Below are 46,342 nucleotides of genomic sequence, written 5' to 3'. Positions count from 1 at the left end.
TCATTTGGCGGTGAGGAATATGACGCGGGGTGGAGCAGCCCGGTAGCTCGTCAGGCTCATAACCTGAAGGTCACAGGTTCAAATCCTGTCCCCGCAACCAAACTTAAAACGGCCCGCATCAATGCGGGCCGTTTGCATGTCTGGCGGCAAGTTCCAGACCATGAGGAGTGCCTCTCGTCGGCAATCGAACGGCACGGCTCCGCGCGTGAATGTAAGTTCTTGCTGACGATGTCGCGCGCCCGGCGGCGTCATGCCGTTTCGAGGCGGCGCGCGCGCTTTCTCTCGACCGCCGCGAGCAAGTCGACGAAGGCGCGCACCTTGGCGGGCCGGAAGCGGGCCGGCGGGAAGACCGCGTGGATACCGCCGGTCGGCAAGGTCCAATCAGCGAACACCGGCACCAGCCGTCCCTCGGCGATGTCATCATTGACACTGTAGTCCGGGAAGATGCCCAACCCGATGCCGGCGAGCACACAGGCCAGGGCGGCCGGGCTCTTGTCGCACATGATGATCGGATTGAGTTCGGTCAGCACCGTTTCCCCATCCCTGGAAAACAGCCACTGGCCGATGCCGCGCAGCTGCGCGTTGCCAACCCAGGCCAGCGATCTTGCCTGGAGCGGTCCGACGTCGGACGGCAGGCTCGCTGCAAAGGCCGGGCTCGCCACCACGATCTGCCGTATCGTGCCCAGGCGCCGTGCCTGGTTGGAGGAATCGGCAAGCCAGCCGACGCGGATGCCGAGGTCGATCTGCTCGTCCACCAGGTTGCTCACAGCGTCGTCGAAGATCGCCTCGACACGCATCTGCGGATAGGTCTTCAGATACGCAGCCATCACCGGCGCGACCACCTTAGCGCCATAGTCGAGCGGTGCGGTCAGCCTCAGCATTCCGGCGGGCTCGACCGCCCCGTGCGAGATCTCGCCATAGGCTGCCTCGGCCTCGCGCAAGATGATGGTCGCGCGGTCATAGAAGAGGCGCCCTTCTTCTGTCGGGGTGACACGCCGCGTCGTGCGCCGCATGAGCGTTGCGCCCAATTCTTCCTCAAGCTTGCCGATCTGGTGGCTGACCACGGCCTTGGCTACGCCCAGCCGGTCCCCCGCCACGGTGAACGAGCCGGTCTCCATGACCGTGGTGAAGTAGACGAGCCGATTGAGATTCAGAAGCTCGGCCATATGACCTGCCTTTGTCTGATTTGATCGGACAGTTTGTATTATTGGCTCTGGTTTATCGCAAGGTCGCCGTCTGCCACATATGGCCAGCACATTCCGGTGGGCCGCACCCGATGCCCACAGCAAGGACAGTATGATCGTGAGCAATCCGGACGTGACCTATCTTTTCGATCCGCTCTGCGGCTGGTGCTACGGCGCCTCCCCGATGCTTGACAGGCTGTCGGCCAGCGGCGTGCGCATCGAACTGCTGCCGACCGGCCTGTTCTCCGGCGCAGGGGCGCGGCCGATGGATGAAGCTTTCGCTGCCCACGCCTGGGCGAACGACCAGCGCATCGAGCGCCTGACCGGGCAGAAGTTCACGCAGGCCTATCGGCGCGATGTCCTCGATGTCCGTGGCACCTTGCTCGATTCCCATGCCGCCACGCTCGGCATCAGCGCTGCTGGCCTGGAAGGTCCCGGCGGCCGGCTGACGGCGCTGAAGGCGATCCAGCGGGCGCGTTATGTCGATGGCAGGGATATCGTGACGATCGACGGTGTCGCAGAAGTGCTTGCCGCCGCCGGCATGGCGGATGCTGCCGGCCTGCTGCAGTCGCCGACGGAACGGCTGATGAAGGCGCACCGCGAACTCGTCGGCCAAGGCCGAACGCTGTTCGAGCGCCTTCATGCCGACGGCGTGCCTTCGCTCGCGGTCATCCGCAACGACGCGCCCCGGCTCATCGGTTCGAACGCACTGTTCGGCAGCTTCGACAATCTTGTCGCCCATATCGCGGCGGCGTGATCTCTCCCAACTAACCCCAGCAAGGAATGGAAAAAGACATGGCAAAAGTCGCTCTCATCGGTGCATCGGGCGCCGTCGGTTCGCGCATCCTCAAGGAACTCTCGGATCGTGGCCACACAGTCACCGGCATTGCGCGACACCCGGAAAAGATCGCTGCGCTGCCCGGCGTCACGGCCAGGAAGGGGGATGTCTTCGACAGCCAAGCTCTCGCCGACCTGATCCGCGGCCATGACGTGGTGATCAGCTCGGTGCATTTTCTGGACAGCGACGCCGACACGCTGATCGCGGCGGTGCGTGCTTCCGGTGTGAAGCGCTACCTCGTTGTCGGCGGCGCCGGCAGCCTCGAGGTCGCGCCAGGCAAGCGTCTGGTCGATACCCCCGAATTCCCTGCAATCTACAAGGCCGAGGCACAGAAGGGCGCCGACTTCCTCGACAAGTTGAAGACCGTCGGCGATCTCGACTGGACGTTCCTGTCGCCGTCCGCCATGTTCATCCCTGGCGAGCGCACCGGCAAATTCCGCCTCGGCCAGGACACGCTCCTCGCCTCGGACAAGGGCAGCAGCATCTCCTTCGAGGACTACGCCATCGTCATGGTCGACGAGATCGAGAAGCCTGCGCATGTCAGGCAGCGTTTTACGGTCGGCTATTGATCAAACGGACTGACGTCCTGGTTCAGCCAGGTACATCCAAGCGGGCGGCCATGACCGCTCGCAGCCATGCCGTGATGGCATCGAAGTCGATCGGTTTTGTCGTGTCGACGTCGAAGAGCGGTCCGCGCCGCAGCGGTTCGGCACGCTTGGCGAGCTCGATCAGTTCGGGGATATAGGCGGCACCGGGATGGCCAGCGGGGCGCTGGTCGAGCCGGGCGCCATAGCGCTCGGCAAGGACCTCGCCGGGCGCGTGGCACCAGATTTCGACGGTCTGTTCGACCCCAGCTTTTCGTAGATAGTCCTCAAGAACTTCACGCGGCTGAAAGCCGAACCAGGCATCGATGACAAAGGTGCTGCCTGCCGGAGCTTCGCCGACGGCCGACCAGATCGCCTGATAGCTGGCGCGGCCGAGCGTGCGGTTGAATTCGCGGTCGCCGCCGCCAAGCACTTCGAGGAACGGATTCTTGATCGTGTCGAGCGCGAGCAACGGCCATCCCATGCGGTCGGCGATGCCGCGCGAGACGGTGCTCTTGCCGCTTGCGGGAATGCCGTTGACGAGCACGGCACGCCTGGCGTGGCCGGACTGGGCCAAGCGCGGAAGCGGACCTGTGCCCGGTTCCATGGCGAGTGCCTGGAGGCCAGCGCCGATCACGCCGGCGTCGTCGCCGAGCTGCGCGGGTTTCACCGGGCATTGATACCAGGGCGCCAGCGCCGGCGCTCGGCCGAGTGCTGTATGTGCTGCCCGGCCAAGGCCGCCGCCAAGCAGCACCATGTCGGGATCGAGCACGGCAACGGCCGTGTCGATGGCGGCACGCAACGGTCTCGCCCAGGCGTCGAGTATGCCGCGCGCCTGGATGTCGCCGGCCGCATCGCGGGCAAAAAGCTGATCGACAGAAATGTCGGCGCCGAGCCCGGCGCGCGCAATGTGGCGGCCGAGCGCGGTGCCTGAACTGGTGGTCTCGACGCAGCCGCGCCGGCCGCAGGCGCAAACCTCGCCGTCGACATCGACGGTGATGTGGCCAAGCTGGCCCGCCGTTGCCGAGCCACGCGTGATCCGCCGACCTTGAGCGACGGCGCCGCCAATGCCGGTGCCTATGGTGAACATGACGATGTTGTCCTGGCCGCGCCCGGCGCCGAGCGCCATCTCGGCGGCCAACGCCATGTTGCAGTCGTTGTCGATGATGACGGGCTTGCCTGTCATGTCTTCCAGGCGTTGCGCCAGCGCGACCGAAGCGAGGTTGACGTAGCCACCCGACAGGACGGCGCCGCGCCGCGCATCGACACGGCCGGGGACGCCGACGCCGATGGCCTTCACATCGGGCGTGTCGAGAAGGCGCACCATGTCGGCGATGCGGCCAAGCACCAGCTCCGGGTCGGGCGCGCTTTTTTCGGAAACGCGCTTGAGGATTTCACCGGTCCCGGAGACGCGGGCGGCACGCAGATTGGTGCCGCCTATATCGATCCCTATGCTGAGGGGCATGACGTCCTGCATCTGTTTTTCCGCAAATTCCGGACGCAAAACCGCTTCACACTTTTGCTGGAACAGCTCTAGTCCAAACGCAATTGTCAGGCAGCTGCTTTTTGCCGGTAGTGCCCGATCACTGCCTGGATCTCACGCAGTCGCGGCACTGCGATGGTCTTAAGCCTTTCTCGCTGGATGTCACGATCGAGCGAGATGCAGTCTTTCCACAGCGAACGGCCGGCGATGACGCCCGAGGCGCCGTTCTGCATGGCGATCTCGACCTGGCCGAGGAATGTTGCGTGGTTGACGCCGGCCGAAAGCACCGCCCATGGCACCTCGCCGGCCATTCGGGTGATGTTGGCACAGGCTTCGGGCGTGCCGGGATAGGGAAGCTTCAGCACCTTGGCGCCGCATTCCAGCGAGATTCTGGTGCCTTCCTCGACAAGCCATGGCGTCCTGGCCGCATAGTCCTCGGGGCTTTCGCCTTCGAGCGGATAGGTCAGGAACTCGACGACCAGCAGCAGGTCCTCCTTGCCGAAATCGGCGATGCACTGGCGCAGGATGGCGATGTTGTGTTCGTTGGCTTGCGGCTTGTCGGCCCGCAGATAGACCATGATCTTGCCGCCCGTGCCGCCCAGGGCGCGGACACGGCGCGCATCGATGCCTGGAACCAGGCGTGACAACCGGTAGCCCTCGGGCGAGACGTCGAAACCGGAGGCGTCGAGGCCGATGAGCAGTGCCGTATCGCGGTTCAAGACGCCCTCGTCGACGATGCGCGGCACCGCGCAGAGTGGGTCGAGCAGCACGCAGGATGCTGCACTGGCGAGGTAGCGCGTGATGTCAGCCTTGGTGTCGCCGAGCATGTCGTTGGTGATCTTGGCCTGCTCTGCCGGATCCGATGCCAACAAGGTCCGCATGCCGCCGCGCTGGTCGCAGGCGATGGCCACCATTGCCCCGTCCTTGCCGCATATCTGCTGGTAGCCGCGCAGCTCCGCGGTGGTCATCTTCGTCATGATCTTCAGTCCGATGTTGGCGCCGTCTACCGAGGGCGCGGATCCCGTGGAAACAACAATGTTCAGTTCTGCCCGCCTTTGCCGGCGAGGAGATTTTTTGCCGCGTGGTGCGCCGTCCGCTCTCAAAAACGGTGCCGGCCGACATTGTCGCATGGAAGCGGCCCCACGTTGCGAGTCGGCTGGATTTGCGCGATAACTCCCATCGGCGTATACGTGTGTAACACGTTGCTGAAAGGAATTGCAAGCTGTCTGTTCCCTCCATCCAGGATGCGACCGCGTCGCGGACACTGCTGCACACGGTCGCCAAGCTGCACTATTTGGAGGAGATGTCGCAGGTCGACATCGCGCGGCAGCTCGGTGTCTCCACCGCGACGATTTCGCGACTGCTGCAGCGGGCACGGGCGGAAGGGATCGTGCGTATCGAGGTTCTCGATCTGGCGACGCGGGAGGACATCACCAGGCAGTTGATCGACGGGTTGAAACTGCGGGATGCCGCGGTGGTCGAGACGCCGGCGGCAGGCACGCTGGCGGCGCTGGCGGCACCGCTTGGCGGGCTGCTCAGGCAGGCGCAACTGGTGGCAGGCTCCGTGGTCGCCATCGGCTGGGGGCGCGCCGTGCGCGAAGTGATCCGGGCCGGCCTGCCGCGCATACCGGGCGTGCTCACCGTCGCCGCCACCGGCGGCATGCAGCAGCACGCGGCGCATTTTCAGGTCAATGAGTTCGTGCGGCTTGCCGCCGAGGAGTTCGGCGGCACGCCGCACTTCATCCATGCACCCTATCTGCCGTCCACGGAGTTGCGGGATGTCTTCCTGCGCGATGTCGCCATCCGCGACGCCGTCGCCTTGTGGGAGAAGACCGACATCGCGATCGTCGGTATTGGCCTGCCGCATGCCATCAATGCGCCGGAGGCAAGTGCCGCCACGCCGAGCGAGCAGGCGTTGGTCCATGCGGCCGGTGATGTGCTTCGGCATTATTTCGATGTCGAGGGGCAGCCGATCGCGTGGGAAGGGGAGAGCCGGATGATCGCCATGTCGCCGGCACAGCTTCGCGCCGTGCCGCAGGTGATCGGCCTTGCCGCATCGCCAGAGAAGGCGACGGCAATCATCGGCGCGGCTCGCGCAGGGCTGATCAACACGCTGGTCACCGATACGAAGACGGCGCAGGCCATACTCGCGACGCTTGCGCAGCGATAGGGTCGGCAGGATACTGGCGGCGGGATGGAGCCGGCTGCGGAAACAAGTTGTGTCGCCGCGAGGCGCGGGCAATAGTTTGCTGGGGCTCCACGGAGCAGTCGAATGTCGTACGGTGTGAAAAAACCCGGCGCTGCAAGCTCGGAAAAACCGAGTTGCAATTTATTTCTGCAAAGTGTTACAAGGCAGGATGCCCGCCAGCAAGGCGCGGCGGGGGCACAGTTTGCCGGACCTCGCGGAGGTAGGGGAATGGGGCTGTGGCCAAGTGTACCGGTCTGGCTGACCGGCTGACATATCGACTGGAGGGCGCTTGGGAGGAAAGCTGCCCGTGACGGCAAACAGGCGTTCACGCTGCCTTGTCCCTTAGCGGATGGCGGCCATTCCAATGTCACTTGCAACGGCAGATCTGCCAATAATGAGGAGGATGTCATGAAGAAGATTGTTGCCGCGCTCGCGGCGCTTGCCGTCAGTGCGACGGTGCTGATCGCGCCCGCGCAGGCGCAGGACAAGAAATACACCATTGCGCTCATTCCGGGCCTCACTACCGATGGTTTCTACATCACCATGCGCAAGGGCGCCCAGGCGGCTGCCGATGCGCTTGGCGTAAACCTGGTTTTCCAGGGCGCGCCGGAATTCAACCCGGTCACCCAGGTGCCGGTGCTCGATGCGGTCATCGCCAAGAAGCCTGACGCGATCCTGATTGCGCCGACCGACAAGGTTCAGCTGGTCGAGCCGCTGCGCAAGGCCAATGATGCCGGCATTCCGGTCATCACCGTCGACACCTTCATCGGCAGCGGCGTCTACCAGACCGGCGCGGGTGACGCCGATTTCCCGCTGTCCTACATCGCCTCCGACAATGTGCTCGGCGGCGAGATTGCCGCTCGCGCGCTGGCCACCGCGGTTGGCGACAAGGGCAAGGTCTATGTCTCGAACGTCAAGCCCGGAATCTCGACCACCGACCAGCGTGAAGAGGGCTTCAAGAAGGAGATGGCCAAGCATACGGGCATCACCGTGCTGGAGACCCAGTTCAACGACGACGATGCCAACAAGGCGGCCTCGCAACTGCAGGCCGTATTCGCGCGCAATCCGGACCTGGTCGGCGTGTTCGGCGCCAATTTGTTCTCGGCGCTGGGCGCGGCCAATGGCGTCAAGCAGGCCGGACAGACGGGAACCGTCAAGGTGGTCGCCTTCGACGCTCCGACCAGCATTGTCGACAACATCAACACCGGCCTGGTGGACGTGGCGATCGCCCAGCATCCCGCCGAGATCGGCTATTACGGCGTCGTTTCGGCCTATGCCCACCTGACCGGCCAGTCGATTCCGGTCACGATCGGCACCGGCTTCACGATCATGGACAAGTCCAATATCGCGGATCCGAACATCTCGAAGTATCTCTACTCCGAGTAGGTCGAGACGAGCCCGGCTCTTCCCGGTCCGCCGGGAGGAGCCCGTGCCGGGTTCTCGCCGAAGGCAGGACCTTTTTTGATGGCAGCCGCGGAGTATCCATGACCTCCACATCACCAGCCCAGCCGGCCGAGAAGCATGTCGCCCCTCAGGCCGATCACGGCGATCCGGCCAGGAACTGGATCGCACGCATAGCGGAGGCGCGCGCCTGGCTGTTCCTTGCCGGCCTGATCATCTGCTTCGAAATATGGTCGAGGACCGACTTCGGTGCGACCTTCGTGCTCAACCCGTTCAACCTGCAGTCCATCGCGATATTCGCCGTGGCGCCGCTGCTCTTGGCGACAGGGCAGACCTTCGTCATAATCTCGGGCGGCATCGACCTGTCGCTCGGCTTCATCATGGGGCTGGCCGCCGTCATCGCCGCGCATGCCACCAACATGGCGGGCGCGGCCATTCCCTTGCCGCTGGCTATGCTGGCAGGCATCCTTGCCGCGGTCATTGTTGCCGGCGTGCCGGGCGTCATCAACGGCTTGCTGATCTCGCGCCTAAGGGTTCCGCCTTTCATCGGCACGCTTGGCATGTTCGGCGTCGCGCGCGGTGCCGCCTTCCTGCTCGCCGGGGGCACGACGGTGCCGGTGCAGAATTCATGGTTCGCGCTGCTCGGCAACGGCAAGTTCCATGGCGTTCCCTATCTGGTGATGATCGCCGCCGTCTTCGTCGTCGTGATGCACTATCTGCTCAGCCAGACCCGGTTCGGCCAGCACAATTATGCCATCGGCGCCAACGTGCAGGCGGCGCGGCGCGCCGGCATCGACATCAGGGGCCACATCCTTCGGCTCTATGTGCTGTCGGCGATGTGCGCCGGCCTTGGCGGCGCGCTCTATGCCGCGCGCTTCACCGCGGGTGCCGCGCAAGCCGGCGAGCCTTTGCTGCTCGATAGCGTCGCGGCCGTGGTGATCGGCGGCGCCAGCCTGTTCGGCGGCTCCGGCACTATCTTCGGCACCGTGGCCGGTGCGCTGGTGATCGCGGTCATCCAGTACGGACTGGTCTTCGTCAATGTCGAGCCGTTCTGGCAATTCATCGCCGTCGGCATCGTCATCATCATTTCCGTTCTCATCGACCAGGCGCAGCGCCGGTTCAGTGGAGCCCGTCAGGATGAATAGCACCAACCAGAACGCACCCCTGCTGGAAGTCCGCAACCTGTCCAAGCACTTCGGTGCCGTGCGTGCGCTGAACGACTTCTCCATGGCCGTGCGGCCCGGTGAAGTGGTGGCGCTCGCCGGCGACAATGGCGCCGGCAAGACGACGCTGATCAAGGCGATATCGGGCGTGTTCCAGCCGACCGGCGGCGAAATCCTGCTCAGGGGTCAGCAGGTGACGTTCGCGACGCCTCAGGAGGCGCGCGAAAAGGGCATCGAGACGATCTACCAGGACCTCGCGCTTGCCGACAATCTGTCGATCGGCGCCAACATCTTCCTTGGCCGCGAACCGATGCGCAAGGCGTTCGGCTTCCTGCCGGTGCTCGACCGCAAGGCGATGGCCACGGCGGCCAAGGAGACGATGGGGCGGCTGGATTTCCATGTCAGCCGGCTCGAAGCCCCGGTCAGCAACTTCTCCGGCGGCCAACGCCAGGCCGTCGCCATCGGCCGCGCCGTCTACTGGGATGCGCAGATCCTGATCATGGACGAGCCGACTGCCGCCCTTGGCGTGCCGGAGCAGCGCAAGGTGATTTCGCTCATCCACCAGCTCAAGGCGCAGGGGCGCGGGGTGATCTTCATCTCGCACAATCTGCAGGACATCTTTGCCGTCTCGGACCGCATCGTGGTGTTGCGGCGCGGCATCCAGGCCGGCGAGCGCAAAATCTCCGAGACTAACCATGACGAAGTCGTCAGGCTGATGGTCGGCGGCTAGAGCATTTCACCGTTTCACGGAAACGGCGAACCGCTCTATCTCTTTGTTTTTACGCAATTCCCAAGGGAAAGCGCTACGCGCTTTTCCCGGGAAAACCATGTCACACTTTTCCTGGAATTGCTCTAGCAGGCATCGCGATTGGTCAGCGCGATGTGGCAGCAGCCTGGGCCGTGGCCCGGCGTCCAGGTGACATTGTCGAAACGCACGCCCGTCGCCTCGAACAGGCCGCGGTCGAAGGCGCCGGCGATGCGGCAGAGCGTGACGAGCTTTTCGTCACCGACTCCGGCCTCGACCCAGGCGTCCTTGAGCGGGCAGCGCTTCACCTTGAAGGCGATGCGGTCATCGCCGCGCTCGACATCTGTCGGGTACATCAGGCCGCCATCCGGGCTGACCGCCAGGAAGGCCTCGCCGATGGCGCGCGCGTCGTTGGCGCCAAAGCTGGCGAAGGCGGCTGCAGCCACTTCCTTGCCGCGCTGCTCGATGGTTCGGATCATGACCGCCTCGGCCTTTTCGGCGCCCAGTTCTCCAGTCAGCTCGTCGAGGAACAGACGGTAGAGATCGGCGCGGTTGCGGAAGGCAGAATCGAGTTCGCGCGACAGTTTCTCGGCTCTGGCTACGGGGTCGGTCATGATGCGTCCTGTGCGGTTCTCTTGAGTTTTGGCGCGGCCGCCACCAGGGCCTTGCCGATGGCCGATCGCGGTGCGTCGATGACGGCACGGGCGTCGCCGCTCTCGGCAATTCGCCCAGCGTCGAGGAGCATGACGCGCTGAGCGATCGCGCGGACCACGCCGAGATCATGTGAAATGAAGAGATAGGCGATCCGTTCCTGCCTTTGCAGGTCGAGCAAAAGATCAAGGATCTGCCCGCGCACGGAGACGTCAAGCGCCGACACCGCTTCGTCGAGCACGATCAACGACGGTTTCGTGGCGATGGCGCGCGCGATGGCGACGCGCTGTCGCTGGCCGCCGGAGATTTCGTGGATGGCGCGCGCGGCCAGATCCGCTGCCAGCCCTACGCGTTCGAGCAAGGCGGCGATGCGGTAGGGCCGCTCGGCGCGCGAGGCAATGCGATGGATGCGCAAGGGATCGTCGAGCACCCGCGCCACCGTGGCGCGTGGATTGAAGGCGGCCAGCGGATCCTGGAACACCATTTGCAGGCGCGCGCGATGCGCTCGCAGCGCGGCACCACCAAAAGCCAGGAAGTCATTGCCTTCGAATTCGATGCGGCCGGCATCCGGCTCGATCAACCGCAGCACGAGCCGCGCGATTGTCGACTTGCCGCTGCCGGAAGGGCCGGCGAGCGCCAGCGTTTCGCCCGGGTCGATGTGAAAAGAGACATCGTCCACGGCGGCAACTGTCCTGCCGCCGCGACGATAATGTTTGGTGAGGCTGGATACCGTGAGCAGGCTCATGCGTGGCGCCCGCTTCGGTTCAACAATGGTTCGGCATCAAGTCCGATGTGGGCATCAAGGAGCGCGCGCGTGTAGGCCTGGGCTGGGGCGTCGATAATCCGTGGCGTCGTGCCAAGTTCAACCAACTGGCCATGGCGGAACACGGCGATGCGCTCGGCAAGCTCCGCGGCAAGCGCGATGTCATGGCTGATGAACAGCAGCGTCATGCCGTCCTCGGCCACCAGCCGCCGGATCAGGGCAACGATGTCGGCCTGCACGATGGTGTCGAGCGCGCTGGTCGCCTCGTCGGCGATCAGCAATTTCGGTCCGGCGGCGATGGCGGCGGCAATTGCCACACGCTGTTTTTGGCCGCCGGAGAGTTGGTGCGGGAAGGCTCGCAGGGCCGAGTCAGGATCGGGCAGCCGGACGCGTTCGAGCAGGGTTTTTGCTTGCGTGTATGCCTGCGGCCAGGTGAGGCCGAGATGGGTGCGGGCGACTTCAGCGATTTGTTTGCCGATTGGCATAACGGGGTCGAGGCTGGCGGATGGGTCCTGGAAGACGAAGCCGATATCGCGGCCACCGAGGGGAGGGTGACTTGATCTGGTGAAGAGCTTTTGCGGCCTGTGCTCTACGAGGCCCCCCTCTGTCCTGCCGGACATCTCCCCCTCTAGGGGGGAGATTGCGCTCTCATCTCTGCCTTCGCCAATCACCAGCGTTGCGGGAAATGTGCCGACAGCGAACCTGCCAATCTCCCCCCTTGAGGGGGAGATGTCCGGCAGGACAGAGGGGGGTGCCCTGGCGCCCAACGTCGACGGTAGGAACCAATCGATCTTTCCTTCAATCTTGGCAGACCCCGGCAACAACCCCGCAATAGCCAGCGCCAGTGTGCTCTTGCCGGATCCGCTTTCGCCGATGATGGCCAGGCGCTCGCCGGCGACGATATCGAGGCTGATGTGCTTCAACGCCGCGACCTCGCCGCCGTCGCGGCGGTAGGTGACCGTCAAGTCGCGGATCGCTGCGAGTGCGGTCACGACAGGCCTCTCCTGATTGCCCTCGTCTCGACGATGCCTTCACCGGCGAGATAGACGCCGAGCACCGTCAGCACCAGTGCTATGCCGGGGACGATGGACAGGAAGGGCGCGGTGCGCAAAACAGCGCGGCCTTCGGCGATCATGCCGCCCCAGGTGACCCGGTTGGGGTCGCCGAGGCCGAGAAACGACAAGGCTGCTTCGGTGAGGATCGCTGCGGCGACGATCACCGACGACATTGCCAGCACAGGCGGCAAGGCGTTGGGCAGCACTTCGCGAAAGGCGATTTCGAGCGGATGCATGCCGACGGCGCGGGCGCTGGCGACATAGTCGCGCTCGCGAATGGAGAGAACTTCCGCGCGGGCGATACGGGCGGGCCCGGTCCAGGTGCCGAGCGCGATGGCGATCACGATGACGCCCAGTGATGGCCCGACGACACTGACGAAGGCCAGCGCCAGCAGGAAGCCCGGCACGGTCTGGAAGGCGTCTGTGATGCGCATCAGCACCTCGTCGACGAGGCCGCCGGCAAAGCCGGCCCACGTGCCGACTGTCGTGCCGATGGCCAGTGCCGCCGCCGCCGCCGCAAGCCCGACAGCGAGCGAGGTGCGGGCGCCGTGGAACAGCTCGGCCAGCACGTCGCGGCCGAGCCGGTCGGTGCCGAGCAGCAGCGACCAGACCTGGAACGGTGGCAACAGCGGTGGCCCGGCAATGGCTTGCGGGTCACCGGAGAACAGCAGCGGTGCCGACAGTGCCATGGCAATCAACGCCGCCGGAAGGATGGCGCCGGCGAGGGCCTCAGGCGTCCGCAAGAAACGGCGAAGCGGGTTCACGCGCCGGCCTCGCTGGCGCCGACGCGCGGATCGAGGAAGGCATAGGCGATGTCGACGAGGAGGTTGATCACGATGACCAGCACGGCGCTGACGAGGATGATGCCGAGCAGAAGGGGTGTGTCACGCGCGGCCACGGCTTCCTGCGCCAGCCGGCCAAGGCCAGGCACGGAGAAAACGCTCTCGATGACGACACTGCCGCCGAGCATCTGCGCCGACTGCAGGCCGAGCATGGTGACCAGCGGCAGCAGCGCGTTGCGGGCAATATGGGCGAGCACGATCCGGCGGCGCGAAAGCCCCCTGGCGCGGGCGGCCAGCACAAAATCCTGCCGCCAGACCTCGGCCATGCCGGCACGCATCATGCGCAGATAGAGCGCGAGATAGATGAAGCCGAGAGCGGAAACCGGCAGCACGAGATGGACGGCGATGTCGGCGGCTCGGTCGAGGCCGGTCTTGTCCGAGGCCAGGGTTTCGATGCCGCCGATCGGCAGCCAGCGCAGGTCGACGGCAAAGACGACGATCAGCACCAGGCCGAGCCAGAAACCGGGCACGGCATAAAGCGCCAGCGAGCCGATCGACAGGAAGCGGTCGCGCAAACTCCCGGGTCTCGCGCCGGCATAGATGCCGAGCGCCGAGCCGAGCCCGAAGGAGAGCGCGGTGGCGCTGACCATCAGCAGCAGCGTGTTGGGCAGGCGCTCGAGGATGACGTCGCGGATCGGCCTGGAGAAGGTCACCGACTGGCCGAGGTCGAGATGCAGCAATGCCCAGAGATAGTTGGCCAGCCGCGTCAGTTCCGACTGGTCGAGGCCCCAGCGATGGCGCAGCAGCTCGATCATGCTGGCGTCGCCGCCGGTCGAGACGATGTAGGCGTCGACGGCATCGCCGGGGGCGGCCTCGAGCAAAAGGAACGTGCCGATGACGACGATCAGCAGCACGAAGATGCTGCCGACGAGACGGCGGCGGAGGAGGATGAAGGCGCGGGTCATGGGCTCCTCCGAGTGTTGGCGTATGGCCGCCTATAAGAAATGCCGAGCCCAGGCACCCCCCTCTGTCCTGCCGGACATCTCCCCCGCAAGGGGGGAGATTGGATGTCACCGACGGCTTCGCCAATTTTCGACGCCGCATAATTGGCGGGGCGGACAAATAGCTGATCTCCCCCCTTGCGGGGGAGATGTCCGGCAGGACAGAGGGGGGTGTGAAGGAACTCGGCCTTCGGCCAAATTCCCCTTTTCTCGCGAATTCTCATCCGCGCAAATGTGTCACGATTCCAGATACGTGTCCGCCCAGTTCGACACCGCCCAGCGCGGGTTGTTGGCGATGTTGCCAACGGTGTCGCGCGCGACGCTGATGAAACTCCATTCGGCGACGTTGATCAGCGGCAGGTCGGCGGCCACCTCCTTCTGGAACTCCTTGTAGAGGTCGGTGCGGGCCGTGGTGTCGAGCGTCTCGGATGCCTTGGCGATGAGCGCATCGAGCGCGTCGTTCTTGTAGCCGCCCTGGTTGGAGAACGGCACGCCGTCGGGAATGCCGCTCTGCACCAGGATGGTTGTCGAGATCGCCGGATCGCCGCGGAACACCGGCGGACCCACCGCAAGGTCGAAGGCGTGGTCGGTGTAGACGGCCTTGATGTGCGCGGCGGAGTCGTTGTTGACGAGCTCCGCGTCGATGCCGATGGCGGCGAGTGCCTGGCGCAGGTAGTCGCCGAACTGCTTGGTCTCGTTGAAATATGGCGCGGGCAGGAGCTTGAGCGTAAAGCGCTTGCCGTCCGGGCCTTTCTTGTAGCCGGCCTCGTCGAGCAAGGCGTTGGCCTTGGCGACGTCGAAGGCATAGGTCGGCACGTCGGCGGTGTAGAACTGCGGGTCGTTCTTCGGCACCGGGCCGGTGGCGGTCGCGGCATAGCCAAGGAACACGGTCTTGACGACGAAATCCTTGTCGATGGCGTGCGCGATCGCCTGGCGCACTTTCACATCGGCCAGTTCCTTGCGGCGATGGTTGATCTCGACGACGAGCTGATAGGTCAGTCCTTCATAACCCTTGGTGATCACCTTCAGGCCCGGCACCTTGGAGATGCGGTCGAGGTCGGCCAGCGGCACGGCCGAAAAGGCGGCAAGCTGGATTTCCTCGGCTTCCAGTGCGCTTGCCGCCGACGTGCGGTCGGGCAGCACCTGGTAGATGATTTCGTCGAGGTAGGGCTCGTCCTTGCCCCAGTAATCCGTGTTCTTGATCAGCCGGTAATACTGGCCGGCCTTGTACTCGCCGAACTTGAACGGCCCAGTGCCGATGGGCGCGTTATTGGCCGGGTTGTCCTCAATCTTGCCGACCTCGTAGACATGCTTCGGCACGACGCTGCTCAGCGCCGGCAGCGCGTTGCGGATCAGCTGGAACGGCGTCGGTTTGGCGAATTTGAACACGGCGGTGAGATCGTCAGGTGTGTCGACGCCAGCCAGGTCCTTGAACACGGTGCGGCCGAGATTTTGCAGCGGCTTCCAGATCTGCAGCGCCGAGAAGGCGACGTCGGCCGACGTGAACGGCTTGCCGTCATGCCATTTGACGCCTTCGCGCAGCTTGAACGTCACCGAAAGCCCATCGGCGGCGCCTTCCCAGCTCAGAGCCAGGCGTGGCGCAAGCCCGTCCTTGCTGTCGAAGGAGGCTTCGGCAAGCGTTTCGACGATCTTGCTGGAGATGAAGAAGACGCCGTTTGAGGCGACGATCGCCGGGTTGAGGTTGCGTGGCTCGGAATCGGCGGCGAGCACCAGCCGGCCGCCCTTGTTCGGTGTCTGCGCCCAGCCAAGTGTCGGCATGGCGGTGGAGGCGAGCAGTATCGCCGAGCCGGCAAGCATTCTGCGTCTGGAAATCGTGAAACCTGACATGATCGAACTCCGTCCTCTCCGCGACCCCACAGGGCGCGCCATACCCCTCGAACGCCTGCGAGCCCGCCGGCATCCTTGCGGCGGCGATTATGAGCCTTGCCAAGGGTTTCGCCAGAGACGGAATTGGCGCATCCTTGCTTGGCTTTGAAATTTTCGTCCGCTGGACCAGTTTGCGGGAAACGGCTCAATTCCATCTATCTGGTAAGACCAGATTTGATGGATATACGGCCGATGACGGCTTGGTGACGGCGCAGTCGCGCTCTTCGCGCATTCTGGCTAGACCAGTGTGGGAAAAATGGTGCAGATTTGATCGACAGCCAGGGGATCGGGACGCCGAGCGGCCTGTGATCCCAGGCAATCCAAGGGAGAGAGAGATGAACATTGCCCCGGGCAAGAGTGCCGTCAGCAAGATCCCGTTCGACCAGGCTAGGGTCGATCGGCTGATGGAGGAGGCCGGCATCGATGTGCTGCTCGCGTCCTCCAAGCACAACACGCAATATCTGCTTGGCGGCTACAAATTCATCTTCTTCGCCGCCATGGATGCTATCGGCCACAGCCGCTATCTGCCCATAGTCATTTACGAGAAGGGCGGACCCGATCACGCCGCCTATATCGGCAACCGCATGGAAGGCGGCGAGCACCAGAACAATCCCTTCTGGACACCGACGCTGCATGCCGCCTGCTGGGGCACGCTCGACGCCGCGAACCTCGCCGTCGAACATTTGCAGAAGATCGGCAAGGCGGGCGCGCGCATCGGCATCGAGCCGGGTTTCCTGCCGTCGGACGCCTACACACTGATCCGCAAGGCGCTGCCGGAGGCCAAGCTGATCGATGCGACCGACATGCTGGAGCGCATGCGTGCGATCAAGACCGATGCCGAGCTGGAGAAGCTGCGCACGGCTTCCGAACTGATCACCGATTCCATGCTGGCAACCATCCAATGGGCGCACGAAGGCACGACCAAGGCCGAAATGATCGAGCAGCTGCGGCGCGAAGAAACCAATCGCGGGATCCATTTCGAATATTGCCTGCTGACGTTGGGCTCCAGCCATAACCGAGCCGCTTCACCGCAGGCATGGAAGAAGGGCGAGGTGCTGTCAATCGATTCCGGCGGCAATTACCACGGCTATATCGGCGACCTCTGCCGGATGGGCATTCTGGGTGAACCGGATGCCGAGCTTGAGGATCTGCTGGCCGAGGTCGAGACGGTGCAGCAGGCTGCCTTCTCGAAGGTCAAAGCGGGCACGCTCGGCGGCGACATGATTTCCCACGCCGAGGGCGTGCTGAAGAAATCAAAAGTCGCTGCCTATACGGATTTCTTCGCCCACGGCATGGGCCTGATCACGCATGAGGCGCCGTTCCTGATGACCAACCATCCGGTGACCTATGAAGGCACCTATGCGGCCAAGCCGCTGGAGAAGAACATGGTGCTGTCGGTCGAGACGACGATGCTCCACCCGACGCGTGGCTTCATCAAGCTTGAGGATACACTGGCGGTGACCGAGAGCGGCTATGTGATGTTCGGTGATCGGGGGCGGGGGTGGAACCGGGGCGGGATTTCATAGAACCCAAGGCTGGCGCCGCTCATCCGCCTGTCGGCACCTTCTCCACGTATAGTGACAAGGAGAAGAGGACAGCCGCGCCCTCGGTATCTGTTTTGCGGCGTTGAAAATTGGCGAAAGCGCCGATGGCTGCGTCTTTCTCCCCGTCACTATACGGGGAGAAATGTCCGGCAGGACAATGAGGGGCAGCGCGGCTTCGGACAGAAACCAGTTCATTACTGCCCGGGTGGCAGCAGCCTGAAATCCGGCAATTCCCGCAAGCCCAATTCCGGTCCGGCCGGCGAATAGGCGACGAAGAGCTGCATCGGCCCGTCGCCTGTGTTCAATGTCGAATGAAAACGGCTTTCCGGCACATAGATGGTGCAGCCGGGGCCGACCTTCTCGACCACCGGATTGCCCTTTTCGTCCTCGACCATCTGCTCGCCATGGCCCGAAATGACGAAGATGATCTCTTCGGCGCCTGGATGATTGTGGCGGGCGTGGCCCTTGCCGGAGGGCAGATCGACCACGCCGCCGGAAAAGCGGACAGCGCCGTTCACTTCCGGAGCCACCGTCAGCGACAGCTTGCCCCAGTCGAAGCCGAAGGCGCTGACGTCCTTCGGGTAGACAAACACCTTGCTCTTGTCGATCATCTCTCATCACCCCTTCTTTTTCTTCGCGGCTTTCTCGCCGCCGAGCGCCTTGAAATCGGCAGTCTGCCTGGCGATCGCCGCTTCGGCCGGCAGCCGTTCCATCGAGCTTGCGCCATAGAAGCCATGCAGGCCCTTGGCTCGCGAGAGAATGTAGCGCGCGTCGTCGGGCATCGAGATCGGGCCGCCATGGCAAAGCAGGATGACGTCCTCGCGCACCGAGCGGGCGGCTTCGGCGATCGCATCGATCTGGACCACGCAGTCGTCGAGCGATTTGGCCGATGTGGCGCCGATCGAGCCGCCCGTCGTCACGCCCATATGGGCAACGACGATGTCGGCACCGGCCTTGGTCATGGCGCGGGCCTCGTCGGGGCTGAAGACATAGGGCGTGGTAAAGAGGTCAAGCTTGTGCGCCTCGGCGATCATGTCGACCTCGAGCCCAAAGCCCATGCCGGTCTCCTCGAAACTCTGCCGCATCGAGCCGTCGAACAGGCCGATGGTCGGAAAGTTCTGCACGCCGGAAAAGCCCATGGTCTTCAGCTCGGCCAAAAGCAGGGGCATGATGACGAAGGGATCGGTGCCGTTGACGCCAGCCAGAACCGGCGTCTTCTTCACCACCGGTAGCACCTCGTAGGCCATCTCCTTGACGATCTCGTTGGCATTGCCATAGGCGAGCAGGCCGGCGGCCGAGCCGCGCCCGGCCATGCGGTAGCGGCCGGAATTGTAGATGATGATGAGGTCGATGCCGCCAGCCTCCTCGGCCTTGGCCGACAGGCCGGTGCCGGCGCCGCCGCCGACGATCGGCACGCCCTTGTCGATCATTCCCCGGAATTTCTTCAGTATGTCCTTGCGCGGTATGGCGGGCATGTTCTTGGACCTCAGTGTCTGGCGATGTCGAGGAAGACGGCGGTTGCCGCCTGGGCGAATTCGGGGTCGTTGATGTGCAACGGCAGGCGGGTGATGCGGCGCATGCTGTTTGGCTGGATGGTGCGCTCGATGGCTTCGAACAGGACCGCATCGGCCTCCGGATCGAAGAAGGCGCCACCCTTGATGTCGAGCGCCGAGACACCCTTTTCAGGGATCAGGAAATGCACCGGCCCTTCGCAGCGGGCGAGCCTGGCGCCGATCCATTCGCCGATCTGGCGGCACTCGTCAGCCGTGGTGCGCATCAACGTGACGTTCGGATTGTGCTCGTAGAACAGCCGGCCGCGATATCGTTCCGGAATGGTCGAAGGCGCCCAGAAATTGACCATGTCGAGCGCGCCGACCGAACCGACATAGGGCAGGCGGGTGCGCATGATCGCACCGAAACGATCCTGCGTCGCCGGCAGCACGCCGCCGAGCAGAAGGTCGCAGACTTCGGTCGTCGTGATGTCGATGGTGCCGGAGAGCAGGCCGCTGTCGGCGAGCTTCTCCATGCTGCGGCCGCCGGTGCCGGTGGCATGGAAAACCATGCAATCGTATCGGGAGCGAAGCTGGTCGGCGATGGCGGTCACGCACGGCGTGGTGACGCCGAACATGGTGAGACCGATCGAAGCCTTGCCGTCGGGCGGCGGCGCAGGCCTCGCCGCCATGCCGGAGATCGCCTGGGCGGCATTGTGCAGGACGACGCGGGAGAGCCGGTTCAACCCCGCCATGTCGGTCACGGCAGGCATCATGATGATGTCGGAGACATCGACATAGGGTGCGGTGTCGCCCGATGCGAGCGTCGAGACCATGATCTTGGGCAGGCCGAGCGGCAGGGCGCGCATGCCCGACGTGATGATCGACGTGCCGCCGCCGCCGCCAATGCCGATAATCGCGGCGATGTCGTTTCGCGATTGGATGAAGCGGGCGACGGCGACGCCCATCGCGGCGACGGCGGCGCCGCGATCACTTCCGCCGAGCACGGCGTTGACGCCGTCGGGGTGATGGCCGGAAATTTCCTTGGCGGTGATGTCGACAGGCACGGTTGCGTTGCGCGTTCCGACATCGACACGGCAAACAGCGGCGTCGGTGGCGGCGACCGCATCGGCCAGGAAGGCGAGTTCCTCACCCTTGGTGTCGGCGGTGCCCACGACGTAGATGCGCTTCACGGGCCGTTCCCAGGTCATTGCAAATTTTTGAGACGCGCGTATCGTATTGACATGGATGTCTCACGTCAACAAGCCACCGTGCAGGACGACGCCAGCGAGAGAGCCGAGCGCGGACCCCGGGCGCGCACCAAACGGCTGATGCTGGAGACGGCGACGCGGCTGATGCAGGCGGGCGTCACGCCTTCGGTCAGCGAGGTCGCGGAAGCGGCGCAGGTTTCCCGTGCCACCGCCTATCGTTATTTCCCGAGCCAGGCGGCGTTGGTGCAGGCGGTCGTCAATGAGGGGCTCGGCCCGATCCTGACCTGGCAATCGACCTCCCCCGATGCCGGGCGCCGGGTCGCAGAGCTGTTTGACACCGCCATGCCGCGCATCGAGGCCTTCGAGGCGACGTTCAAGGCGGCGCTGAAGCTGTCGCTCGACCAGTGGGCGAGGCGCCAGGCCGGCACGCTGGGTGGCGAGCCGGCTCTCACGCGCGGTCATCGCGTCGATCTTTTGAAGGAGGCGATCGCGCCGCTCAAAGGGCGCTTGCCGCCGCGCGACTTCAAACGCCTGGCGCAGGCACTGTCGCTGATCTTCGGCGTCGAGGTGCTGATCGTGCTGAAAGACATCTGGGGGCTGGATAGCCGCAAAACGATGGCGGTCGCGCAATGGGCGGCTGGTGCGCTGGTGCGTGCGGCGGTCGCGGAATCGATCGATGAAGGAGGCGGTGTCGGTTCAAGGACAGCCGTGAAATAGCACCAATCTGGTTCGACCAGATTTGCATGCCGACTGTCGATATTAACTCCAGCGCGAGGTGCCAGGCAACACCTGTGCATATCACTGAGTAGGAAAATCATGCGAAAACAGGCAGATAATGTCTGAATCCGGGAGCGCTGAGGATGTAGGGCTCCCAAGAAAGGGCTTGACGCCGACGCAGGATTGGTAATACCAGATTGGATCAGAAAAGTGGATAGAAAGTGAGGGTTGCGATCCATTTTTCCGGCAGGGCGAGGAGGCCGAAACCGGAAAGGTGCGATTACGGGAGGAACTACCAGGGTCGGCTGCGTCGCCGGCTCGCATGACAAGGTAGAACGCGCACAAGGGAGGAAATCATTATGCGCAAGTTAGTGACCAGCGTGCTTGCTGGTATCGGCTTAACGCTTGCCTGCGGAACGTCCGTCTACGCGCAGGAAAAGTCGCTCACCATCTTCTGGGCGGAATGGGATCCGGCCAACTATTTGCAGGAACTCGGCAACGAGTACGAGAAGGAAACCGGCGTCAAGATCACGGTGGAAACCACCCCGTGGTCCGACTTCCAGACCAAGGCCTTCACCGAGTTCAACGCCCATGGCGACGCCTATGATATGGTCGTCGGCGACTCGCAATGGCTCGGTGCCGGCTCGACCGGTGGCCACTATGTCGACCTGACCGACTTCTTCAACAAGCACAAGCTCGGCGAAGTAATGGCACCGGCGACGGTGAAGTACTATGCCGAATATCCGGGCGGAAGCAGCAAGTACTGGGCCATCCCGCTTGAAGGCGACGCCGTCGGCTGGTCCTATCGCAAGGACTGGTTCGAGGACCCCAAGGAAAAGGAAGCGTTCAAGGCCAAGTATGGTTACGACCTCGACGTGCCGAAGGATTTCAAGGCGTTGCGCGACATCGCCGAATTCTTCTACCGGCCGGACCAGAAGAGATACGGAATCGCCATCTACACCGACAATTCCTACGACGCGATGGCAATGGGGTTCGAGAACGCGCTGTTCTCCTATGGCGGCGAACTGGGTGACTATTCGACCTACAAGGTCGATGGCTTCATCAACTCCGACAAGGCGGTCGCAGCGCTCGACGCCTACAAGGAACTCTACAAGTTCACCCCTCCAGGCTGGGCCAAGTCGTTCTTCGTCGAGGACAACCAGGCGATCACCGAAAACCTGGCCGCGATGAGCATGAACTACTTCGCGTTCTTCCCCTCGCTGATCAACGAGGCGTCGAACCCGAATGCCAAGAACACCGGCTTCTTCGCCAACCCTCCAGGCCCGAACGGCGACCAGTTCGCCGCACTCGGCGGGCAGGGCATCTCCATCGTCTCCTACTCGCAGAAGCAGGAAGAGGCGACGAAGTTCCTGGAATGGTTCATCAAGGACGAGACCCAGAAGAAGTGGGCGGCCCTTGGCGGCTATACTTGCAGCGCGGCGGTGCTCAAGTCGCCGGAATTCCAGAACGCCACGCCCTACAACAAGGCCTTCTACGAGACCATGTTCAAGGTGAAGGATTTCTGGGCGGTGCCGGAATATGCCGAACTGCTGCAGCAGCTCAACCAGCGCGTCTATCCCTACATGATCGGCGGGGAAGGTACCGCCAAGGAAACGCTGGACGCTTTGGCGGCCGACTGGAACGCGACCTTCAAGAAGTACGGCCGCGGCCAATAACGATCATGCCTCGCGGAGGGGGCTTGATGCCCCCTCCGTTTCTTTTTCCGCAACCGGGAGCAGGGTCTTGGCGACCACGATGATCACCACGCTGGACAGGTCTTCAAGAGCGGCCGCGCGCGGCCTGAGCGACACTTCCATCCGCAATCTCTTCATCATCCCGACGGTCCTGTTCCTGATCGTCTTCAACATCTTTCCGCTGATCTATTCGCTCGGTTATTCCTTCACCGACTTTCGTGCGTCGACCAATGCGCCGGCGACTTTCGTCGGGCTGCAGAACTACCGCGACCTGCTCAACGACCCCTATGTCTGGTCCAACTTCGCCATCACCGCCAAATACGTGATCATCTCGGTCGCCGGCCAGTTGTTTGTCGGCTTCGGCGTGGCGATGCTGCTGAACCGGGATATCCCGCTCAAGGGCCTTATCACCACGCTCCTGCTGCTGCCGATGATGCTGTCGATGGCTGTTGTCGGCTTGTTCTGGAAGCTTCTCTACGACCCATCATGGGGGGTCATCAACTATGCGCTCGGGCTCGGCAATTTCGAGTGGCTGGCCGATCCCAAGATGGCGCTCTATGCGGTTGCGCTGACCGACATCTGGATGTGGTCGCCCTTCGTCATGCTGTTGTCGCTGGCAGGCCTCTCGGCGGTGCCGAAACATCTCTACGAGGCCGCCGCGATCGACCGCGCCGGGCCGTTCTACACCTTCTTCCGCATCACGCTGCCGCTGGTCGCGCCGATCCTGATGATCGCGGTCATCTTCCGTACCATGGAGGCGTTCAAGACCTTCGACCTCGCCTACATCCTGACCAGCCAGCCGACGGCCGAGCTGATCTCGATCCGGCTCTACAAGATGGCGTTCCAGGAGTGGCAGACGGGGCGTTCCTGCGCGATGGCCTACATCGTGCTGATCATGGTGCTGGCCATTACCAATATCTATGTCAAATACCTCAACAAGGTGAAGGAGCGCTGAGATGGCCGCAGTCCGCACTTCTTCCGAGATCGGCTTCAACCGCGTCGCCATCGTCGCCGTGCTGTTGGTGACGATCATCTTCCTCGCCCCGATCTACTGGATCGCGTCGACGGCCTTCAAGCCGCGCAACCTGGCCACCACCATCCCGCCGACGGTCGTCTTCCAGCCGGAAATTTCGCCTTTCGTGAAGCTGTTCACCAAGCGCTCGCAATTGCGCAGTCCGCCGACGCCCGAAGAGTACGCGGCCGCCCCGTGGTGGGAGCGCGTCGTTTTCGACGGCGGCGAGAAGATCGTGCGCGACGGTAAAGGCCAGGTGCAGTGGTCGGGCTATCCGAGCCGCTTCCTGAACTCGCTGATCATCGCCATCACCTCGACCGTGCTGGCGGTCGGCATGGGCACGTTCACCGCCTACGGCTTCTCGCGTTTCAAGGTGAAGGGGGAGGCGGACCTGCTCTTCTTCATCCTGTCGACGCGCATGCTGCCGCCGGTGGTGGTGGCGATCCCGATGTTCCTGATGTACCGCGCGGTCGGCCTCAACGATACCCATGTCGGACTGATCATCCTCTACACCGCCTTCAACCTGTCCTTCTCGGTGTGGCTGATGAAAGGTTTCATGGACGAGATACCGAAAGAATATGAGGAGGCGGCACTCGTCGACGGCTATACGCGCATGGAAGCCTTCTTCAAGATCGTGCTGCCGGAGGCGGCCACAGGCATCGCCGCCACCGCCGTGTTCTGCTTCATCACCGCGTGGAACGAATATGCCTTCGCGCTGATCATGACCAATCGCCGTGCGCAGACCGCCCCGCCGTTCATCCCCAGCCAGGTCGGCTCCGGCCTGCCGGACTGGACGGTGATCGCCGCCGGTACCTTCCTGTTCCTGCTGCCGGTCGCCATCTTCACCTTCCTGCTGCGCAATCACCTGCTGCGTGGCATGTCCTTCGGAGCGATCCGCAAATGAGCTTTCGCGCCATCAATCAGAAATATCTGGAGCCAGGCAGCCAGGTGCTGATGGTGCTCGGCATCGTCGCGCTCTGCCAGCCGTGGAACATGCTGCTGCACACATACGGCCTGACCATCATCCTGATCGGGCTGATCGGCTTCAATGTCACCTCGAAGATCGCGCCGGAAGACAAGGCCGGTACCGGGCATTCCGGGGACTTGCAGGCGCGAAATCCGGGAGCACAGCATTGACCCAGATCGAGCTTCGCGGCGTCCAGAAATTCTTCGGTGCCGTCCAGGTCATCAAGGACCTCAACCTCCAGATCGCCGACAACGAGTTCATCGTTCTGCTCGGTCAGTCCGGCTGCGGCAAGACGACGACATTGCGCGCCATAGCCGGGCTGGAGACGATCGACGAAGGCGATATCCTGATCGATGGCAAACCGATCCAGCATCTGAAGGCCGCCGACCGCGACATCGCCATGGTCTTCCAGTCGTTTTCGCTCTACCCGCATATGAGCGTCTACGAGAATATCGCCTTTCCCCTGCGCGCCACGCGCAAGAGCAAGGCGGAGATCGACAGCGAGGTGCGTTCGGTCGCCAAGACGCTGCAGATAACGGACCTGCTGGCCAAAAAGCCGTCGGCGCTGTCGGGCGGCGACATGCAGCGCGTGGCCATCGGCCGGGCGCTGGTGCGGCGGCCGAAGGCCATGCTGATGGACGAGCCGATCGGCGCGCTCGACGCCAAGCTGCGCGAAGAAATGCGGGCCGAGATCAAGCGGCTGCACATCAAGCAGGGCTCGACCACCATCTATGTCACGCACGACCAGATCGAGGCGATGAGCCTCGCCGACCGCATCGTCATAATGCACGAAGGCGTGCTGCAGCAGGTCGGCTCGCCGGACGAGGTCTATTCGCGCCCGGCCAATCTGTTCGTGGCGCAATTCGTCGGCAGTCCGGTGATGAATGTCGCCGACGCGGCGGTGGCCGAAAAAGCCTCGTCCGCATCGGTGACCGTGGGTGATGCGGCCACCGGCTTCGAGTTTCCGCGAGCTCTCCTGTCGAAGCTCAACGGCCATGCCGCGGGTGGGCTGGCACTCGGTATCCGGCCGGAAGGCGTGCTCATCCGCCGTGACGCGGCCGAGGGTTTCATGGCTGTCGAAACGCAGATCGTCGAACCGCTCGGCTCCTTCGACATCGTCGACCTGAAGGTCGGTTCCAAGATGCTGCGCGCGCGCACCAAAAGCGGTTTCGTCGCCGGACCCGGCGAGAAGGTGTTCGCCAGGATCGACCCGACCCAGGCGCATTTCTTCGACAAGGCAAGCGGCAAGTCGCTTGATGTGAGACTCTGATGGCGCATATCCAGCTCAAGAACATCTCCAAGACCTTCGGCAACCACACCGCCTTGGTTGGGCTCGATCTCGACATCGCCGATGGCGAGTTCTTCGTGCTGCTGGGCGAGACGGGTGCCGGCAAGACGACGACGCTGCGGCTGATCGCCGGCCTGGAAAAACCAAGCGAAGGCCAGGTCTTCATCGACGGCGTCGACGTCGCCGACTGGGGCGCGGCCGAGCGCGACGTGGCGCTGGTGCTGCAGCAATACTCGCTCTATCCGCGCTACACGGTGCGCGAAAACCTCGAATTCCCGCTGAAACCGAAGATCCGCCGGTTGCCCGATGCCGAGATCAAGGATCGCGTCGACCGCGCCGCGCGTACGCTCAGGATCGAGCATCTGCTCGACCGCAAGACCGATCGGCTGTCGGGCGGCGAGATGCAGCGCGTCTCCATCGGCCGCGCCATCGTGCGCAAGCCGCGCGTGTTCCTGATGGACGAGCCGCTGTCGGCGCTCGACGCCAAGCTGCGCGAGGCGCTACGCACGGAACTGAAGAACCTGCAGATACAGCTCGGCGCAACTTTCCTGTTCGTCACCCACGACCAGATCGAGGCGATGTCGATGGGCGACAAGGTCGGCGTGCTCAACCATGGCCGCATCGTCCAGACCGGCACGCCGCACGAGATCTACAACAACCCGCGCGACACCTATGTGGCGAGCTTCGTCGGCTCGCCGCCGATGAACCTCATCGACGGCAAACTGGTCAACGGCCGCGCGGTGATGGCACCGCTGAATTTCGAACTGCCTTATGCGGGGGGCGCCAATACTTTGTCGGGACTAAAGGCGAGCGGCGCGACCGACGGCCGCCCGCTCGTCTTCGGTATCCGTCCGGAGGACGTCTATCTGGAAAGCGGCGCGCCGGTCGAGGCGCGCGTCCACGATGTCGAGAATCACGGCGTCGAAAAGATACTGACGCTCAGGGTCGGCGACACGACGCTGCGCGCGACGGTGCCGGCAAGGACCGATGTCGCGATCGAGCAGCCGGTGCGCTTTGCCTGGAACCCGGACAAGGTCGTGCTGTTCGACAAGGGCAGTGGCGTCAGCTTGCGGCACGCCGGATAGAGCGCCCGATCACTTTTCCATGTAGGTCTCGTAAGGGGTGTCGTTGATCAGCAAGATCACGCATTCGGTGTCCGACAGGCAGGCGTCGTCGTGCATCTCGTTGGCCTTCTGGGTCCAGTAGGATCCCGGAGGCAGTTCGACCTTGGTCGCTTCGCCGCCGTCCATCTGCCAATGCGCCCACAGCCTCTTTATGACCACCGCCGGCAGTCCGCGGTGTGCGCGTGAACAGGAGCACGCCAGTTGCCCGGGACTTTCAGCAATGTTCCCGCCGGGCCCTTGGCCCTTTCGCCCCACAATGGCCCGAGGCGCTGCGGCTGGCCCGGTGCTTCGGAAACATAGGGAATCTTGTTGGCCCTCAAGCCGCAATCCACGCAGCGTGTCGGTCAGCGGACCGCCGGATGCCGGAAGGGTCCGCTCGGATGAACTGAAATCCATGCCGATTTTCTAGCGTGGAATCATCAGCCAGTCACGGTTAGCCTGCGTTACCCGGATTGGCGGATGTCGGCCTGTTCCTCGGCGCGCAGGTGGCTGGGCGCGGAGCCGATGACGCGCTTGAAGGCGCGGCTGAAGGCGGCGTCCGATTCATAGCCGAGACGGGCGGCAACGACCGATATCTTCATCCGGTCACGGACCAGCCATTGCCGCGCCTGATGCATCCTGACCTGGGTGACGTATCTTGCCGGCGTTTCGCCGACGATGGTGGCGAAGCGCTCGGCAAAGCCCGAGCGCGAGGCGCCCATCATCCGGGCCAGCGACTCGACCGTCCAGTCATGGTCCGGTTCGAGATGAATGGCGGCCAGCACGCGGCCGATGTCGCGGTCCCTGACCGCCGCGATCCAGCCGGAGGAGTCGCCGCAGCCGCGCTCGACCCATGAGCGGATGACGGTGGCGGCAAGCACGTCGGCCAGTCGCGCCAGAATGCCGCCGGACCCGACGCGCTCCATCGTCACTTCGCGCGCCATCGAATCCAGCAGGTGCGGAATGCCGGGTTCGTAGTCTTCGAGCTCGTGCGTGCGCATCACATCCGGCATCATCCCGAGCAGCGGATGCAGGCCATCGAGGTTGAAATACATGCTGGCGCAGAACAGCAGCGTGCCCGGCTGGCCATTCTTGTCACACATCTCCGCGTTCGACGTACAATAGACGTCCTTGCAGACCTCTTCGCGGCCGTAGCTGTGAATTGGCCAGGCCTGGGCGCCGGGTTCGCTGGCCAACACATGAGCAGCGCCCCGCGGCAGCAACACCGCATCGCCGGCATTGAGCTGCACCCACTCGCCGGAAGGCTGCTTCAGCCAGCAGCCTTTGCGGCCGATGAAGTGAAACCGGGCCGCGGGCTGGGCCGGGAACTGGATGCCCCAGGGCTCTTTCATTGCGCAGCGGCCATACTCGACGCCATCGAGACGCAAGCCGCGCAATATGTCGGTCAGCGCGTCGCCAGTGACCGGAATTTTGGACGAACGGTCAAACATAATGGTGTTTCTAACATGGAAACTCCAGCCCGTCACTCCCTATGTTGCACTGCAGCCAAATGCTGCGCTGCAACTTCATCGGAGACTGATCATGGCCGAATCCGCCACGGGCGCCGTCGACGCCGCCCTATTGAATCCCACGGACCAGGAGGAGCGAACAGAGCCCGCGTGGGGTGCCGTGGTCTCGCTCGCGCTTGGGGTTTTCGGCCTCGTTACCGCTGAATTCCTGCCCGCCAGCCTGCTGACGCCGATGGCGCGCGATCTCGGCGTCACAGAAGGCGTGGCGGGACAAGCGGTGACGGCGACCGCGATCGTCGGCGCCATTGCCGCACCGACCATGGCGATCATCACAAGGCGCATGGACCGCAGGCTGGTGATGTGGATGCTGACGATGTTCCTGATCCTGTCCAATCTCCTGGCCACCTTTGCTTCATCCTTGCCCATGCTTCTGCTTGCCCGCGTCGTGCTTGGCGTCGCCCTGGGCGGCTTCTGGGCGATGTCGGCTGCCATGGCGCTGCGGCTGGTGCCGATGCGGCTGATGCCGCGTGCCATGTCGATCATCCTGACCGGCGTTTCGCTGGCCACCGTCACCGCGGCCCCCGTCGGCGCCTATGTCGGTGACATGTGGGGATGGCGCACCGCGTTCATGATCGCGACCATCGTCGGCGCGCTGGCGCTGCTGGTGCAGGTGGCGACCATCCCGAAGCTGCCGCCCATGGGAGTGGCAAGCTTCCGCACCTTGCTCGAGGTGCTGGAGCGCCCGTCGATCAGGGTGGCGCTGCTGGTCGTGCTGCTGGTCGCCTCAGGGCACTTTGCCGGTTTCACCTATGTGCGCCCATTCCTCGAAAAGGTGCCCGTGCTCGACATCGAGACGATCTCGCTGGTGCTGCTGGCCTACGGCATAGGCGGCTTCTTCGGCAATGTCGCCGGCGGCATCCTGGCCGAGCGCAATCTCAAGGCAGCGGTCGCGCTGGCCCCCCTGCTGATTGCACTGGCCGCCGCCTCGATGCTGGTTCTTGGCGCCTCGCCGACCATTGCCGCGGTTTCGGTCGCGGTCTGGGGCTTTGCCTTCGGCGCGGTGCCGGTCGGGCTGCAGAGCTGGCTGGTGCGAGCCGCGCCCGACCAGGCTGAAAGCGCCGGCGGCTTGATGGTGGCGACGTTCCAGGTGGCGATTGCATTGGGCGCCGTCTTTGGTGGCCTGCTGGTCGACCATGCCGGCGTCGCCAGCGCATTCGCCTATTGCGGCGCGGCGACATTGCTCGCGGCCATCGTGGTGTCCCTCCGCGGTCCGAAGCGCGTGGAATAGTGCCGCCGAATTCCTGATTTACGAGCGGACCGAGAACCGTCACGGTTCTCGGTCCGCTGCCATTGTGATGGCTTATGCGACGGTGTCAGGCCGAGCGCCCGTCGAAGTCGAAGATCGACAAGGTCGACGGGTCGAGACCGGCGACACAGTTGAGGTTAATGTAGGCGCTGCGCTCCCCGCCTTCGCGCACATCCTCGGCGAAAGGGTGGATGCCGCAGGTGCGGCAGAAGCGGTGCGCCATCGCGTGACTGCCGAATGTGTAGGTGCCCAAATCATCACCCCAGGCCAGAATCCTCAGACTCTGGTGCGGGATGGCGCACAGGAGCGCGCCCTTGCGCGAGCAGATCGAACAATTGCACCGCACGGCCCCGGTCAGCTCCGCCTCGAATTCGAAGGCGACCTTGCCGCAGTGACAGCTGCCTTTGTAGAGCATCGTTTCTTCCTTGCGTCCGGCAGGGGTGCAAAACCACCTGCGCCGGGTTAAGTCTTGGCATTCCATGCCACTTGTCCAAGGACGTTCGAGGCGTCCGGAGCCCGACACCGAAAATGCAATCAACCCGCGATCATCTGGAAATCATCCTGGCGCGGCTTGCCGCTCGTGCCGGTGAGGAACGCGTGTTCACCAAGCTCTACGCCGAAGCGGCGCGAGCGGCAGCCGATGCCAGTGATGCCCGCAGCCGAGCCGGCGTGACGTTGGGACCGCTCGACGGCACCATCGTCTCGGTGAAGGATCTGTTCGATGTCGCCGGCGAACCAACCACGGCCGGCTCGCTGATGCGCAAAACCGCCATGCCTGCTTCGCGCGACGCGGCCATCATCAGCCGGTTGCGGCAAGCCGGCGCGGTGATCATCGGCAAGACCAACATGACCGAATTCGCCTTCACCGCGATCGGCGACAACATGCACTACGGCACGCCAGGCAATGCCGTCGATGCCAGCCGCATTCCCGGCGGTTCGTCCTCAGGTGCCGGCGTTTCCGTCGGCGAGGCGACGAGCGAAATATCGATCGGCTCCGACACCGGCGGCTCGGTGCGCATACCAGCATCGCTCAACGGTGTCGTTGGCTTCAAGCCGACGGCGCGGCGCGTGCCGCTGACCGGTGCCTTCCCACTATCTGGCACTCTGGATTCGATCGGGCCGCTCGCTCGAACGGTAGCCCAGTGTGCCGCTGCCGATGCCGTGATGGCCGGCAATGTGCCGGCCGAGCTGGCGCCGATCCCGCTTTCAGGCCTTCGCATCGGCATTCCGCGCGGCATTCTTTTTGGAGAAACGGAAAGCGGGGTGACCGCGGCGTTCGAGCATTGTCTCGGCACGATCGAACAGACCGGTGCGCGCCTGGCTGACATGTCGATAGACGATCTGCTTGGAGAAATGCGCGCGGCGACCAAACGTGGCTCGATCGCCGCGATGGAAGGGGCTGAAATCCATGCCGACTGGCTGGCGGCGGGAGCACCGGTGCCGGTCGATCCACATGTCAGCGGACCTTTGTCGCGGGCAGCCGCCATACCGACGCCGGTCTACATCAGGGCTTTGCGCCGCCGCGCCGCGCTGGCCGCCGCCATGGACGAGCGGCTGACATCGGTCGATGTGCTGGCCTTGCCGACGACGCCGATGATGGCGCCAACCATCGTATCGATGGCCGAGAATGCCGAGCTGCGCGATCACATAGAGGGCCTGCTGCTGCGCAACACGCAGGTCGCCAACCAGTTCGACCTCTGCGCGATCTCGCTGCCGATGCCCGGCATGACGCTACCCGCGGGGCTGATGCTGGTGGCGCGCAATGGCCATGATCGCCGTCTTTTGCGGATTGCCGCTGAAGTGGAGAGGCTGCTGGGTGGTTGATCGGCAGTCGGCAGCGAACCGCTGATGGCGGATCAATGCGACGAACAGTGCTTGCGTTCACTGTCCTTGGCGGTGCGCACGATGCGGGTCGCGACCAGCCAGGGCAGGCTGTAGTCCTTGCCGGCGATGGTTTGGGTACGCCGCTCGATCGAACCCCTGACGATGATCTTTCCGCTGTAGAGCATGTCGGACTGGTCCGTTATCGCCTTGTCGGCCTGCGGCAATCCGCTGGTGTCGATCGATACTCCCTTGATGATCGTGCCAGTGGCAAGGTCGAGCGCGCTGTTCGACAGGCAGGGCGCCTTGAAGCAGCGAAGCCCGTTGTCGCAATAGACATAACTGCTTTCGCCTGCGGCGAGTGCCGGCAGAGCGAAGATCGACGAAGCGACAACAGTCAGAACGAGAGGAAGACTGGACATGGCTCCCAGCGTTGCGGAGAATTGGGGCGAAACCGCGATGCGCTATATGTCGAGCGGAAAGCGCCGCCGGTAGTGATCGACCACGTCCGGATTGCGCAGGTTGACCGGCAGTTTGCCAGCCAGCACGAGCAGGGCCTCGCCCGCGGCGCCGACGCCCATGCGCATCATCGATTCCTCGGTGATGCCCGCCATATGTGGGGTGATGATGACGTTGTCGAAGCCGAAATAGGGATGATTTGACGGCAGCGGCTGCATCGAGAAAACGTCGAGCGCGGCACCGCCGATACGGCGCTTCTGCAGGGCCTCGATCAACGCCTCATCATCGACGACCGGGCCTCGAGACACGTTGATCAGCAGCGCATTGGGTTTCATGCGGGCGATGCGCTCGCGGCTGATCAGGCCGCGCGTCTCCGGCGTCAGCGGGCAGCAGAGCACGATGATGTCGCTCTGCTCGACCAACGCGTCGATCGACAGGAAGCCGACCTTTTCCGGCGCTGGCTGCATGCTGCGCGTCGTGGCCACCACTTTCAAGTCGAAGCCGTGCGCAGCGATATGGCCGACAGCCTGGCCGACGGCGCCAAGGCCGACGATGCCGATGGTCTTGCCGGCGAGTTCGATGTTGGCGTTGGCATGCTCGCGCCCGGCAAGCCAGCCTTTGGCGCGCAGGTCTCGGTCGACCCTGCGGAATTGCCGAAGCAAGGCAAGTGCGGTGAACATGACGTGTTCGGCAACCGAGCGCGCATTGACCGCCGGCACATTGGCCACCAGCACACCGGCGGCGGCCGCCGCCTCCATCGGGATCATGTCGAGCCCGGCGCCATGGCGGATCGCCGCCCTCAGCTTCCAGGCACCCTCGAACAGCGCCGGCGGCAGCGGGGCACGCACGATGACGATGTCGGCATCCCTGGCCTCCCTGATCAGGGTGTCGGCATCGAGCGCCGATGCAATCACAAGCTGGCCGGTGCCCGCCAGCTTGGCCGCGGCGCGCGGGTGCAGCGGATGGGTCGACAGGATCTTTGGCTGGGCCACGGTCAGGCCTTTTCGAGCGCCGGGTTCGGCGGAACAGCAGCCATGCCGCCTTCGATCAGGCCCTTCCAGTAGCTTTCAGCGCCCTGCAAATGCGCGCTCATCAGCGCCTGGGCGAGGTTGCCGTCGCGGCGCAGCAGCGCCTCGTAGATCTGCACGTGTTCGGCATGCGAGCGAACGCTGCGTTCGGGGTCGTTGAAATAGATCGGCAGGCGCTGCTCGCCCATCAGATAATAGACGCTGCAGATGTTGTGGAAGACGCTGTTCTTGGTGGCGCGCACAATCTCGAGATGGAATTCGCGGTCCTCCTTGGCAAGGCCCTCGCCGGCGGCGATGCGCTCCTCGGAAGCCCTGAGGATTTCGCGCAGCCGTTCGAAATTTTCCTCGGTGGCACGCGAACAGGCAAGTTCTGCGGCCTTGATCTCGTGGATCTTGCGCAACTCGACTGTCTCGTAAATCTGCAGCGGATCGAGCGGCAGCCCGGCACGGGCAAACAGCGCCAGCGCCTCGACGCTCGCCTGCTTGGTGTCGATGTAGATGCCGGACTTGGCACGGCGTTCGACGATCCGCATGGCTTCGAGGATGGCGAGCGCTTCGCGGATCTGGCCCCGGCTGACGCCGAAATGCTCCGCCAGCTCACGTTCCGACGGTGTCCGGCCGGTCTCCTTGTCCGAGTGGGAGAACAGATAGGCGGCGAGTTCCGCGAGGAGGTTCTTTTCTTTCATCGTCAATTGCGTTGCGCGTGCGCCTCCAGGAACCGCTCCGAAATGGTGAATCCCAGACCCGGCTTTTCGGGGATCGCTATCATACCGTCCCTTGCTTCGACAGTCTCTTCGATCAGATCGTGGATCATCGGGTTGGCGCCGAGCGAATATTCGACCGTGAAGCTCGCCGGCGACGCGGCGCAGACATGCAGCCCGGCAAAGAAGCAGGGGGCGCCGGCCCACAGATGCGGCGCAAAGCGCAGGTTGAAGGCGCTGGCGATGGTGCCGATCTTCATCGCCTCGCTGATGCCGCCGCAGAAGGCGGGATCCGGCTGGAAGATGTCGGCGGCCTTGAGCACGGCGAGGTCGCGGAAGGCATAGCGCGTCGCCTCGCTTTCGCCGGTGGCGATCGGGACGGCGCCCGAGGCGCGCACTTCAGCCATGCCCGGCTTGTCATCGGCAATGATCGGCTCTTCGAACCAGGCGAGATTGAGGTCGTTGACGAGATGGATGAAGCGCTTTGCTTCGGCGACCGTATAGGTGCCGTGGGCGTCGACCATCAGTTCGACATCGGGACCGAGCGCCTGGCGTGCGGCGCGGACACGCGCGGCGGAAATGTGCGCGGCGCCATCCATGGCGCCTACCCGCATCTTCAGCGCCTTGAAGCCGCCCCGGGCGATATAGGACTTCAACTGCTCGCCAATGGCATCGGCGGCGGCCCAGCCACCCGAGGCATAGGCCTGCATACGGTCGGCCTTGCGGCCACCCAGCAGCCGCCAGACCGGGACGCCCAGCGATTTGCCCAGAATATCCCAGAGCGCGATGTCGACGGCGCTGATGGCGGCGACACTCATGCCACGCCGCGCCAGCTGCGGCATGGCATGGCCGGTGCGCGCGGCGCTGTCGTGGCGCACGCCGTTGTAGAGCATTTCCCAGATGACGCCGATATCGGCCGGATCGCGGCCGATCAGTTGCGGCCCGACCTCATGGTTCAGCATGTGGACAAGGGCGCCGTAACTGCCGGCGCTGCCGGCGGCGTTCTTGCCTTCGCCCCAGCCGATCAGCCCATCATCGGTCTCGATGCGCAGGATGGCGGCGTCGAAGGTCGTGACCTGGCCGAAGTCGCTGCGGTGTTGCCGAGCGGCTTCGATCGGGATGCGGACCCACCAGGCTTGGACGGTCTTGATGCGCATATTTTTCCCCAGCCCTGCCGCCGGCCAGGGCGAAAGGGCAAAATCCCAAAGCAGTCGACTACTTGATCAGCGGCAGCAGCGTTTCGGCGGTGATGCGCATCTGGTCGGTGTAAAATCTTTCGGTGAGCACGCTGGAGCCGTGGTCCTGGATGAACTTCAGCTGCTCAGGCGAGATATCGACCGGGTGGCGCTCGACCATTTCGGGATAGGGTGCCGCCGGCGTGCGGTCGACCGGAGCGACGAACTCGTTGGTCAGCGCGCCGTCGTAGCCGACTTCCTTCAAGGTGGCGACGATCCTGGGCCAGTCGATCTGGCCCAGCCCGGCGGCGAAGCGGTTGTTGTCGGCGACGTGGAAGTCGAACAGGCGCTTTCCGACCTGGCGGATGGCGTCGTGGACGTTAAATTCCTCCATGTGGATATGGTAGGCGTCGAGGCAGACGCCGCATTCGGGGCTGACCGCGTCGGCCAGCGCCAGCGCCTGGGCGCCACGGTTGAACAGATAGGTCTCGAAGCGGTTCAGCGGCTCGACCGCGATCTTGACGCCGACCTTCTTGGCGTGGGTGAAGCATTCGCGGGTCGCGTCGACCACCCACTTCCATTCCTCTTCCTCGGTGCCGTCAGGCACCACCTTGCCGACGGTCGCGGGGACAAGCGTGATGATCTCGCCATCGAGTTCGCTGACCATGGTCAGCACGTCCTTGACATACTGCACCGAGCGCTCGCGCTGGCCCTGGTTCCTGGCGGCGAGGTTGCGTTCGCCCAGCATCAAGGTGACCGCGCCCCAGCAGCGGATGCCATGTTCCTTCAACAGCGCCCGCGTCTCGCTGGTCTTGTATTGTTCGGGCTCGCCGGAAATCTCGATCGACTCGTAGCCGAATTTCTTGATGCGCTTGAGCGTCGTCTCCAGGGGTTCCGCGCGCATCCAGTTGTGCGTCGAAAGATGCATGGTCCGTCCTTCCCAAAATTCGTCCGTATGGTTTGCCTGCGACATGCATCGCCGAAAGGCGACGCAAGGGTTCCTCCCCAAGGCATCCCCAGCCTTTTCCTTGCAAACTGGTTCGACCAATTGGGCCTTAAATGAGGTCTACAGCAAATTCCCCGGGACGGCAAGAAGCGCGGCATCGCAACTTTTCGTGCGGATTACTCTATTGATTATATTGCGATATATGCCATCATTTTGAGTAACTGGAGGGCTTTGGCGGCGCATTGGGAGGCTTGACCAAATTTGCTCATTTGGTAATACCAGAATGGCAGTGCCTGCAAAGCGCCCGATGCGAGAAGACCAAAATGGCTGGCCCTGCCTCCAATCGGCGCTATGCTTGGTCGCGACAAATGAGGAGGATGCCGATGCCAATGACAATGAAGGGCCCTGGACTGTTTCTGGCGCAGTTCGCGGGCGATGCGGCGCCGTTCAATTCGCTGGCTTCGATCACCAAATGGGCCGCGGGTCTCGGTTACAAGGGCGTGCAGATCCCGACCTGGGACGCACGCCTGTTCGACCTCGAGAAAGCGGCGTCTTCCAAGGCCTATTGCGACGAGGTGAAGGGCATCTGCGCTGACGCCGGCGTCGAGATCACCGAACTGTCGACGCATCTGCAGGGACAGCTGGTCGCGGTTCATCCGGCCTATGACGCGCAGATGGATGGCTTTGCGCCGCCGTCGGTGCACAATAATCCCGCAGCCCGGCAGAAGTGGGCTGTCGAACAGATGAAGTTCGGCGCCAAAGCATCGCGCAATCTGGGACTGAATGCTTCTGTGTCGTTTACCGGCTCGCTGGCTTTCCCTTACCTCTATCCGTTCCCGCAGCGGCCGGCTGGACTCATTGAGGAAGCGTTTGGCGAGCTCGGCAAACGCTGGAAGCCGATCCTCGACGTCTACGAGGACAATGGCGTCGATGTCGGTTACGAAATTCACCCCTCTGAGGACGTGTTCGACGGCGCCACTTTCGAAATGTTCCTCGACGCGGTCGGCGGCCACAAGCGCTGCAACATCAATTACGATCCGTCGCACTTCCTGCTGCAGCAGCTCGATTATCTCGAATTCATCGACATCTACCACGAGCGCATCAAGGCCTTCCACGTCAAGGACGCCGAGTTCAACCCGACCGGCCGGCAAGGCGTCTATTCCGGCTATCAGAGCTGGACCAATCGTGCCGGCCGCTTCCGTTCGCTCGGCGACGGGCAGGTGGATTTCGGCGGCATCTTCTCCAAGCTGACGCAGTACAATTATGATTCCTGGGCGGTGCTGGAATGGGAATGCTGCCTGAAGCATCCGGAAGACGGTGCTGCCGAAGGGGCGCCCTTCATCCAGCACCACATCATTCGGGTGACGGAGAAGGCATTCGACGATTTCGCCGCCGGCACCACCGACAAGAAGCTGTTGCGCGCCATGATGGGAATTTGACGCGGCTTCCCTCCATCGAGGGAATGATATTTCGGACATGAGGGAGAAAGACATGGTCGGCGCATCGAAGTCGGAGACGGGAGGCGGCCCGATCCGCTACGGCATGGTCGGTGGCGGGCAGGGCGCCTTCATCGGCGCGGTGCACCGGATCGCGGCGCGCTTGGACAATGATTTCGTGCTGGTTGCCGGCGCGCTGTCGTCCGACCCGGCGCGCGCCAAGGCTTCGGCCGCCGAACTCGGGCTCGACCCGGACCGCAGCTATGCGTCCTATGCCGAAATGGCCAAGGCCGAGGCCAAACGTCCCGACGGCATCGAGGCGGTGGCCATCGTGACGCCGAACAATGTCCACGTGCCGGCGGCCAAGGCTTTCCTCGAGGCCGGTATCCACGTGATCTGCGACAAGCCGCTGGCGACGACGCTGGCCGAGGCGAAGAAGCTCGCGGCGATCGTCGAGAAGACCGGCAAGGTGTTCGTGCTGACCCACAATTACACCGCCTATCCGATGGTGCGGCAGGCGCGCGAGATGGTCGCCAAGGGCATGCTCGGCGACATCCGCATCGTGCAGTCCGAATATCCGCAGGACTGGCTGACCGAGGACCTCGCCGCCACCGGCCAGAAGCAGGCATCCTGGCGCGGCGATCCGAAGCAGGCGGGTGCGGGCGGTGCGCTGGGCGACATCGGCACGCATGCCTACAATCTCGCCCGCTTCGTCTCCGGATTGGAACTTGATTCGCTCTCTGCCGATCTCGACGCCTTCGTGCCGGGGCGGCTGCTCGACGACAATGTCAACGTCATGCTGCGCTTCAAGCCCGCCGGCAAGACGCATCCGGCCAAGGGCATGATCTGGGCAAGCCAGGTGGCGCCCGGGCATGAGAACGGCCTGAAGTTGCGCATCTATGGCTCGAAGGGCGGGCTGGAATGGGTGCAGGCCGATCCGAACTATCTCTGGTACACCCCATTCGGACAGCCGAAGCAATTGATCACCCGCAACGGTGCCGGCGCGCTGCCGGTGGCGGGCCGCGTCAGCCGCGTTCCTTCGGGCCATCCCGAGGGCTATCTCGAAGGTTTCGCCAATATCTACCAGGAAGCCGCGCGCGCCATCCGGGCAGCGCGCAGAAAGGGCGGCAAGCCGGCAAAGGATGTCGTCTTCCCAACGATCGCCGACGGCGTCGAGGGCATGGCCTTCATCGAGGCCTGCGTGAAGTCGTCGAAGAAGAATGGGGCGTGGACGAAGCTGTAGGCGCGCGCCTTCCCTTGGGGAGACGGTGGCCGCGAAGCGGCCGGATGGGGGCATGGCGCGAAGCTGGCGGAACAGCCAGTGCGCCGTCAAATGGGGAGGGGAGTCGATGAAAATCGGCATGTGCATGTTCTTGTGGACGACGGCGGTGTCTAAGAAGCACGAGCCGCTGCTACGCGACATCAAGGCGACCGGCTTCGATGGCGTCGAGATACCGATCTTTTCCGGCACGCCGGACGACTACAGGAAGTTGGGCGACCTGCTCGACCGCATCGGCTTGGAGCGGACGGCGGTTTCGGCGATGGGCGATCCGGCGATGAACCTGATCTCGGCCGATGCGGCCACGCGCAAGGCCGGTATCGACTACATGAAATGGGCTGTCGATTGCGCCGAGGCGCTTGGCGCCCGCACGCTGAGCGGCCCGCTGCATTCGACGCTCGGCGCCTTTTCCGGTTCCGGGCCGACTGCCGCCGAGAAGAAACGCTCGGTGGCGTCGCAACGCGTCATCGGCGACCATGCCGGCAAGCGGGGGGTCACCATCGGGCTCGAGGCGCTGAACCGCTTCGAATGCTATCTTCTCAACACGATGGCCGACCTGTCGGAGCATATCGACTCCATCGACCGGCCGCACATCAAGGCGATGTACGATACATTCCACGCCAATATCGAAGAGGCCGATCCGATTGGCGCCTACACGAAGCACCGCCGCAATATCGTGCACGTCCATATTTCGGAAAACGATCGCGGTGTGCCGGGACGCGGCAACATTCCGTGGAAAGAGACGTTCGCGGCGATCCGCAAGAGCGGTTATGACGACTGGCTGACGATCGAAGCGTTCGGACGTTCGCTGAAGGAGCTGGCGGCGGCGACCAAGGTGTGGCGCGATTTTTCCGAGACGCCGGAAGCGGTTTATCGGGATGGGTATAAGCATATCAAGGATGGGTGGAGAGGGGCGGCTTAGGTAACAATGCCGCCGTCCAACGAACGCCGCGTTCCTTCACACCCCCCTCTGTCCTGCCGGACATCTCCCCCGCAAGGGGGGAGATCGGATGTTGTGCTGGCTTTCGCCAGTCTCCAGTGTTGCAATGGAGGCGCCACCTGTGAAACTGCCAATCTCCCTCCTTGCGGGGGAGATGGCCGGCAGGCCAGAGGGGGGTGCTGTCCCGCCGACATCTCGCCGCATTCTGGAAGATGCCTACCCCTGTTCAGCCTGGATCCTGTTGTAATCGTGGATCGTCCGGCTGAGCCTGCGGCGCAGGAAGTTGGAGATGTTGTCGAAGATGAAGACCACCACCAGCGTCAGCAGCACCATGTAGAAGACGTTGGCCCAATTGGAGTTGGTGCGCATCGCTTCCCATAATTTCAGGCCGATGCCGCCGGCGCCGACGGCGCCGATGATGCTGGCGCCGCGGGTGTTGGATTCCCACTGGTAGAGCGTCTGGCTGATGAACACGGGCACCACTTCCGGTATCACGCCGTAGCGCTGCACCAGAAGGCCGTTGGCGCCGGTCGAGACGACGCCCTCGCGCGGCTTGTCGTCGATGTTCTCCAACGCCTCGGAATAGGTTTTGCCGAGCGTGCCGATCTCGGTGAAGAAGATCGCGGCGCTGCCGGCCAGGGGCCCTGGCCCGAAGGCGCGGGTGAAGAACAATGCCCAGATCAGCATGTCGACCGAGCGCATGAAGTCGAAGAAACGCTTGAGCACCTGGCTCAGCAATCCGCTCGGCGTGATGTTGCGGGCGGCGAAGAATGCCAGCGGAAAGGCGACGATGCCCCCGAGCAGCGTGCCGAGAAACGCCATGACGATGGTCTGCAGCAGCTTCGTCCAGACGTCGCCGTGCTGCCATTGGGCGTTGTTCCAGATGTTGTCGCCGGCAAGCGCGAGGTTCGAGGTGCCGGGTTTCAGCTGCGGCCCGGACACGATCAGCGAGACCACGTCTCCCGCCGATTTGCCGAAGAAGGGCGAGCGGGTGTCGAAGACGAAATTCGCCCAGCCGAGGAAGCGCTTGCGCACTTTGACGCGGTCGACGGTGACGCGCACCTCGCCGGCGAAGCCCATCTTGGCGACCACTTCGTCGTCATGCGCGGTGATCCAGTCCGGCTCCGGGCCTGAGATAATCGGCTTGCCGCTGGTCAGCGCGACAGGCACGGTCTGGCCGTTGGCCATGATCGTCGCCTGCGCCTTGTCGAAAGTGACGGATTTAGCCGGCCCGTCGATCTGCACGGTGAACGTGCCGTCCGGGTTCCTGATCACCCAGTCGGGGTTCGGGTTCTCGCCAAGCGCGGAGAAGCGCGGATACTTTGGCGTGATCTCGGCTTGGTCGAGGCGAAACTCCGGCTGCAGATCGTAGCTGACCCACTGCGACAGGAACAGCGGCAGGCGCTCCCAGTGCGATTCCCGCAGCACCTGCGGCAGGCTGAAGAACCACATCGCATAGGCGAGGTAGAGCACCGTGCCCAGAAGCAGGAACAGCGGGCCGAAGCGCTTGTAGGCCGGGCGCCGGAACACCTGCGGAAAGCGGTCCTCGATCGCGCTGATTTCGTCTGACGTCATGGTCGCCATGATTCATCTTTTTGTTTGACCATGATCTCTTCCGAAAACCGGCCTCCACTTTTCGGGACCATGGTCTAAGCCCCCATCACGAAGGCCTGCTCGCCGACGAGCTTGCGGCGCAGCCAGGCGGAGAACTGGTCGACGATGAAGATGGTGGTGAAAAGGAGCAGCACCAGCGCCAGCGTCTTGGCGCCGAAGCCGCGCGAGATGGAGAGCTTGAGCTCCTCGCCAATGCCGCCGCCGCCGACCGCGCCCATGATGGTGGAGATACGAACGTTGATCTCGATCCGCAGCAGCGTGTAGGACATGAAGTTGGGCAGAACCTGCGGCAGGACGGCAAAGCGAACCCGCTCGAACCAGTTGGCGCCAACCGCCCGCAGGCCTTCCTCGGCCCGCATGTCGATGTTCTCATTGATCTCGTAGAACAGCTTGCCCAACGCGCCGATCGAATGCAGGCCGATGGCGATGATGGCGGCCACCGGGCCGATCGAGACGATGGCCGCGAACAGGCCGGCGATGACGATCTCGGGGAAGGCGCGCAGCAGCTCCATGAAGCGCTTGACGACAAGCCGCAGCACAGGGTGCGGTGTCAGGTTGCGCGCGGCGATGAAGGAGAACGGCACGGCGAAGACGAAACCGATGAAGGTGGAGACCAGCGCCACGTTCACCGTGGTCAGCATCAGCTCGAAATATTCGGGGATGTAGAAACCGCCCCAGACATAGACGCGGCCAAGCGGGAAGTTGAATTCCTGGGTGCCGGTATCATGCGGCGAGGCGATGTCGAACAAAGCCCGCCAGACGTCGTTCCAGTCCTTGGGGACGAGCCAGCTCAGGAAATCCAGGATGTGCGGCAGCCGGTCGAAGAAATGGCCGGCATTGGCTTCGTCGGCGAACCACATGCTGGCGAGCATGGCGACAAGCAGCAGCGCGACGCCGAGGGCGGTATAGAACCGGCGCAACGACGTCTGCCGTCGCCAGGCATCGGCCATCTGGTGGGTAGCGCCAGAAGAGGGGGCTGTCACGGAAAGGGTCATGATCGGAGATGCAAAAAGGGCGGCGTTTTCAGCGCCGCCCTTTCCGATTTCGCCGTTAGCCGCCGATGGCTGCCTTACGGGCTTCGACGATGACGTTGTAGAAGTCCGCCTTCACCGGAACGTAGCCGGTAAAATCGCCGCCTTCCACGCCTTCGAAGCAAGCCTTGTCCTTCTTGGGCAGGTCGGTGAAGAAGGCGGTCAGCTTGGCGGTCATGTCGTCGCCAAGCGCGGTGCGCACGACCAGCGGGCCGTTCGGAATCAGGCCCGAGCGCCAGACTTCGACGAAGTCGTTGGGGTCGACGGCGCCCTTGGCGACTTCCTTGTGGAAGGTGCCCGAAGTGTAGCCGTTCTTGAAGTCGCCGATGCCCGAGGAATCGTCCACGGCGACGTCGACCTTGCCGTCACGCACGGCCAGGACGTTGTTCTCGTGGCCGCCGTTGAACTGGGTCGAAGCGAAGAAGGTCTCGTTCGAAGCGCCGGTGTCCTTCGGGATCTGGGTCAGCGGGATCAGGTAGCCCGAGGTCGAATCCGGATCGGCGTAGCCGAGCTTCTTGCCCTTGGCCGATTTGATGTCGGTGATACCGGAGGACTTGAGTGCCAGGCCGATCGAATAATAGCCGGTGGCGCCGTCGGTCTGCTGGGTGGTGAGGATCGGGGTAACGGCCTTCGGGTCCTTCAGCGCGACGCTGGCGTAGCCGGAAGCGCCGAGTTCGGCGAAATCGAGCGTACCGCCGAGCAGGCCCTGGATGACGCCGTCATAGTCGGCGGCCGGGAACAGCGAGACCTTTTCGAAGCCGAATTCAGCCTTCAAATGGTCGGCCAGGCACTGGTAGTTGCGCAGCCGGTCGGTTTCGTTCTCGCCACCGAGAATGCCGACTCGGAATTCCTTCATGTCGGCGGCGTGGGCCATGCTGGTGGCCATGGCGAGCACCGAAACGGCGCTGAGAACCATCTTCCTGAACATTGATATCTCTCCTGTAGGTTCCGGCCCCGCGCCGGCAGCGTTATCGATTTTGACAGGTGCCCTTGACGCGGGCGGACGATCCGAGCCGCTCTTTTCTTGAACTCAGTAACCTGGAAACGCAGGTTCGAGCGGTCCGGCGGATGCGGCGATCTTTCGCTTGAAGGCAACGCTGGTGGAGGTGATGGCCTCCGAAATCTCGCCACCATTGCTGTCGGCGCCGTAGACGAGGCGGACGGCCTCGCGGTCGAGCTCTTCCGGCGCGCCATCGAAGACGACCTTGCCGGCCGCCATGCCGATGATGCGGTTGCAATAGGTGCGGGCGGTATCCAGCGTGTGGAGGTTGGTGACGACCGTGATGCCCTCGCGCAGATTGATGTCCTGCAGCGAATCCATCACCACCTTGGCATTGAGCGGGTCGAGCGAGGCGATCGGCTCGTCGGCGAGGATCACCCTGGGCTGCTGCATCATGGCGCGGGCGATGGCGACGCGCTGCTGCTGTCCGCCCGATAGCGTTCCGGCGGGCTGCAGTGCGGTGCGGGCGATGTCGAGCCGCTCAAGGGCGGCGACGGCCTCGGCGCATTCGGCGCGGGAGAACATGCCGAAAAGGTTCGATATCGTCGAACGGTGGTTCAGCTTGCCGAGCAGCACATTGGTCAGCACGTCGAGGCGCGGCACCAGGTTGAACTGCTGGAAGATCATGGCGCAGTCGCGCTGCCAGCGCCGCAGCGGCGAGCCGCGCAACTGGGAGACTTCGGCGCCGTCAAAAAAAATCGACCCCTGGCTGGGATCGATGAGACGGTTGATCATGCGAAGAAGGGTCGATTTGCCGGCGCCGGAACGGCCGATGACGCCGACCATCTGACCCTGCGGGATCGAGATGTTGATATCGCTGACAGCGGTGTTCTTGCCAAATCGTCGGGTGACGCCGCGGATTTCGAGCGTGGCTGAGGTTGCTGGCATGGGCAGGTTCCCGTCAGGACCATGTTGATCGTCAGGCTTCTCGCCTAACGCAGCCACATGAACCTGCCATGTCGCCTGGATGTCAGTTTTGTTACGCTCCACAGGCGCTGCGTCATGCGCCCGTTTCCGCGCGATCAGCCGAGGACCAGCAATTCCTCGAAATGCTCCATGTCGCGGAAGCTGCAGAAGGCGGGCGGCTTGATCTCGATCACCGGCGCCTGGCGCGCGAGAAGCGCCAGGCAATCGTCGAACAGCGTCTGCCACGCGGCCGCCCTGTCGTCGGCAAGACGCTGGATCTGATAGGCGAGGGTGATGTGGAAGACGTAAGCGTCGTGATCGGGGTGCCGGTACCCGAACGGCACCGCCAGCGCATCGCGCCATTGACGCATGATGCGCACATCCTCGTCCGTCGCACCGGCAACGGTGAGGCCGGTGGGCACGATTTCGACCACCTTGATGTTGAACGGGCCGAAGCCCCGGAAATCCTTCAAGCGTTCCAGGTAAAGGCGGGTCATGGCGTCGATGCTGGTATCGAGCGGCACATCCTGCGGCCAGTAGGGCAAGCGGCGGCGGTATTCGATGATGCCTTGGAACAGCGTCATGTGCAGGCTGGAGACGGGCGTGAAGGCCAGCCGATCAGCATCGGGCATCGCCCTCATCTTCTCGCGCACCGCAAGCACCACGGCCTGCGACGGCGAGCCGCCGACCAGATGGCTGACGACGGTGTTGCCGGGCTCGATCAGGAAGTTGCCCGACGTGTCGTAGCGCGTGCCAAGATGCGCCGGTGGCGTCGGGTTGGAGCCGGCAAAGAATCCAGCGAGCGAGGGGCTGATTGTGTCGGGCATTGCGATCTCCTTGGGGAGATGGCCTCGTGTCCGAGTCGTGTGTCAAGGATATGAACGAGTTCCCATGACGACGATGTGAGGAGCTATCCCTCGTATTTCTCCAGGAAGGCTTCGGCGGACAGTTCCCGGAAATCGTCGAGTGAGGCACGCAGCCGAGCGTGATCCCAATCCCACCAGGCGAGTGCCTGATAGCGTTCGGCCGTTCTGCGGTCGAAGCGCTCGCGGATCGGTTTTGCCGGCACGCCGGCGACGATCGTGTAGGGGGCGACATCTTTCGATACGACCGCTCCAGCGCCAACCGCCGCGCCATCACCGACCGTTATGCCGGGCAGGACGGTCGAGCCATGGCCGAGCCAGGTGTCGTGGCCGATGGTGACGCGCTTGGCGCGACGCTCCGCGAAGAATTCGCTCTCGTGCTCGGCGTCGTCCCAATAATCGGAGGCGCGGTAGGTGAAGTGGTGCAGCGTCGGCCGCCAGGTCGGGTGGTTGGTGGCGTTGAGGCGCACGCTTGCGGCGATGTTGGCAAACTTGCCGATCGTCGCGCACCAGACGGCGCAGTCTTGCATCATGTAGGAATAGTCGCCGAGTTCGCTTTCCGAGACCCGGCTGCGGTCGGCGATCTCGGTCCAGCGGCCGAGCGTGGAATTGTGCACCTCCGCTGTCGGGTGAACCAGCGGCGTCTCCGACAATTTCCTGGTCATGCGGCGAGTTTTCCCGGAGCGAAAGCGGTGACGTCGATGATGCGGTCGGCCACCGCCTCGCGCACGTCGTGGTCGTGGAAGATGCCGAGCAGGGCGACGCCATCCGCCTTCTTGGCGGCGATGAGTTCGATCACCACGTCGCGGTTCCTCGCATCGAGCGAGGCGGTCGGCTCGTCGAGCAACAGGATCGGGTGTTCGGTGATGAAGCCGCGCGCGATGTTGACACGCTGCTGCTCGCCGCCGGAGAAGGTTGCCGGCGGCAGCGCCCAGAGCTTCTCCGGCAGGTTGAGCTGCGCCAGCAGCGCGCGCGCCTTGCTTCTTGCCGCCTCACGGTCCTCACCGCGTTCGACCAGCGGCTCCGCAACCACATCCAGCGCCGAGACGCGCGGCACGGTGCGCAGGAACTGGCTGACATAGCCGATCGTCTGCCGGCGCACGGCAAGAACGGTGCGCGGACTGGCGTTGGCGAGATCGATCAGCGCGTCATCGTGCGTGACGATGATCTGGCCCTCGTCGACGGCATAATTGCCGTAGAGCATTTTCAGGATCGAGCTCTTGCCGGCACCGGACGGGCCGCCGAGCACCGTGCATTCGCCGGCCCAGATGGAGAACGAGACACCAGCGACGACCGGCAGTTTGATGCCGTCACGCAGGTGCATGGTGAAGCTCTTGGCAACGTCGGAGACAACGAGCGGGGTCGGCATCAGAGGGTTCTCCAGTCGTTAGTTTGCAGGCCAGAGGGGGGTGCCTTGGCGCCATCGTCACACCTGCAAAATCGAGGAAACAAGCAATTGCGTGTAGGGCGCGCGCGGATCGTCGAGCACGCGGTCGGTGAGGCCGCTTTCGACGACGCGGCCGTCCTTCATCACCATCATGCGCTGCGACAGGAGGCGCGCCACCGCGAGGTCGTGGGTGACGACGATGGCCGCGAGACCGAGATCGGTGACCAGCC

The 46,342-nt window shown here is 63.8% G+C and carries 45 protein-coding genes, 1 tRNA gene and 2 pseudogenes; 20 read left to right on the top strand and 28 right to left on the bottom strand.

What is annotated here, in order from left to right; genetic code table 11:
• The first annotated feature begins 23 nt into the window (after positions 1-23).
• Positions 24-100, top strand: a tRNA-Met gene (locus tag X741_RS138205).
• A 148-nt stretch (positions 101-248) separates the two neighbouring features.
• On the opposite strand, the gene X741_RS138210 is transcribed toward X741_RS138205, so the two are convergent.
• The gene (locus tag X741_RS138210; protein ID WP_023780636.1) at positions 249-1,166 is read right to left on the bottom strand and encodes a LysR family transcriptional regulator; all 918 of its coding nucleotides are present in this window, start codon (positions 1,164-1,166) and stop codon (positions 249-251) included.
• A gap of 136 nt (positions 1,167-1,302) precedes the next feature.
• Between X741_RS138210 and X741_RS138215 the strand changes: the two genes are divergently transcribed.
• Both X741_RS138215 and X741_RS138220 read left to right on the top strand, forming a co-directional pair.
• The gene (locus tag X741_RS138215) at positions 1,303-1,941 is read left to right on the top strand and encodes a DsbA family protein (RefSeq protein WP_023780635.1); all 639 of its coding nucleotides are present in this window, start codon (positions 1,303-1,305) and stop codon (positions 1,939-1,941) included.
• Positions 1,942-1,979: 38 nt separating this feature from the next.
• Positions 1,980-2,591: an NAD(P)-dependent oxidoreductase gene (locus tag X741_RS138220; RefSeq protein ID WP_023780634.1), complete on the top strand. Its 612-nt coding sequence runs from the start codon at positions 1,980-1,982 to the stop codon at positions 2,589-2,591.
• 22 nt (positions 2,592-2,613) lie between these two features.
• Here X741_RS138220 and X741_RS138225 read toward each other — a convergent pair whose 3' ends face one another.
• On the bottom strand, positions 2,614-4,083 hold the full coding sequence (locus tag X741_RS138225) for an ROK family protein (protein WP_023780633.1): 1,470 nt from the start codon (positions 4,081-4,083) through the stop codon (positions 2,614-2,616).
• 74 nt (positions 4,084-4,157) lie between these two features.
• Positions 4,158-5,066: a tagatose-bisphosphate aldolase gene (locus X741_RS138230; protein WP_023780632.1), complete on the bottom strand. Its 909-nt coding sequence runs from the start codon at positions 5,064-5,066 to the stop codon at positions 4,158-4,160.
• A gap of 287 nt (positions 5,067-5,353) precedes the next feature.
• Here X741_RS138230 and X741_RS138235 point away from each other — a divergent pair, with 287 nt between their 5' ends.
• From X741_RS138235 to X741_RS138250, 4 genes are all read left to right on the top strand, one after another.
• The gene (locus tag X741_RS138235; RefSeq protein WP_023780631.1) at positions 5,354-6,259 is read left to right on the top strand and encodes a sugar-binding domain-containing protein; all 906 of its coding nucleotides are present in this window, start codon (positions 5,354-5,356) and stop codon (positions 6,257-6,259) included.
• A 426-nt stretch (positions 6,260-6,685) separates the two neighbouring features.
• Positions 6,686-7,663 (top strand): ABC transporter substrate-binding protein, encoded by a 978-nt coding sequence (locus tag X741_RS138240; RefSeq protein ID WP_023780630.1) that lies wholly within the window; start codon positions 6,686-6,688, stop codon positions 7,661-7,663.
• 98 nt (positions 7,664-7,761) lie between these two features.
• Positions 7,762-8,823 carry a ribose ABC transporter gene (locus X741_RS138245; RefSeq protein ID WP_023763950.1) on the top strand — a complete coding sequence of 354 codons (1,062 nt, stop codon included), beginning with the start codon at positions 7,762-7,764 and terminating at the stop codon, positions 8,821-8,823.
• Positions 8,816-9,571, top strand: a complete 756-nt coding sequence (locus X741_RS138250) for an ATP-binding cassette domain-containing protein (protein ID WP_023780629.1) — start codon at positions 8,816-8,818, stop codon at positions 9,569-9,571. The genes X741_RS138245 and X741_RS138250 overlap by 8 nt, the downstream gene beginning before the upstream one ends.
• A gap of 122 nt (positions 9,572-9,693) precedes the next feature.
• On the opposite strand, the gene X741_RS138255 is transcribed toward X741_RS138250, so the two are convergent.
• From X741_RS138255 to X741_RS138280, 6 genes are all read right to left on the bottom strand, one after another.
• Complete coding sequence (locus X741_RS138255; RefSeq protein WP_023780628.1) at positions 9,694-10,200, bottom strand: L-2-amino-thiazoline-4-carboxylic acid hydrolase; 507 nt, start codon at positions 10,198-10,200, stop codon at positions 9,694-9,696.
• Positions 10,197-10,982, bottom strand: coding sequence for an ATP-binding cassette domain-containing protein (locus X741_RS138260; RefSeq protein ID WP_023780627.1), 786 nt, complete (start codon positions 10,980-10,982; stop codon positions 10,197-10,199). The genes X741_RS138255 and X741_RS138260 overlap by 4 nt, the downstream gene beginning before the upstream one ends.
• Positions 10,979-11,992 carry an ABC transporter ATP-binding protein gene (locus X741_RS138265; RefSeq protein WP_023780626.1) on the bottom strand — a complete coding sequence of 338 codons (1,014 nt, stop codon included), beginning with the start codon at positions 11,990-11,992 and terminating at the stop codon, positions 10,979-10,981. The genes X741_RS138260 and X741_RS138265 overlap by 4 nt, the downstream gene beginning before the upstream one ends.
• Complete coding sequence (locus X741_RS138270) at positions 11,989-12,819, bottom strand: ABC transporter permease (protein ID WP_023780625.1); 831 nt, start codon at positions 12,817-12,819, stop codon at positions 11,989-11,991. Before X741_RS138270 ends, X741_RS138265 begins: the two co-directional genes overlap by 4 nt.
• Positions 12,816-13,802: an ABC transporter permease gene (locus X741_RS138275; protein ID WP_023780624.1), complete on the bottom strand. Its 987-nt coding sequence runs from the start codon at positions 13,800-13,802 to the stop codon at positions 12,816-12,818. Before X741_RS138275 ends, X741_RS138270 begins: the two co-directional genes overlap by 4 nt.
• A gap of 273 nt (positions 13,803-14,075) precedes the next feature.
• A complete protein-coding gene (locus X741_RS138280) occupies positions 14,076-15,686 on the bottom strand; it encodes an ABC transporter substrate-binding protein (protein WP_023780623.1) in 1,611 nt (536 codons plus the stop codon).
• A gap of 374 nt (positions 15,687-16,060) precedes the next feature.
• Here X741_RS138280 and X741_RS138285 point away from each other — a divergent pair, with 374 nt between their 5' ends.
• On the top strand, positions 16,061-17,251 hold the full coding sequence (locus X741_RS138285) for a Xaa-Pro peptidase family protein (RefSeq protein WP_023780622.1): 1,191 nt from the start codon (positions 16,061-16,063) through the stop codon (positions 17,249-17,251).
• A 212-nt stretch (positions 17,252-17,463) separates the two neighbouring features.
• On the opposite strand, the gene X741_RS138290 is transcribed toward X741_RS138285, so the two are convergent.
• The 3 genes from X741_RS138290 to X741_RS138300 are packed head-to-tail and all read right to left on the bottom strand — an operon-like array spanning position 17,464 to position 19,952.
• On the bottom strand, positions 17,464-17,880 hold the full coding sequence (locus X741_RS138290) for a cupin domain-containing protein (protein ID WP_031250646.1): 417 nt from the start codon (positions 17,878-17,880) through the stop codon (positions 17,464-17,466).
• 6 nt (positions 17,881-17,886) lie between these two features.
• A complete protein-coding gene (locus tag X741_RS138295; protein WP_023780620.1) occupies positions 17,887-18,744 on the bottom strand; it encodes a phosphoenolpyruvate hydrolase family protein in 858 nt (285 codons plus the stop codon).
• Between the two features lie 11 nt (positions 18,745-18,755).
• On the bottom strand, positions 18,756-19,952 hold the full coding sequence (locus X741_RS138300; RefSeq protein ID WP_023780619.1) for a Tm-1-like ATP-binding domain-containing protein: 1,197 nt from the start codon (positions 19,950-19,952) through the stop codon (positions 18,756-18,758).
• Positions 19,953-20,003: 51 nt separating this feature from the next.
• Between X741_RS138300 and X741_RS138305 the strand changes: the two genes are divergently transcribed.
• The 7 genes from X741_RS138305 (at position 20,004) to X741_RS138335 (ending at position 26,733) form a co-directional block, all read left to right on the top strand.
• Positions 20,004-20,687, top strand: a complete 684-nt coding sequence (locus X741_RS138305; RefSeq protein WP_023780618.1) for a TetR/AcrR family transcriptional regulator — start codon at positions 20,004-20,006, stop codon at positions 20,685-20,687.
• Between the two features lie 359 nt (positions 20,688-21,046).
• Entirely contained in the window at positions 21,047-22,363 is a 1,317-nt protein-coding gene (locus X741_RS138310) for an ABC transporter substrate-binding protein (RefSeq protein ID WP_023780617.1), read from the top strand.
• 67 nt (positions 22,364-22,430) lie between these two features.
• On the top strand, positions 22,431-23,336 hold the full coding sequence (locus tag X741_RS138315) for a sugar ABC transporter permease (RefSeq protein WP_023763961.1): 906 nt from the start codon (positions 22,431-22,433) through the stop codon (positions 23,334-23,336).
• 1 nt (position 23,337) lies between these two features.
• Positions 23,338-24,297: a carbohydrate ABC transporter permease gene (locus X741_RS138320; protein WP_013892904.1), complete on the top strand. Its 960-nt coding sequence runs from the start codon at positions 23,338-23,340 to the stop codon at positions 24,295-24,297.
• On the top strand, positions 24,294-24,530 hold the full coding sequence (locus X741_RS138325; protein WP_023780616.1) for a hypothetical protein: 237 nt from the start codon (positions 24,294-24,296) through the stop codon (positions 24,528-24,530). The genes X741_RS138320 and X741_RS138325 overlap by 4 nt, the downstream gene beginning before the upstream one ends.
• A complete protein-coding gene (locus X741_RS138330; protein WP_023763963.1) occupies positions 24,527-25,630 on the top strand; it encodes an ABC transporter ATP-binding protein in 1,104 nt (367 codons plus the stop codon). Before X741_RS138325 ends, X741_RS138330 begins: the two co-directional genes overlap by 4 nt.
• Positions 25,630-26,733, top strand: a complete 1,104-nt coding sequence (locus X741_RS138335; protein WP_023780615.1) for an ABC transporter ATP-binding protein — start codon at positions 25,630-25,632, stop codon at positions 26,731-26,733. Before X741_RS138330 ends, X741_RS138335 begins: the two co-directional genes overlap by 1 nt.
• A gap of 9 nt (positions 26,734-26,742) precedes the next feature.
• On the opposite strand, the pseudogene X741_RS01000000167265 reads toward X741_RS138335, so the two are convergent.
• Positions 26,743-27,086 (bottom strand): annotated as a pseudogene (locus tag X741_RS01000000167265) (DUF4437 domain-containing protein); the annotation flags it as partial.
• A 129-nt stretch (positions 27,087-27,215) separates the two neighbouring features.
• Positions 27,216-28,202: an AraC family transcriptional regulator gene (locus tag X741_RS138340; RefSeq protein WP_023780614.1), complete on the bottom strand. Its 987-nt coding sequence runs from the start codon at positions 28,200-28,202 to the stop codon at positions 27,216-27,218.
• A 91-nt stretch (positions 28,203-28,293) separates the two neighbouring features.
• Between X741_RS138340 and X741_RS138345 the strand changes: the two genes are divergently transcribed.
• Positions 28,294-29,508: an MFS transporter gene (locus tag X741_RS138345; RefSeq protein WP_023780613.1), complete on the top strand. Its 1,215-nt coding sequence runs from the start codon at positions 28,294-28,296 to the stop codon at positions 29,506-29,508.
• An 85-nt stretch (positions 29,509-29,593) separates the two neighbouring features.
• Here X741_RS138345 and X741_RS138350 read toward each other — a convergent pair whose 3' ends face one another.
• On the bottom strand, positions 29,594-29,941 hold the full coding sequence (locus X741_RS138350) for a GFA family protein (protein ID WP_023780612.1): 348 nt from the start codon (positions 29,939-29,941) through the stop codon (positions 29,594-29,596).
• A 113-nt stretch (positions 29,942-30,054) separates the two neighbouring features.
• On the opposite strand from X741_RS138350, the gene X741_RS138355 reads away from it, so the two are divergent.
• The gene (locus X741_RS138355; RefSeq protein WP_023780611.1) at positions 30,055-31,350 is read left to right on the top strand and encodes an amidase; all 1,296 of its coding nucleotides are present in this window, start codon (positions 30,055-30,057) and stop codon (positions 31,348-31,350) included.
• A 32-nt stretch (positions 31,351-31,382) separates the two neighbouring features.
• Here X741_RS138355 and X741_RS138360 read toward each other — a convergent pair whose 3' ends face one another.
• Genes X741_RS138360 through X741_RS138380 form a run of 5 tightly spaced genes read right to left on the bottom strand, consistent with a single transcriptional unit; the run spans position 31,383 to position 35,638 of the window.
• Positions 31,383-31,769, bottom strand: coding sequence for a hypothetical protein (locus tag X741_RS138360; protein ID WP_023780610.1), 387 nt, complete (start codon positions 31,767-31,769; stop codon positions 31,383-31,385).
• Between the two features lie 42 nt (positions 31,770-31,811).
• A complete protein-coding gene (locus tag X741_RS138365) occupies positions 31,812-32,798 on the bottom strand; it encodes a hydroxyacid dehydrogenase (protein WP_032928420.1) in 987 nt (328 codons plus the stop codon).
• A gap of 2 nt (positions 32,799-32,800) precedes the next feature.
• A complete protein-coding gene (locus X741_RS138370; RefSeq protein ID WP_023763971.1) occupies positions 32,801-33,520 on the bottom strand; it encodes a FadR/GntR family transcriptional regulator in 720 nt (239 codons plus the stop codon).
• Positions 33,521-33,522: 2 nt separating this feature from the next.
• Positions 33,523-34,692: a mandelate racemase/muconate lactonizing enzyme family protein gene (locus X741_RS138375; RefSeq protein ID WP_023780608.1), complete on the bottom strand. Its 1,170-nt coding sequence runs from the start codon at positions 34,690-34,692 to the stop codon at positions 33,523-33,525.
• Positions 34,693-34,750: 58 nt separating this feature from the next.
• The gene (locus tag X741_RS138380; RefSeq protein ID WP_023780607.1) at positions 34,751-35,638 is read right to left on the bottom strand and encodes a sugar phosphate isomerase/epimerase; all 888 of its coding nucleotides are present in this window, start codon (positions 35,636-35,638) and stop codon (positions 34,751-34,753) included.
• A 401-nt stretch (positions 35,639-36,039) separates the two neighbouring features.
• On the opposite strand from X741_RS138380, the gene X741_RS138385 reads away from it, so the two are divergent.
• From X741_RS138385 to X741_RS138395, 3 genes are all read left to right on the top strand, one after another.
• Positions 36,040-37,095: a sugar phosphate isomerase/epimerase gene (locus X741_RS138385; RefSeq protein WP_023780606.1), complete on the top strand. Its 1,056-nt coding sequence runs from the start codon at positions 36,040-36,042 to the stop codon at positions 37,093-37,095.
• 52 nt (positions 37,096-37,147) lie between these two features.
• Positions 37,148-38,335: a Gfo/Idh/MocA family oxidoreductase gene (locus tag X741_RS138390; RefSeq protein ID WP_023780605.1), complete on the top strand. Its 1,188-nt coding sequence runs from the start codon at positions 37,148-37,150 to the stop codon at positions 38,333-38,335.
• 106 nt (positions 38,336-38,441) lie between these two features.
• Complete coding sequence (locus X741_RS138395; RefSeq protein ID WP_023780604.1) at positions 38,442-39,293, top strand: sugar phosphate isomerase/epimerase; 852 nt, start codon at positions 38,442-38,444, stop codon at positions 39,291-39,293.
• Between the two features lie 234 nt (positions 39,294-39,527).
• On the opposite strand, the gene phnE (X741_RS138400) is transcribed toward X741_RS138395, so the two are convergent.
• From phnE (X741_RS138400) to phnK, 8 genes and pseudogenes are all read right to left on the bottom strand, one after another.
• A complete protein-coding gene (gene phnE, locus X741_RS138400) occupies positions 39,528-40,895 on the bottom strand; it encodes a phosphonate ABC transporter, permease protein PhnE (RefSeq protein WP_023780603.1) in 1,368 nt (455 codons plus the stop codon).
• A 65-nt stretch (positions 40,896-40,960) separates the two neighbouring features.
• Entirely contained in the window at positions 40,961-41,920 is a 960-nt protein-coding gene (gene phnE / locus X741_RS138405; RefSeq protein ID WP_023780602.1) for a phosphonate ABC transporter, permease protein PhnE, read from the bottom strand.
• Between the two features lie 55 nt (positions 41,921-41,975).
• Entirely contained in the window at positions 41,976-42,884 is a 909-nt protein-coding gene (gene phnD, locus X741_RS138410; protein WP_023763978.1) for a phosphonate ABC transporter substrate-binding protein, read from the bottom strand.
• Between the two features lie 102 nt (positions 42,885-42,986).
• Positions 42,987-43,844 carry a phosphonate ABC transporter ATP-binding protein gene (phnC, locus tag X741_RS138415; RefSeq protein ID WP_023780601.1) on the bottom strand — a complete coding sequence of 286 codons (858 nt, stop codon included), beginning with the start codon at positions 43,842-43,844 and terminating at the stop codon, positions 42,987-42,989.
• Positions 43,845-43,978: 134 nt separating this feature from the next.
• Positions 43,979-44,689 (bottom strand): DUF1868 domain-containing protein, encoded by a 711-nt coding sequence (locus tag X741_RS138420; protein ID WP_023780600.1) that lies wholly within the window; start codon positions 44,687-44,689, stop codon positions 43,979-43,981.
• A gap of 83 nt (positions 44,690-44,772) precedes the next feature.
• Entirely contained in the window at positions 44,773-45,390 is a 618-nt protein-coding gene (locus tag X741_RS138425) for a DapH/DapD/GlmU-related protein (protein WP_023780599.1), read from the bottom strand.
• The gene (gene phnL, locus X741_RS138430; protein WP_023780598.1) at positions 45,387-46,094 is read right to left on the bottom strand and encodes a phosphonate C-P lyase system protein PhnL; all 708 of its coding nucleotides are present in this window, start codon (positions 46,092-46,094) and stop codon (positions 45,387-45,389) included. Before phnL ends, X741_RS138425 begins: the two co-directional genes overlap by 4 nt.
• A 57-nt stretch (positions 46,095-46,151) precedes the next feature.
• A pseudogene (gene phnK / locus X741_RS0136070) lies at positions 46,152-46,342 on the bottom strand (phosphonate C-P lyase system protein PhnK); the annotation flags it as partial.

The sequence above is a fragment of the Mesorhizobium sp. LNHC221B00 genome (assembly GCF_000502935.1).
Classification (GTDB): domain Bacteria; phylum Pseudomonadota; class Alphaproteobacteria; order Rhizobiales; family Rhizobiaceae; genus Mesorhizobium; species Mesorhizobium opportunistum.
The sequence above is the reverse complement of the archived record's forward strand: the minus strand, read 5'-3'. Positions and strand labels throughout refer to the sequence as shown.

Bases quoted from the DNA above. Each gene is read 5' to 3' on its own strand.
- X741_RS138210 (WP_023780636.1), bottom strand. From the start codon at position 1,166: ATGGCCGAGCTTCTGAATCTCAATCGGCTCGTCTACTTCACCACGGTC.
- X741_RS138220 (WP_023780634.1), top strand. From the start codon at position 1,980: ATGGCAAAAGTCGCTCTCATCGGTGCATCGGGCGCCGTCGGTTCGCGC.
- X741_RS138225 (WP_023780633.1), bottom strand. From the start codon at position 4,083: ATGCAGGACGTCATGCCCCTCAGCATAGGGATCGATATAGGCGGCACC.
- X741_RS138230 (WP_023780632.1), bottom strand. From the start codon at position 5,066: ATGACGAAGATGACCACCGCGGAGCTGCGCGGCTACCAGCAGATATGC.
- X741_RS138240 (WP_023780630.1), top strand. From the start codon at position 6,686: ATGAAGAAGATTGTTGCCGCGCTCGCGGCGCTTGCCGTCAGTGCGACG.
- X741_RS138245 (WP_023763950.1), top strand. From the start codon at position 7,762: ATGACCTCCACATCACCAGCCCAGCCGGCCGAGAAGCATGTCGCCCCT.
- X741_RS138250 (WP_023780629.1), top strand. From the start codon at position 8,816: ATGAATAGCACCAACCAGAACGCACCCCTGCTGGAAGTCCGCAACCTG.
- X741_RS138255 (WP_023780628.1), bottom strand. From the start codon at position 10,200: ATGACCGACCCCGTAGCCAGAGCCGAGAAACTGTCGCGCGAACTCGAT.
- X741_RS138260 (WP_023780627.1), bottom strand. From the start codon at position 10,982: ATGAGCCTGCTCACGGTATCCAGCCTCACCAAACATTATCGTCGCGGC.
- X741_RS138275 (WP_023780624.1), bottom strand. From the start codon at position 13,802: ATGACCCGCGCCTTCATCCTCCTCCGCCGCCGTCTCGTCGGCAGCATC.
- X741_RS138280 (WP_023780623.1), bottom strand. From the start codon at position 15,686: ATGTCAGGTTTCACGATTTCCAGACGCAGAATGCTTGCCGGCTCGGCG.
- X741_RS138285 (WP_023780622.1), top strand. From the start codon at position 16,061: ATGAACATTGCCCCGGGCAAGAGTGCCGTCAGCAAGATCCCGTTCGAC.
- X741_RS138290 (WP_031250646.1), bottom strand. From the start codon at position 17,880: ATGATCGACAAGAGCAAGGTGTTTGTCTACCCGAAGGACGTCAGCGCC.
- X741_RS138295 (WP_023780620.1), bottom strand. From the start codon at position 18,744: ATGCCCGCCATACCGCGCAAGGACATACTGAAGAAATTCCGGGGAATG.
- X741_RS138305 (WP_023780618.1), top strand. From the start codon at position 20,004: ATGGATGTCTCACGTCAACAAGCCACCGTGCAGGACGACGCCAGCGAG.
- X741_RS138310 (WP_023780617.1), top strand. From the start codon at position 21,047: ATGCGCAAGTTAGTGACCAGCGTGCTTGCTGGTATCGGCTTAACGCTT.
- X741_RS138320 (WP_013892904.1), top strand. From the start codon at position 23,338: ATGGCCGCAGTCCGCACTTCTTCCGAGATCGGCTTCAACCGCGTCGCC.
- X741_RS138325 (WP_023780616.1), top strand. From the start codon at position 24,294: ATGAGCTTTCGCGCCATCAATCAGAAATATCTGGAGCCAGGCAGCCAG.
- X741_RS138335 (WP_023780615.1), top strand. From the start codon at position 25,630: ATGGCGCATATCCAGCTCAAGAACATCTCCAAGACCTTCGGCAACCAC.
- X741_RS138340 (WP_023780614.1), bottom strand. From the start codon at position 28,202: ATGTTTGACCGTTCGTCCAAAATTCCGGTCACTGGCGACGCGCTGACC.
- X741_RS138345 (WP_023780613.1), top strand. From the start codon at position 28,294: ATGGCCGAATCCGCCACGGGCGCCGTCGACGCCGCCCTATTGAATCCC.
- X741_RS138350 (WP_023780612.1), bottom strand. From the start codon at position 29,941: ATGCTCTACAAAGGCAGCTGTCACTGCGGCAAGGTCGCCTTCGAATTC.
- X741_RS138355 (WP_023780611.1), top strand. From the start codon at position 30,055: ATGCAATCAACCCGCGATCATCTGGAAATCATCCTGGCGCGGCTTGCC.
- X741_RS138360 (WP_023780610.1), bottom strand. From the start codon at position 31,769: ATGTCCAGTCTTCCTCTCGTTCTGACTGTTGTCGCTTCGTCGATCTTC.
- X741_RS138370 (WP_023763971.1), bottom strand. From the start codon at position 33,520: ATGAAAGAAAAGAACCTCCTCGCGGAACTCGCCGCCTATCTGTTCTCC.
- X741_RS138375 (WP_023780608.1), bottom strand. From the start codon at position 34,692: ATGCGCATCAAGACCGTCCAAGCCTGGTGGGTCCGCATCCCGATCGAA.
- X741_RS138380 (WP_023780607.1), bottom strand. From the start codon at position 35,638: ATGCATCTTTCGACGCACAACTGGATGCGCGCGGAACCCCTGGAGACG.
- X741_RS138385 (WP_023780606.1), top strand. From the start codon at position 36,040: ATGCCAATGACAATGAAGGGCCCTGGACTGTTTCTGGCGCAGTTCGCG.
- X741_RS138390 (WP_023780605.1), top strand. From the start codon at position 37,148: ATGGTCGGCGCATCGAAGTCGGAGACGGGAGGCGGCCCGATCCGCTAC.
- X741_RS138395 (WP_023780604.1), top strand. From the start codon at position 38,442: ATGAAAATCGGCATGTGCATGTTCTTGTGGACGACGGCGGTGTCTAAG.
- phnE (WP_023780603.1), bottom strand. From the start codon at position 40,895: ATGGCGACCATGACGTCAGACGAAATCAGCGCGATCGAGGACCGCTTT.
- phnE (WP_023780602.1), bottom strand. From the start codon at position 41,920: ATGACCCTTTCCGTGACAGCCCCCTCTTCTGGCGCTACCCACCAGATG.
- phnD (WP_023763978.1), bottom strand. From the start codon at position 42,884: ATGTTCAGGAAGATGGTTCTCAGCGCCGTTTCGGTGCTCGCCATGGCC.
- phnC (WP_023780601.1), bottom strand. From the start codon at position 43,844: ATGCCAGCAACCTCAGCCACGCTCGAAATCCGCGGCGTCACCCGACGA.
- X741_RS138420 (WP_023780600.1), bottom strand. From the start codon at position 44,689: ATGCCCGACACAATCAGCCCCTCGCTCGCTGGATTCTTTGCCGGCTCC.
- X741_RS138425 (WP_023780599.1), bottom strand. From the start codon at position 45,390: ATGACCAGGAAATTGTCGGAGACGCCGCTGGTTCACCCGACAGCGGAG.
- phnL (WP_023780598.1), bottom strand. From the start codon at position 46,094: ATGCCGACCCCGCTCGTTGTCTCCGACGTTGCCAAGAGCTTCACCATG.